Here is a 42375-nt window from a genome sequence, read left to right as displayed (position 1 = left end):
CAAAACGGTGCGTTCAAGTCTGTGGACGAGTTGACGAAGGTGAAGGGCATCGGCCCGGCGGTGCTGGCGAAGCTGAAGGACCAGGCTTCGGTCGGCGCGCCCGCACCCAAAGCCCCCGCCAAACCGGTGCTGCCCGCGGCTAAAAAATAGGGCGGGAAATATGTATACTGCCGAATGGAATAGTAAGTCTGTTCAAAGAAATATGTTGAATAATCTGTTCTTATTGGAAGTAAAGTAATGACTGATAATAGGGGGTTTACGCTGGTTGAATTAATATCAGTGGTCTTGATATTGTCTGTACTTGCTTTAATTGTTTATCCGAGCTATCGCAATTATGTTGAGAAAGCAAAGATAAATGCAGTGCGGGCAGCCTTGTTAGAAAATGCACATTTTATGGAAAAGTTTTATCTGCAGAATGGGAGGTTTAAACAAACATCTACCAAATGGCCAAGTTTGCCGATTAAAGAGGCAGAAGGCTTTTGTATCCGTTTGAATGGAATCGCGCGCGGGGCTTTAGACAGTAAATTTATGTTGAAGGCGGTAGCCATAGATAAAGATAAAAATCCTTTTATTATTAAGATGAATGAAAATCTAGTAACCTTTATTTGCAAGAAGTCCGCCAGTTCGTGTAATGATGGGCTGGATTATTTTAAAGGAAATGATAAGGACTGCAAGTTACTTAAGTAGGCTTGTTTACAAATCAATCGATAGTGTTTTAGTATTTGTGCGGGTTTCCGCCTTGAGGGAATGAGAATCGTGTAATATTAAGCCTATAGTTATGACTCGTAATCCGTATCTGGATTGTTTCCGGATAAAAGAATAAACCCAATCGGTGGGTCGTTTAGGTTTATTTCATTGATTGACAGAGTTTTTGATAAATGGAAAGACAACGCTTTTTTAGGGGATGGTTTTGTTTTTCCCTCTGATATTGCCTATAGGTTTCTGCCCCTTCCGTTCTAAATATATTATCCGATTCGGATAAGTCGAATAAGGCACTTGATGCTAAGCCGATTACAAGTCGTTTCGATAAATCATAGGACATAATAAGGATATCTTTAGCCGTGGATTTATGGGGCATGGTAGCAAAAATCGTATAGGGGTGTACATTACTCATCTGAAAAGGTGAACAGATTTTATAATGCCGTCTGAAGATATTTTCAGACGGCATTATATTTCCAATTCTTTATAGGCTTGTATTTTGCCTATGTAATATAGTAATTTAAGGTATGTTTGCACTCTTAGACATAAGGACAATTGCAGCCTTCGTCTTTAATATACAAATCACTATCCAACTTCAACTATACCCAATAGTTTTCCGAACCGCGCATCTCCGCCCGATAACGCCCGGCGGAAGTTTTTCGGACATCGCGAACCTTGCCCTGTTGAAAACACAACAGGCCGCGTTCGGCGATATGGGGCGGGAACAGGTGGAGCGGATGGATACGGGGCATGGTTGGCTTCCAAGAAGTTTTTGAAATATGGGAAGTTTACTGGTTCAGATGACGTTTGGGGAGAGAGTGGCGAGAATCTTTGCTTTGTAAAGTGGCAAAAGGTCATCTGAAAATGGGTTTCAGACGACCTTTAGCTTGGGTGGAAAGGGAAGTGATCTAGAAAGACCGCGTGCGTGCGTACCGCACACACCCTACACACGGATTCCAAGTTTGGCGTGATTTGTAGGTGGAATGTGTTTCAAAAGGCACGCACGCGGTTTGATGCAGGCTACTACTTGCTGCCCGACATACCCAAATGAACCAGCAGCACGCCTGTGTCAAAACGAATCAGCAGGTATTTGGCGCGGCGGCGGCATTCGTGCACCACCAACCCGCGCAGGGTTTCGGGCAGCGCGGGCGGAATTTGCCAGCGCAGTTTGGGCTGGCGGACGGTTACGGCACAGACGGTTTGGCGGAGGATATGCGGGGCGATGCCGCGCAAGGTGGTTTCTACTTCGGGGAGTTCGGGCATAGCGGTAGGTACTGTGGTTTTTGGGTGGGGGATTATAAGGGGATGGGCAGCCTGAAAATCGGATTGTGGGTTTTTAGACTGCCTCATCTAGACTATTCATAAATTTTTCTAATTTTTTCCTCAAAATCTTCGGATAATTTAAATTCATCAGATTTAATATATTGTAGGGCTTGATATGGCTTTCCTGATTTGCTACTTGTATAACCAAGCTCCTCTTCTATATCGTTACTTAATTCAATGGCAATACCTAGTTCGTTAATAACCTCATCTAAAATTGCTTTTGTAGCAGAATCAGCAGCTTCAATTGCTTGTTGTTTCTTGCCTAACTGATGGTCTTTGTCATACACAGCAACATATGGAATACTAAACTTATTTAACAATCTAATATACAAAGGAATATTCTGTTTTGACCCGCAGTCAATAATAGTATAGCTGTATTTAAAAATACCTAATTGATTTGCCAGTGCGGGAATAACAACTTTATCTGTTTGTCCTTCTACTAAAATCACTTTTTCAGCAAAAAACAACTCCCCTCTATCTGGGTTAATCCAATAAGATAAGTTCCATTCACTCTTTTGGTTTCCATCGAATAAATCCTCCTCACATTGAGTTACTTTGCTACCAGTTTGTTCGTTCTCCTTTTTAATAATATAAATAGATTTATGCTTGTCCATACTGATAAGATTACTGGAATGTGTACATAAAATAACCTGACTGCCAGTTTCAGATAAGTTTACGAAGCTATCAAATAAAGCTCTTTGAGCTTGTGGGTGTAAATACAGTTCAGGCTCTTCAAAAATAAAATATCGAGATTTAGAGACTGCCCGATTAGTAGTTTCGGTATTATTTGAGTTCTGTAATTGACGTTTTGCAATCAATTGAATAAGGGCAATAGTTACAGCACGTTGCAAACCATGTCCTTTGCGTGCAATATCCGTTCGTGTTCCATCGTTAATCCACACAGAAGCACTTGATTTTAAAATTGCATCAATATCAGGCATGCTTAATTCAATATCAAAATTTGCATTCCAAGACGACAGCTCCTGTGAGAGTTCTTTTTCTAGGTTAGCTAATTGTTCAGGTCGAGCCTCATTTTCTACACCATCAACATATTTATTGAATGTAGAAAATAAATCTGTTAGCTGCTGTTTTGCTCCTTTCCAATCTGAATTATCTAAGGACATTGTTTCTACAACTTCACCAAGTAATTTCCCAAAAATACTTGTATCTTTTGAAGTAAAATCGTCAGCAGCATTCTTAATTGCTGGCAAGAAATAAATATCACCAAAAATTCCTTTAGCAACAGATTTAAGTCCCATAAAGTTAGTTGTTTCCAACTCATAATTAAATGAAAGAGTGGAATAATTTTTTTCAATATATTCTTTTTGAGCATCAATAATATGCTGTATTGTTAATCTGCCTGTATTGGGCAAATAAGGATGAAAAGCTAGACTGTTAGCCGTTTCTCGTCTCGTATAATTTCTTGCATTTTCTTCTTTTAAGTAGTCTTCTGAACAAGTTTGCACCCAACCTTTATATTCAAAACTGCCACCAAGATAAGCGGTTTTCCTAACTCTAATTGTTTTCTGTTGAGTTAAATATTTTTCAAATGTTGTTTTATCTTGTTCATCAAGCTCCATAAATTCTATTTCCACAAAAAGTTCCTTTGCTCCTTGTGAAAAGTCTAAATCTTGATGTTTAACTTCACCAAAAAAGAACAAAACAGCCGAAAGCAAGTTGGATTTCCCATGATTATTTTGACCGATAATAATCATCAAATCTTGTGCTGTAATTTTTAGTTCTTTAATAGAACGCCAGTTCTTGATTTCAATTGTCTTGATTTTCATGTTTTTTCCTTAATAAAAATTGTTAGCTTATTTTTAGGGAGATTGTAAAAAATCTAGAATAGGTTTAACTCACATAATTTTACTTATTCAACCCATCCCACTCCTTCATCAACCTCTTCACCGACACCGGATACGGCGTCTTCAATTCTTGAGCAAACAGCGACACCCTTAATTCTTCAATCATCCATCTAAATGCGGCGAGGTCGTCTGAAACGGGTTGTCCTTGTTTCATCAAGCCGTCGGTTTTTTCCTGCCACATTTGTTCCAGTTCTTGAATATCGGCTTCGCGGGCTGCGTCGCGGGCGGGGTTGCTGCTGTATTTTTCGAGGCGCAGGGTCATGGCTTTGAGGTAGATGGGGAGGCGCGGCCATTGTGCCCATGGGGTGTGGGTGGCGAAGCCGGGGGCAAGCAGGGTTTGCAGGCGTTGTCGCAGGAGGTGGGTCAATGGATGCTTGCCTAGTTTGCCGTTGAGTTCGGCGTAAGCGGCGGCGGTTTCCTGCAAGTAGCGGCTGAGAGCTTCTTTGACGGCGGGCAGGCGGCTGCGGGCGCGTTTGATTTGCTCTTTGAAGGCTTTTTCGTTGCGCGGCAGCTCGTCTTCGCCGATAAAGGCGCGGTCGCAGACGGCTTGGGTGAGGTCGTCGCGCAGGTTGTCGGCGTTGATGTGTTTGAGCAGCATGGCGGCTTGGGTGAAGCCTTGGATGCCTTTGTTCAGGTCTTTAACTTGTTCTTTTAGTTGTAGTTTCATGAGTTCGATCACGCCTAATCGGTGGGCTTGTTCGGCGGCGGGGGATGTGTCGAACAGGCGCAGGGCGATGCGGCCGTCTTTTTCTTTTTGCAGGCCGAGGTAGCCGGTGAGCTGTTGTTTGCCGCGGGCGAATTTGATGGATTCGGGCAGGGTGCCGATGTCCCATGCGGTAACGTTGTCGCGCTCGAATTCTTGGGTGTTGTCGCGGAAGGTGATGGCGGCGGCTTGGCCGAGCTGTTGTTGCAATTCGTGCAGTTTGCGGCCGCCGGCAAGCTCTTGTCCGCCGTCGTCGATGATGCGCAGATTCAGATAGCAGTGTTCGGGCAATTCTTGCGCCGCCCATGCGTCTTGGTCGATTTGCTCGAAAATCCGCATATCGCCTGCGCTTTTGGCGATAAAGTGCGCCAACTGGGGAATGATGGCCGCTTGGCGGTCGGGATTGCTTTCGAGGAATTTAGTGATGAAATCGGGTACGGGCACGCAAATGCGGCGGATTTGCTTCGGCAGGGCTTTAATCAGCAGCTGGATTTTTTCGCGCAACATACCGGGCACCAGCCATTCGAGCGACGGCGCGTGCAGGCGGTTGAGGACGGTCAGCGGTACGGTCATGGTTACACCGTCGAGCGGGTGGTGCGGCTCGAAGCGGTAGGAAAGTTTGAACTTGCCGTCTGCGGTTTGCCAGAATTTGGGGAATTGCTCTTCGGTAATGTGTGCGGCGGCGTGTTGCATCAAATCGTCGCGGCTGAGGAACAGCAGGCGCGGATTGTCGCGCTCGGCGGTTTTGAGCCAGGCTTCAAAGGTGCGGATATCGGCAAGGGGCAATGGTTTCAGACGGCCTTTTTGAGATGTAGGCTGCTTTTTGGGTTTGGGGTCGTCTGAAACATTTTGTCGGGTATGTGAACTCGGTTCGCGCTCGCAGTTGTCCGTATCTTTGGAATCTGTATGCATGGCTTGCGCCACACGCCCTGCGTTGCGCTGGTTTGCTTGTCCGTTTTGTCCGGCTGTCTTGTCCGACTGGGTTTGTCCGCCCTCTTCGCTTCCCCAAACGCCGCCTTTCGCGTCTTTCCACACCAGCTCGGGCAGTCGTTCGTGATAAAACGCAAACAGGGCTTCGTCGTCGACCAATACGTCTTGCTTGCGCGATTTGTGTTCGAGTTCGGTAATTTCTTTAATCAGCTTTTTGTTATGGGCAAAAAAAGCCGTCTGAAGATTGCTTTCCTGCGCCACCAATGCGCCGCGGATAAAGATTTCGCGCGCTTCTTCGGGGGCGATTCTGCCGTAGGACACGGGGCGGCGCGGTAAGACGGTCAGACCGTAAAGCGTTACGCGTTCGCTGGCGACGACTTCGCCGCGTTTTTGTTCCCAATGCGGCTCGAAATAGTGGTAGCGGACGAGGTGCGGTGCTTCTTGCTCTATCCATTCGGGCTGGATAACGGCGACGTCGCGCGCGTAAAGGCGCGTGGTTTCAACCAATTCTGCCGCCATCACCCATTTGGGTTTGGCTTTAAACAGGGCGGAGGCGGGAAAAAGGTGGAAGCGGCTGCCGCGCGCGCCGGTGTAGTCGTTGCCGTCGGGCGATTTCATGCCGACGTTGGCGATAAGGCCGGTGAGCAGGGCGCGGTGGATTTGTTCGTAGCCCGCTTCTTTGGCGGCGCGGATTTGGGCACGGTGTTGCTTCTTATCCAGTTGTTTTTGTTTGAGCTTTGCCGCCAAATCTTGGTCACCCTTGCTTTCAGACGGCCTTAATTGTTCTTGGGAAGGAGGTTGTCTAAACGCGGCTTCTTTGGTGGTCAAACCCATTTCAATCGCGGTTTGGGCAAGCTGGTGGTGCAACTCGCGCCATTCGCGCATACGCAGGTGCGACAGGAAATATTGGCGGCACCACTGCACCAGCTGCTTGTTGGACAAACCTTTGTCGCGCTCGCGCTGGAAACTGTCCCAAATATTCAGGTAGGCAAGGAAATCGGATTGCTTGTCGGTAAAGCGTTCATGCGCCTTGGCGGCGGCATCGCGCGCTTCCAGCGGCCGCTCGCGTGGGTCTTGAATCGACAGCGCGGATGCGATCACCAATATTTCCGCCATGCAGTCGTGTTTCTTCGCCGCCAGCAAAATGCGCGCGATTTTCGGGTCGATGGGCAGGCGCGCCATTTGTTCGCCGAGTTTGGTCAGGCGGTAGCGCGTGTTGGTACCGATATGGCCCGAACTGTTTTGCAGGCCGTCTGAAACATTGGCTGGGTTGGATCGTGCATCCGTGCCTGATCCGCGTACTTGGTTTTTCATATTTTGCATAGTCTTGTCGGTCGGGCATCTTCCCCGACATCATCTAAATTTGTCTTTATTGGTTTTCACGCCGCTTATTGCGGATAAACATATTCCGCCTTGCCGTCGCGAATGTTCAAGCTGCCTGCATCGCCTGTAATCAGATTGCCCGTTACCGAGCCTTCGCGACAACCTGAAACCGGCATATCGTAGCCCAACGTGTGAATCAGGAACGTTGAAAGCTGCTGATGGAAGGCAATCTCGCAAGGCGCAAAAGCCTGGTTGGCAGCCTGTTGCACGGCCTTATTCGGGCTGTACAACACCAGCGGCACGAAATAGCTGTCGGGCTGCACCGTGCCTTGATTGTAGATATCTTGGCGCACATACTGGCCATGATCAGAGGTATAGGCAAACAGCCAGTTGCCGTCAGGCTGCTTTTGCAGCTGCTCGAATACGGTTTGAATCATTTGGTCGGTTTTGTGGATGGTGTTGTCGTACTTATCCACAATATTGGCTTCGCCGAATACTTTATCTTGAGGCTGCAACAATGCGCCGTATGGGACGTGCGAACCGCGTTGGTGCAACACGATAAAATGCTTGCCCTGCTGCAAATTGATTTTGTCGAACAACGGCAGCAGCTTCTCATCGGGCATATTGTCGTCGTTGCCATAGCCAAGCTGCGTCGGCTGAATCAGATGGTCTATCCATTTCTTACCGATTAAGTTCAAAATTGCCATTTGGTTCTCAGCCTGAGCGCTGTAAAAATACGTCTCATAGCCCTGCTCTTTGGCGAGGCGGAACATATTGGTATCGCCGCCGCTGATTTGTTCCAAGCCGTTGGCATGCGGTATGACGTTAAAGAAGCTGGGCAGGGATACTGCCGTCATAAAGCCTGCGGAATAACTTTGTTTCACAATCGGCTTAAAATCGGCTTGCGACAGTCGAGTTAAAAATGGCGAAGTTTCGCGCCCGTAGCCAAACAATTTCAAATGTGCCGCACTTTCGCTTTCGCCCATAATCAGGACGATATTTTGAATACTGCCTTGCCCGATTTTGCTTGGCGCAGGCTGTTTGAACACAGGAATCTTGCTTAAATCAAACAACTGATACGGCAATACGCGTCCGACAAAATAACCGAAGCTGAAATAATTGGCTTTGATGCGGCTGTATGTCGGTTTGGGCGAAATACCGTGCTCTTGTTTCGTGTCGAACGAACGCACGAAAATCATCAGCATTAGGAAGGCAAACAGTATATCGGCAGAAAAATGCGTCTTGCGGCGGAACTTGGCAAGGCTGCAAAACAACACGACTTCCAACACGCCCCACAACGCAGGCAGCCACAACTTATCCAACATCGACGCGCCCGCGCTGCCGACTTCGGTAATCTCTTTCAGCATCAGCCAATAATTAATACCCGTTATCCAGCTTTGATAAACCGCGTAATGCACATTGTTGGCAATAATGCTGAACGCGAAAAACATCGCAATCAACAAACGCGTTGCCTTATAACGCGCAAATAGATACAGCGCAGCAATCACAAATGTCAGCGCAAATGTTTCCGCGATTTTCGCCGCCGGCAGGGTTTCAATCCCGAATACAAAGCGATAGGCAATTTCGCTGGCAGTAAGTAGAGATGAATACAGAAAGAGAACGAAAAGGGATTTTTTCATCATTCATATTCCAAATAAAAATTAACGGATTGAATACTGCCACCAACTTCAGCAACACCTGAAAACCGTCATTGATATACCGCGAATCGGGCATTTCCAAGAACGGGAAAATATCCAATAAAATATACATATTTTTTTGTCAATGGGTAGATGTGCCATTTATTCGCCAAACTTGATCAGTCAGTAACGGGGGCTTAACAAGATGGTTTTGGGGCTATCTGAAAAGGGTTTGGGTGTTTTGTATGATGTTGTTCTAAATTGGGATTGTGAAAATAGGTAGGTGCTTCGAAAAATACCGGCTGCTTTTATGGCGTACCCGCATGATATGAAACCTTAAATATAATTCAAACTTAATATCTTATATCTCTATGCAAGGCTTTTTCAGCCAGCATGAAACGGTTATCGTTTGCTCCAAACAAATCGGTGTTTTTATACCTTTTCACAAGTGGGTTTTCTATAAATTTTTGGATAGATTCGGCAATAAACTTAGCCAAATTAACTGGTACCGCATTTCCTATCATCTGTTCCAAATCCGTTTTTGTTCCCGTAAACACAAAATTTTCTGGAAAAGTTTGGATATAACTGCGCTCTATGGTAGTAAGTGGTCGGACTTCGGATAACTCAATGCCTTGCGGGTCGCAATTATTCAGTTGATAACCTTTGGGAATAGGACGGTTAACCCCACGAATTGTCGGACTAGGTTCATCAATAGAGAATATACCGCGTCGGTTATAGTTTCTCGGGTGGCGGTAATAATGCTCGAGATTTAAAGAATTACCCAAATAATCTCGGACTGTCATCGGTTTCTCCGCCAAACGATCAGTTAAAATCGGTGTAAGGAAATTATGTTCTTCCCCCAATTTTCCTATTAAGAAAAAACGGGTTCTCGCTTGCGGTACACCACAATAGGAAGCATCTAAAATAACGGAAGTCAGCCCATAACCTGACTGTATGAATTGTTCAATCACATCATGCAAAATATGGCTTTTCTTAATTTGCTCCACATTTTCCATCACAAACCAAGTTGGGCGGACTGAACAGACGATATTGGCAAAATGATAAGTTAAATCAGCACGCCCCAAAGTAACATCTCTTTTTCCTGCACTGGAAAAATCTTGGCAAGGCGGACCGCCCATGATCAAATCAGGTTGATAATTCAAAATCTGCGAAATTGCTGTTTGTTCATCGGTTAAATCAGTTTCGTAGACAGGGTGGTTAAAATTTTTTCTATAAATATCGATTGCCTTATCCCATTTTTCAAAAGCTGCACAAACTTCGAAGCCTGCTTGCCCGAACCCCAAAGACAAACCGCCACAACCTGCAAATAAATCAATACATTTCATAAGAACAACTCAGGAGAATTATAAAGAATGGCATCAAAACGTCTTTCGGGGCTGAGCAATTCCTGCCCCCCGCCTAAAATAATTTTTTTGATTTCTGATTTTAAAATAATTGGTGTTTCTAACCTTGTACTTCTCATAAACGGATTAGTTATCTGTCCCGATGAAGCAAATGCTTTATCATTTTTTGTATTGAAAGAGCAGGTATCGATAATTTGTTCATGGTTGAATTTCCCACTTTGACAAATATCCAACAGCATTTTATACAGCCAAATTGCTGTACGAGTTGGTCGAGTAATCTTTAAACAATTTTCAGATAAATCAGCAATGGAAAGTATAAACCTAACAAAAGCCAAATCGCTCCATACAAATACATCTAAACAATTTTCTGCCAATCTGGGAGATTTCCCTATGGTTTTCCAAACCGGTTGTATTAAGAATGGCTTTTGAATAGCAGTTTCATTTCCACATAGGTTGTTTAAAGTGATAGAAATATCGTTGAAAAGTGGAATAACCTGTTTTGGATCAGACCAATCGGTCTCTTCAAAATTTTCAGCTATAACAATCAACTCATTCAAATCTTGACCAAAATTTTCAGCAATGCTACAAGCCAAATAAACTATGCTATCAGGGCGTATAACAATTTCGCTACCAAAAAATTCATCAGACAGATGGCATGTTGTATGGTCCGGCAAAGCAGTTAACTTTATTTCCAAACCTGTTAAACACTGCCCTGTACGGATATTTTGAATAACAATATCCGTTCTTGGCAATGACCCGACTACATATTTTGCAAAAGGTGTGTGGGCAGTTTCAAATGCAAAAAATATATCTTGGCTGTCTGCTTCGGTACCAAAGGCTTCATTGACAGAAATAGATTGACATTTAATTTGATTATTTTTTGAAATCAAATAGTTGACATCAATCTCTTTGCTTGCCATATAGCAGCATAATGCAATGGGAAATGATGAATTAAATTGATTTTTCCCCCAAGTATCTTTTAAAGAAAAATCTCGGTTTGAGTTAGTTAATCCAAATAAATGCGGTTTATTAACCATATATTTGTCCTTTAATTCATATGATGTAGGTTATAGAGTGTAGGCTGCTTTTTATTTTCAGGCAGCCTGTTTTCAGACGGCCTCCACCGCACCCAATTCCAGCAACACCTGAAAACCGTCATTGATATACCGCGAATCAGGCATTTCTAAAAACGGGAATGCCGCCACGTCGCCGAGTTTCAACGCTGCCATGCGCAGGATGACGGCGGCGAGGTTGCTGCGGACGATTTCGGGGTCGGTAAATTCGGGGCGGTTGTTGAAATCTTCTTCTGAAAACAGTCGGATACACACGCCTGCGGAGACGCGTCCGCAGCGGCCGGAGCGTTGGCGGGCGGCGGCTTGAGAGATTTTTTCGACATGAAGCTGCTCCACCTTTGCCCGTGCGGAATAGCGTTTGACGCGCGCGAGGCCGGTGTCGATGACGTATTTGATGCCCGGCACGGTAAGCGAGGTTTCGGCGACGTTGGTTGCCAGCACGATGCGGCGTTTTGCGCCTGAGGGGTGGAAGATTTTGTGCTGCTCGGCGTGCGACAGGCGTGCGAACAGGGGCAGGATTTCGTCGTTGCGGCGCAGTGTAGATTTGCGCAGGGCTTCGGCGGCTTCGCGGATTTCGCGCTCGCCCGGCAGGAATACCAAGATATCGCCTTCGCCGTAGCACGCCAATTCGTCGGCTGCATCGACAATCGCGTCGGTCAGCTCGACTTCTGCATCGTCTTCGTCTTTGCTGGTCAGCGGTCGGTAGAGGATTTCAACAGGATAGGTACGCCCGCTTACTTCTAAAACAGGCGCGCCGTTGAAGTGTTGGGAGAAGCGTTCTGCGTCTATGGTTGCCGAGGTGATGATGACTTTCAAGTCGGGGCGGCGCGGCAGAAGCTGTTTCAGGTAGCCTAGCAGAAAGTCAATGTTCAGGCTGCGTTCGTGTGCTTCGTCGATGATAATCGTGTCGTAGGCGGCGAGATAACGGTCGGTCTGGGTTTCCGCCAGCAGGATGCCGTCGGTCATCAGCTTGACGCAGGCATCGCGCGAGGTGTGGTCGGTAAAGCGTACTTTATAGCCTACCGCGCTGCCAATTTCGGATTTCAGCTCTTCGGCAATCCGCTCCGCCACGGAACGCGCGGCCAAACGGCGCGGCTGGGTATGCCCGATTAGCCCCGCCGCCCCGCGCCCGAGTTCCAAACAAATCTTGGGCAACTGCGTGGTTTTACCCGAACCGGTTTCGCCACAAATAATCGTTACCTGATTCTCGGCAATGGCTTTTTTGATTTCTTCGAGCTTCTCGTGAACGGGCAGGGTGTTGTCGAATTCGGGTTTGGGCAAGGCGGTCAAACGCTTCAAAAAGATTTCATGCGATTTTCGGTATTTTTCTTCGACTTTGGACAAGCCGCCGTATTTGTTGGGATTTTTGAAGGCGGATTGCAGGAAATGGCGGTCTTTGGAGAGGGTTTGGGAGAAATCGGGAAACATGATTGGTGCGTGTGCGGTAAAAAATAGAATTATAGCAAACGCTTTGGTTGGGTTCGGGCAATATCTGGATGGGGAAATGCCGTCTGAAAACCGCATTCTGTCGTTCAGACGGCATTGTTGCTGAAGTTTCAAGCGGCGGCGGAACGGTATCCGAATCAAGGCGGTTTGCCCTGCGCCCCGTCCCGGCTGTGTGAAGGGGCGGCTGCCGACGTTTGATCGGGGGGCGTTTTAATTTTCAGACGGCATTCCCGCTTTGCTGTTTGCGGCTTGCGGTCTTGCGGGCGCATTGCCGGTTTGGGCGGCGGTTTCCTGAAGCACGCGCTGGCGGAAGCGCATTCCCGATGCGTGGTAGAACGGACGCGGCGAAAACTGGCGCGATACCTGAGAGGCGAAAATGCAGGCAATCAGCATCCAAAACAGCAGGCTTTGTCCGCCCGTCATTTCCATGACGACGACGGCGGAAGTAATCGGCGATTGTGTCGCGCCCGCTAAAAATGCCGCCATGCAGATGAGGACGATGATGTTTGCACCCTGCGATATGTCGGCGATGGCGGCGATATGCTTGCCCAAAACTGCGCCTATGGTCAGCGAGGGGGTGAAGATGCCGCCCGGTATGCCCGCCCAATAGCTGAATACGGTGGCGATCCATTTTGCCGCCGCCAGCCCGACGGGGGCTTCGTAGATGCCGTGCAGGGCTTGGGCGGCTTCGTGGTAGCCGGTGCCGTAGGTTTTGCCTTGGTAGAACGTGCCGAGCAGGGCGAGCAGCAGCCCCATCAGTGCCGCCAGCAGCAGCGGACGGTTGCGGATAAAGCCGCGTATCTTGCGTGGTGCAAATGCCGCCGCACCCTGATAGAGCAGCCGTCCGAACAGGCCGCCCGCCGCGCCGCAAACCAGCCCCGCCGCCACGACCCACATCAAAATATTTTCCAACACGCCGCCGTTGAAACCCGAAAAATACGGGTTGTTGCCCTGAATGGCAACCTGTATGAAACCGGAGGCGAGCACGCCCAAAAGAATCTGCCGCTCCCAGCGCAGCATAATGCCGCGCCCGAGTTCCTCAATAGCGAAAATCACGCCCGCCAGCGGCGCGTTGAACGCGGCTGCCAAACCGCCCGCCGCGCCCGCCGCCATCAAATCGTTTTCCTGCATACCCTTAAACGCCAAACCGTGTTTTTTGCACCATGCGCCCCACGCGCCCATCACTGCCGCGCCGACCTGCACGGACGGGCCTTCGCGCCCGATGGACGCGCCGAACAGCATACCCAAAAAGGTCAGCGGAATCTTCAGCAGCGTCTGCCCGAGGCGGAGCAGGCGCGTTTTTTGTGCGCCGTAGGGCAGCGACAGTGAGGCGATGACCTGCGGGATGCCGCTGCCGGCGGTGAAGGGGGCGAATTTGCGTGTGAGCCACGCAATAAGCGGCAAACCCAAAGGAAGCGCGACCCACGCGAACCACGGGTATTGTTGAACCAGTTTGGCGTTCAGTTCCAGCGCAAAATCGGCAAGATGGGCAAAAAACAGCGCGGTCAGGGCGACGAGTGCCGAACCTGCCAGAAGGAACAAAAAGGCGATGCTTTTGCGCGACAGGCGGCGGGTTTGGCGGATTTTGTGGGCGAGGCGGCGGGGGAATGTGGAGGTCATGGTATGTCGTCCAGCGGTTCAGACGGCATTTTATGTATGCCGTCTGAAGCCGTGTCGGGTCAGGAACGGTAGTCGGCGTTGATGGAAACGTATCCGTGCGACAGGTCGCAGGTATAGACGGTGGCGGCGGCTTGTCCGCGATGCAGCTTGATACGGACGGTAATTTCGTCCTTCGACATCACCGCCTGCCCTTGTGCTTCGGTGTAGCTTGCGGCGCGTCCGCCGTGTTCGGCAACCAAAATATCGTCGAGATACATTTCCACCAGATCGGTGTCTAGGTCGGCAACGTCTGCATAACCGATGGCGGCGAGCAGCCTGCCGAGGTTGGGGTCGGACGCGAAAAAGGCGGTTTTGACCAGCGGCGAACGTGCCACGGCGTAGGCAACTTGGCGGGCTTCGTCGCGGGTTTTGGCGTTTTCGACGCGGACGGTGATGAACTTGGTCGCGCCCTCGCCGTCGCGGACGATGGCTTGGGCGAGTTCGAGCGCGAGGCTGCACAACAATCCTTTGAGTTGGGCGTAACGCGGGTCGGCGATGTTGTCGATTTCGCTTTGGCTGTTTTTGCCGGTGGCGATGATGACGAAGCTGTCGTTGGTGCTGGTGTCGCCGTCAACGGTGATGGTGTTGAAGGTTTCGTCGGCGATTTCCTGCGTCATCAATTGGAGGACGGGTTGGGAAACTTTGGCATCGGTGGCGATGAAACCGAGCATGGTCGCCATATTGGGATGAATCATGCCCGAGCCTTTGGCGATGCCCGTGGCGCGGACGGTGTGTTTGTCGCCGACCTTGCCTTCGCGCGAGGCGGCTTTGGGCACGGTGTCGGTGGTCATGATGGCGCGTGCCGCTTCGTTCCAGAAGGCAGGCTGCATTTTGGGCAGGGCGGCGATGATTTTGTCTGCGGGCAGCGGTTCGAGAATCACGCCGGTGGAGAAGGGCAGTACCTGGTTCGGTTTGCAGCCGATTTGCCGGGCGGCGGCGGCACACACTGCCAAAGCATCGATTCTGCCCTGTGCGCCCGTACCCGCGTTGGCGTTGCCCGTGTTGATGACGAGGGCGCGCACGCCGTCTTCGTCGAAAAGGTGCGATTTGGCGATGTGGACGGGCGCGGCACAGAAACGGTTGGTCGTGAAGACTGCACCGACGGTGCTGCCGGCGGCTACGGCAATCAGTGTCAGGTCGGTATGGTCGGGCTTCTTCACGCCTGCTTGGGCGGTGTAGAGGGCAATGCCGTCGATGTCGGGCAGTTGTTCGGCGGTTTTTTCGGTCAGGTTGACAGCCATAACGGTTCTCCTTGCGAGTGTGTCGGCGTTCAGACGGCATGGGCTGAAATGCCGTCTGAAACGGGTTCAGAACCCCAAAACGGGGATGAGCAGCGGCGCAATCAGCGCGGTCAGCACGCCGTTGAACGTCAGCCCCAGCCCTGCGTATGCCGCCATGCGGCGGCTGCGTTCGAGCGAGGCGGCAATGCCCATCGCGTGCGAGGCCGTGCCGAGCGACATACCCACGGACGAGGGCATGACGACCGTGTTCTTCAGCATTTTGTAACCGGCAATCTGTCCGACCAGGCCGGCGATGATGACGGTGGCGGCGGTAATGGCGGGAATGCCGCCGATGGAGCGGGTAATTTCGATGGCGATGGGGTTGGTCACGGATTTGGACGCGAGCGAGAGGACGACTTCGCGTTCCGCGCCCAGCCATTTGGCAAAATACATTCCCGTAACGATGCCCGTAACGCTGCCCGCAAGCTGCGAAACGATGACGGGCAGCCACTGGTTGAAGATTTTACGGCGGTTTTGGTAGAGCGGCACGGCAAGCACGACGACGGCGGGCTTGAGCCAGAAATCGATAAACTGCGCGGCGTTGTGGTACACCGCGTAATCAATGTTGAGGATTTTCAGGTAGGCAATCAGCACGATAGTGCTGACGAGTACGGGGTTGCAGAAGATATTGCCCGTGCGCGTGCGCACGATAATCGCAAGCGCGTACACGGCAAGCGTGAGGAAAAGCAGGATGCTGGGCTGCCTGAGGATTTCGTTCATCAGATAATGCTCCGTATCCAGCGGTGAACCTTGCCCGTAACCAGCAGTACGCACAAAGTGCTGGCGGAGGCGGAAACCAGTATCGAAAACCAATCGTCGGCAATCAAATCCAAATAGCTGATGACCGCCACGCAGGGCGGCACGAGAAACAGCGTCAGGTTTGCCATCAGCGCGTCGGTAAGCTGTTGCAGCCAAGATGTTTTAATCCAACCCGCCTGCAAAAGCGCAAACAGCACACCCATGCCGACGATGCTGCCGGGTAGTTTGATGCCTGCTAGGAAAACGGCGGTTTCGCCGGCGGCGAGGCAGCCGAGGATGATGAGGAGTGCGCGGATGATGTTCATGTTGTGTGTCTGTCTTTTGATGGCGTTGTGATAAATTTTGTTAACTGTTTAATCATAACGTTATTCATACCGTCTGAAAAGCCGAAGCCCGCGTACAAACGCAAAAACGGCACGGATAAACCGTGCCGCAGCAACCGGGGCGTGTTCAGACTTTGCGGTAGGGATTTTCCAAACCTTCAATCAGCGCGAGCAGGTAATCGCGCAACTGACGTTCGCCGCAACCCATCAGCAGCGCGTCTTCAAACGCGTCTTGTGCCGTCTGATACAGTTCGGTCATGTTTTCAGTCATCACTTTGACCTTTTCGGTACAGGACACGATTTGTCCGTCATCGCCGTACCATTTGGGCATTTCGGGCATACTCATTGCGTATTCCTTGGGAAATCAGTTCAGAAAGCGGGACGGGTCGTTTTTCTTGACGCGGCGGGCGAACGCATATTTGCCGCTCCAATATTTGTGGCTCAGGCTGGTGATTTCGATATTTTTCCCCGTGCGCGGCGCGTGGATGAAGCGGTCGTTGCCGATGTAGAGCCCGACATGGGAAATGCGGCTGCCGCCGAGCGTGCGGAAAAACACCATATCCCCGGGCTGCAATTCGCTTCGGGAAACGGGTGCGCCCATCCGCGCCTGTTCTGCCGCCGTGCGCGGCAGGCTGATGCCCATAGCGCGTTTGAAGATGTGCTGCATAAAGCCGCTGCAGTCGAAACCGGTAGAAACCGATGTGCCGCCGTAGCGGTAGGCGATGCCCAAGAGCCCCATCGCATTGCCGATGAGTTCGTCGGCATTGCCCGACCTTCGGACGGGGGCTTGGTTGACGGGTAAAACGGGCTGTTCGTTTTCGGCAAACTGTCTGAGAATCTGCTCGCGGCTGCTGAGCAGGTTGGTCAACTCGTCGGCAAGGGCGGGGCGGACGGCAAACATCAGCCATAAAACCGTCCAAACTGCCGGTTTGAAAAAAGAATCCATATCGGTGTTTCCGCGCAGGAGGCATCGTGCCGCCGTGCGATGTTATGCTGTATCAGTCGAAAATATCTTGTTGATTGTATATAAAAAAACGGCTGTTTGGCAAAAAACGGCTTGTTAGATTGGGTTAATATTTTGATTTTTATATAATTTATTGAGAACTTGGGAAACGCACCCGCCATCCGCCTTGTTTTCGCGCCGACCGCAACCATATATCCGCCATCCGAACAATCAATCAGAGAGAATAATGAATCAAACCTCCATCAACCGCGCCGATGTGCGTACCCGCTTTATCTTCGACGATATGCCCGTGCGCGGGCTGCACGTCCGTCTGGAAAACGTGTGGCAGCACATTGTAAAACAGAAAAACTATCCCGCCGCCATCCGCCGCGCCTTGGGCGAGCTGTTGGCGGCGGGTGTGTTGCTGTCGGGCAACTTAAAAAACGAAGGCACGCTGATTGTGCAGGTTCAGGGGCAGGGGCGGCTGAAAATGCTGGTTGCGGAAGCGACTTCCGACCGTACCGTCCGTGCAACCGCGCGTTGGGACGAAACCGCAGAAATAGCCGATGACGAAAGCCTCGGCGACCTTTTGGGCGAGGGCGGCGTATTCGTGCTGACGCTGCAGCCCAAAGACGGCGAACCCTGGCAGGGCGTAGTGCCTTTAGAAGGCGACAGCATCGCGCAAATGTTGGTGAACTATATGAAGCGTTCCGAACAAATCGATACGCACATCGTCCTGTCTGCAAGCGACGAAGCGGCGGGCGGTCTGCTGGTGCAGCGTCTGCCTGAAGAAGAGCTGGCGGAAGAAGCGTGGGAACACGTCAGTACGCTGGCACGCACGCTGACGGCGGAGGAGCTGGCAGAATTGGATGCGCAACATGTTTTGTACCGCCTGTTCCACGAAACGCCGCCGCGCGTGTTCGAGCCGGAAACGTTTGAATTTTCATGTACCTGTTCTCGGGGCAAGGTCAGCGATATGCTGTTGATGCTGGGCGGGGAAGAAGTCGGCGGCGTGGTGGCGGAACAAGGCAGCATCGAAGTCGATTGCGATTTTTGCCACAGCAAATATGTGTTTGACGAAACCGATGTCAATGCGCTGTTTGGTGCGGATGTGGTCGGCGTTGCCCGAGAGTAGTCCCGACATACCGTCCAATAATCTTGTTTAACAACAAAGATAAATAGTCAAATGCCGTCTGAAAATCCCCACAGGGTGTTTCAGACGGCATTTTCATGTGTTTCAGACGGCATTTAAAGCAGGAACAGGGTGGCGAGCCCCAAGAAAATTAGGAAGCCGCCGGAATCCGTTACCGCCGTAATCAGCACCGAGCTGCCTAGTGCGGGATCGCGTCCGAACTTATCCATAATGACGGGAATCAGCACGCCGACCGTTGCCGCCAGCAGCAGGTTGAGCGTCATCGCGGCAATCATAACCAGCCCGATGCCGAGGCTGCCGTAAAGCAGCCACGAAACCGCCCCCATCACCGTCCCCCAGATAATGCCGTTGACCAGGGCGACGCCGACTTCTTTTTTCAGCAAACGCCCCGCCTGCATATCCGTCAGCTGCCCCATCGCCATCGCGCGGACAATCATGGTAATCGTCTGGTTGCCCGAGTTGCCGCCGATACCGGCGACGATGGGCATCAGCGCGGCGAGTGCGACGATTTTTTCGATACTGCCTTCAAATGCGCCGATGACGCGGCTGGCGAGGAAGGCGGTGCAGAGGTTGACGGCAAGCCACATCCAGCGGTTTTTCACCGAATCCCACACGGGGGCGAACAAATCTTCTTCTTCCTGCAAACCTGCCATATTCAGCATATCCGCTTCCGATTCTTCGCGGATCACGTCCACCATCTCGTCAACGGTAATCCTGCCGATGAGCTTTTTGTTTTCATCGACGACGGGCGCGGTAACCAAGTCGTAGCGTTCAAACGCCTGCGCCGCTTCTTCCACATCGTCTTCGGCGCGGAAACGCACGACATCTTTCGCCATCACGTTTTCCACCAAGTCTTCGGGATCGGCGACCAAAAGTTTGCGGATGGGCAGCACGCCTTGCAGCACGTCGTTTTCATCGACGACAAAAATCTTGTCGGTATGGTCGGGCAGGCTGTCGAAGCGGCGCAGATAGCGCAGCACCACTTCACAGGCGACATCGGCGCGGATGCTGACCAACTCGAAGTCCATAATCGCGCCGACTTGGTTGTCTTCGTAGGACATTGCCGCCTTGACTTGGGCGCGCTCTTCCTCATCGCGCGTCTGCAAGGCTTCATAAACCACTTGGTGCGGCAAATCGTCTGCCAGTTCCGCCAATTCGTCCGCGTCCAAATCATCGACTGCCGCCAACAATTCGTCCTTGTCCATCGACTCGATCAGCGTTTCGCGGACTGCATCGGACACTTCCAGCAGCACTTCGCCGTCGTCTTCGGGTTTGACCAAAATCCAGACGATATTGCGTTCGCGCGGCGGCAGCGATTCCAATACCGCCGCCACGTCGGCAGGGTGCAGCTCGCTCAAGAGGACGGTCAGCTCGGTCAGTTTGTCGCGCAGCGGCGTGTCTTCGAGCGGTGTGCCGTTTTCGATTTGTTCAAAAGCAGGTTCGAGGATTTCGCAGAGGGAGTGGACACGGTCGAAATCGGCGGAAGGGCGTTCGGTATGGTTTTGACCGGTTTCGCCGTCGTGTGTCGGAGGAGTGTGTTCGATGCTCATAAATGCTCCGCCCGCCGTGTGCGGGGAGGCATTCCGGCGGGATGGTTATTGTCGTTTGGAATCGGAAGGGGCGTTCAGTAAAAACGAACTGGGAAGGTCCATAATAAAAGCCTGACGGTACAGGCGCAGGGTTGGAAACGGCACTATTCTACTCCCTTTTGGAACGGTTTACTATTTTTAACGCAAATGCCGTCTGAAACGCGGGTTTCAGACGGCATTTTTCAGAGGGCGGGTCAGCGGTAGGCGTTTTTCAGTTCGCGCAGGGCGGCGAAGACCGCCAAACCGTTGTTTAAGGTTTGACCCGTCAGGGTTTCGGCACGTTGGCGGACGGCGGGGATTTCTGTCCGTAAGAACGGATTGACGCGGCGTTCGTGCGCGAGGGTAACGGGCAGGGTGGGCGTGTGTTCTGCCGCTTTCAGTGCCGTCTGAATGTCGGCGTTGTCCGGCTCGATATGGGCGGCGAAACGCAGGTTGGCGGCGGTGTATTCGTGCGCCGGATAGAACAGGGTGTTTTCAGGCAGGCGGTTGAAGCGTTGGAAGCTGTCGTAAAGCTGTTCGATTGTGCCGGTGAACACGCGCCCGCAGCCGGCGGAAAAAAGGGTGTCGCCGCAAAAGACGTGTATGCCGTCTGAAGTTTCGAGAAGGTAGCTGGTGTGGTGGTCTGTGTGGCCGGGTGTTGCCCAAACGGTAACCTGCCCGTCGCCGAAGGTGAATTGCGTGCCTGCGGTTACGGTGTGGGTGGCGGCTTCGATGTCGGTTTCACCGTAAACGGGCGATTCCATGTAGCCGCGCCAGAGTGCCGCCGCACCGCCTTCGTGGTCGGGATGGGGGTGCGTTACCCAGGTTTGGGCGAGCATGAGTCGGTTGCGGACGAGGAATTCCAAGACGGGCGTGGGGTCGGAGGGATCGACGCAGACGGCATGGTTGCCTTCCTGTATCATCCAAATGTAGTTGTCGGTCAGGGCTTTGACGGGTGTGATTTTCATGAGTGTTCCTCGGTGGACGGATGCCGTTTAAAGGATGGTATGCCGGAATGCCGTCTGAAATATTCTTCAGACGGCATTGGTTTGAGTAGGGCGGTTAGCCCAAAGCTTTTCTTGCACCGGCGAAGAGGCGGTACCAGCCGGAGAGTTCCGTCCAGCCTTCCGGTTTCCAGCTCATTTGTGCGGCACGGTACACGCGTTCGGGGTGGGGCATCATGATGGTAACGCGACCGTCGGCGTTGGTCACACCGGCGATGCCTTGCGGCGAGCCGTTAGGGTTGAGCGGGTAAGTTTGGGTAACTTGGTTTTGACCGTCCACATATTGCAGCGCAATGCCCAAATCGGCAGAAATATTGCCGCCGTGAAGTGCGAAGTCGGCGCGGCCTTCGCCGTGGCTGACCACGACAGGCAGGCTGGAGCCCTGCATTTCATTCAGAATCAGCGACGCGGATTTCGGAACATGAACCATGCTCAGGCGCGCTTCAAACTGTTCGCTCAAGTTGCGTTTGAACTTCGGCCAGCCAGCCGTGCCGGGGATGATTTCGGCGAGGTTGCTGACCATTTGGCAGCCGTTGCATACGCCCAGTGTCAGCGTGTTCGGGTCGGCGAAGAAGGCGGCGAACTGGTCGCGCAGAGCAGGGTGGAACAGAATCGATTTCGCCCAGCCTTCGCCTGCACCGAGTACGTCGCCGTAGCTGAAGCCGCCGCACGCCGCCAGCATTTTGAAGTCGGCAAGGTGGACGCGGCCTGCCATCAGGTCGGACATATGCACGTCGTAAGCATCGAATCCGGCGCGGGTGAAGGCGGCGGCCATTTCGATTTGCCCGTTCACGCCCTGTTCGCGCAGGATGGCGATTTTGGGTTTCGCGCCGCTGTTGACGAAGGGCGCGGCGATGTCTTCGTTTACATCAAACTTCACGTCGGCAAACAATGCGCTGCGGTCGTTGTCGCCAATCAGGGCAAACTCGCTGTCTGCGCAGGCAGGGTTGTCGCGCAGGCGTTGGATGGCGTGGCTGGTTTCCTGCCATGCGCGTTGCAGGTCGGCGCGGGTTTGTTCCAACACGATGCCTGCCTGATTGCGGATAACGATTTTTTCGTCAGAACCGATGGTGGCAACGGTATGCAAGGGCAGCGCAGCCGCTTTAAACAAGGCATCTACTGCCGCAACATCTTGTTTGGCGATTTGGATTACTGCGCCCAGCTCTTCATTGAACAATGCGCGTATGCTGGCTTCGTTGACATCGGCTTGACTGGCAACCAGTGAAGTCAAATCCACATTCAACCCGCACCGTGCCGCAAACGCCATCTCCGCCAGCGTGGCAAACAAGCCGCCGTCGCTGCGGTCGTGGTATGCCAAAAGTTTGTCTTCGGCGACAAGTTGCTGAATCACGTTGTAAAACGCTTTCAGACGACCTGTATCGTCCAAATCGGGCGCGTCGCCGCTCATATTATTGTACACCTGACCGAACGCCGAGCCGCCCATACGCGCTTTGCCGAAGCCCAAATCGACAAACAGCAATACGCTGTCTTCGACGTTTTTCAATTCGGGCGTAACGGTTTTGCGTACGTCTTTGACAGGCGCGAACGCGGAGATAATCAGGCTCAACGGCGAAACAACGGATTTTTTCTCTTCGCCGTCCTGCCACACGGTTTTCATCGACAGGCTGTCTTTGCCTACAGGGATGCTCAAATCCAATGCCTGACAGGCTTGGGAGACAGCTTCGACGGTGCGGTAGAGTTTTTCGTCTTCGCCCTCGTTGCCGCACGCCGCCATCCAGTTGGCGGAAAGTTTGATGTTGCCGATGTCGCCGATGTTGACCGCCGCGATGTTGGTGATGGCTTCGCCGACGCACATTCTGCCCGAGGCGGGCGCGTCAAACAGGGCGACGGTCGGTTTTTCGCCCATAGACATCGCTTCGCCGCGATAGGTGTTGAAGCCCATCATGGTCACGGCGCAGTCGGCTACGGGGGTTTGGTATTTGCCGACCATTTGGTCGCTGTGGGTCATGCCGCCGACGCTGCGGTCGCCGATGGTAATCAGGAAGTTTTTGGCGGCTACGGTAGGTAGGCGCAAAACGCGGTAGGCGGCTTCGGTGATGTCGATATCGCCCGCGTGAAACGGTTTTTTGGACGGCGTAACCGTTTTGTCGGTACGCGTGGTTTTGGGCGGTTTGCCGAGCAAGACGTTCAGCGGCAAGTCGACGGGATTGTTAGAGAACAAGTCGTCGCGCACTTTCAAATGACCGTCGTCGGTCGCCGTGCCGACCACGGCAAACGGGCAGCGTTCGCGTTCGCAGATGGTGCGGAAGGTGTCCAAATCTTTTTCCAAAATCGACAAGACATAACGCTCTTGCGATTCGTTGCACCAGATTTGCAAAGGCGTTAAACCGTGTTCTTCCAACGGCACTTCGCGCAGCTTGAATACCGCGCCGCGTCCGGCATCGTTGACCAGTTCGGGGAAGGCGTTGGACAAACCGCCTGCGCCGACGTCGTGGATGGAGATAATCGGGTTTTTGTCGCCAAGCTGCCAGCAGCGGTCGATGACTTCTTGCGCGCGGCGTTCGATTTCAGGGTTGCCGCGTTGTACGGAGTTGAAGTCCAAAGACGCGTCGTTCGTGCCGGTATCCATCGAAGAAGCCGCGCCGCCGCCCAAGCCGATAAGCATACCCGGACCGCCCAGTTGAATCAGCAACGCGCCTTCGGGGATTTCGTCTTTATGCGTCTGCTGCGCCTGAATGCTGCCCAAGCCGCCGGCAATCATAATCGGTTTGTGATAGCCGCGAACCTGACCGTCAAATTTTTCTTCAAAGGTACGGAAGTAGCCCAAGAGGTTGGGGCGGCCGAATTCGTTGTTGAACGCCGCGCCGCCGATGGGACCTTCAATCATGATGTCCAGCGGCGAGGAAATGTGTTCCGGCTTGCCGTAATCTTGTTCCCACGGCTGTTTGAGGTCGGGGATGTTGAGGTTGGACACGGTAAAGCCGGTCAAGCCTGCTTTCGGACGCGAACCTTTGCCCGTTGCGCCTTCGTCGCGGATTTCGCCGCCCGCGCCTGTTGCCGCGCCCGCAAACGGCGCGATGGCGGTCGGGTGGTTGTGCGTTTCCACTTTCATGATGATGTGCGTGTCTTCTTCGTGGAAACGGTAGCCTTGGTTTTCCGCCGCATTCGGATAGAAACGCTCGATTTTCGCGCCTTCGATCACGGACGAATTGTCTTTATAGGCAACGACCGTGCCTTCGGGATGTGCATTGTGCGTGTCGCGTATCATGCCGAAAAGGGATTTCGGCTGCTTTTCGCCGTTGAGGATGAAATCGGCGTTGAAGATTTTGTGGCGGCAGTGTTCGCTGTTTGCCTGTGCGAACATCATCAGCTCCACATCGGACGGATTGCGCTGCAAAGCCTGATAGTTTTCAACCAGATAATCGATTTCGTCGGCGGAGAGTGCCAAACCCGTTTCGGTATTGGCTTTGACCAAAGCCTCTTTACCGCCGCCCAAAACATCGACGCTGGAGAAGGTTTCGGATTCGAGATGGTGGAATAATTTGGATGCCGTCTGAAAATCGGGCAGCACGGATTCTGTCATGCGGTCGTGCAGCAACGCTGCCCATTGCTGTTTCTGTTCATCGGTAAGCGCACCTTCCAGCCACACCGCCATGCCGCGCTCGATGCGCTCTATGCCTGCCAAACCGCAGTTTTCCGCGATATTGGTTGCCTTGGAAGCCCACGGCGAAATCGTACCCAAACGGGGCGTTACCAAAAACAAATGCAAGCCCTCGCGCGCTTCGGGCGTTTGTTCAACGCTTTGCGCTGCCAACAAGGCTTGCAGTTTTTCGACAGTCGCGGCATCAAGTGTGTTTCCGCTGCCGACGAAATACCAAAATTCGCTGCTTAATTTGACTTCGGGCAGGCCGAGTGCAGCGGCTTTTTGCAAGAGTTTTTCGACACGGAAATCGGAAAGGGCGGTAACGCCGCGCAAGGGCAAAACGACAGACATGGATTCGGCTCTCAAATGCGGTTGGAAAAATGTCATTATACGCGAAAAGGACGGTTTCGTTAGCGCGTGTAAGCGAAAAAATGTTTACAATTTTACAAATACAATCAATGTAAAAACCTTTGTCATGTCAGTCGCGTTCTGAGAAATGTGATTTATATTCTGGAATATAGTAAAATCACGTCCGCTTTTGAAATTGTTTGGACAAGCTAAGAAGGAGTTATGCAATGTTTATTGTTTGGAGTGGGAAGGGGCTTTTGGTTGTTTTGTCTCTGATTATCGGAGTTATCTGTGGTTTTGCCTTGGGAGATTGGTTGAAAGATGCAATTTCCTCAAATTTCGTTTTTATGTTAAGCCTTTGTATTGCTGCACTTTGCAACTACTTCTTTAGTAAGTGGTTTATTTCCGATAAAGTAAAAACCTATACTGACAATGAAACAGGAGAAATAATCGGCGTGAGAGACAACTCAAGCTTGTTTTTTCTGCGCAACCGGTATTGGACATGGATTTTCGTCTTTTTGGCTGCTGTTTCTTTTGTAATGTTCATAATCGAACAATTTTAGCAACGAAGCATTGATATGTATGTTTTGCATGTCAAACACATTGTTTTATCGGACAGTAATCCCCGCAGGATGTCGACTCAAGAATTTCCGTAGATGCAAATATGGAATCCTAAAGGAACAATCATGAAAAAAATCGAGGCGATTGTCAAACCGTTCAAGCTGGACGACGTGCGCGAGGCGTTGACGGAAATCGGCATCACGGGCATGACCATCAGCGAGGTCAAAGGGTTCGGCAGGCAGAAGGGGCATACGGAAATCTATCGCGGTGCGGAATACGCCGTCGATTTCCTGCCCAAGGTCAAAATCGAGCTGGTGTTGGCGGATGACGCTGTGGAACGCGCGATTGACGTGATTGTCGAGGTGGCGCGTTCGGGCAAAATCGGCGACGGCAAGATTTTTGTGCTGCCGGTCGAGGAGGCAATCCGTATCCGCACGGGCGAACGTTCGGACGCGGCGGTTTGAGCGTTTGGAATGGAAGTGCCGTCTGAAAGGCGGAATACCCCTTTTCAGACGGCAGGAAAACACTGCCCCGCCAATAATTCAAGGAAAACCAATTATGCCTGTTTCACATCCTTATTTTGAAACCTTATCGGCAGGAAGCCCGGAAAACGGACCGGACGTTTGCTGGGAACGCGAGCTGCCTGTCAACGGCGATACCGTCGAAGTCTGTTTATGGACTGGCGGCGACGATGAACTGACTGCCGAAAAATTAGACGCATTCGCCGCGTTTTTAGCGCGTTTGGAAGAAGCGGACAAAATGGCCCGAGCCGCCATTGCCGAATATTTAACCGAAGACGGCGAATATTTGAATTTCCACATCACTGAAATAGAAGATGCGGACTACCCCGACAACCCCGAAGAATTTGCCCGCGCCATGCGTTTGGAGAGCATCTCTTTATGGACGGAGGAACTGCCAGACTGCGACTCGATTGTGATGGACTACATGATAGACCGAGAAAAAAGCGACGAAATACTGGCCGTCAAACTGTTCGCCGACGGCGGCATATGCGGCATCGACTGGGAAAGTTAGCCCCTTTTCAGACGGCATTTCCTTTTTGAGCTTCAGATGTGGTGGACGATGAGTTTTTTGCCTTCGTAGTCGAGTACGTCCACGTCCATGTCGAACAGTTCTTTGATGTTGTGTACGGTGAACACTTCTTCGGGCGTGCCGGTCAGGGCGACTTTGCCGTTTTTCATAGCGACGACGTGGTCGGCGTAGGCGGCGGCCTGGTTGATGTCGTGCAATACGACGACGGTAGTGCGTTTGTGTTCATCGGTCAGCCGGCGCAGGATTTGCATGAGGCAGCGGGCATGATACATATCGAGGTTGTTCAGCGGTTCGTCCAGCAAAACGTAGTCGGTGCGCTGGCAGAATACCATGGCAATCATGGCGCGTTGGCGTTGGCCGCCGGAAAGCTCGGTCAGGTAGCGGTCGGCGAAGTCTTGCAGGTGGAACTCGGCGAGTGCTTCTTCGACAATGGTTTTATCCGTTTCAGACGGCCTGCCTTGGTGGTAGGGATAGCGGCCGAACATGAGCAGGTCGCGCACGGTAATGCGGCTCATGATGCTGTTTTCTTGGGTGAGGATGGAGAGCGTGCGGGCGAGTTCGGCGGTGGGGGTGGTTTTGATGTCTTTGCCTGCGTAGCTGATGTTGCCGTGTACCAGAGGCTGAAGCCGCGCCATAAAGGAGAGGAGGGTGGACTTGCCTGCGCCGTTCGGGCCGATCAGCGCGGTAATGCCGCCTTCGGGAATGTCGAGGCTGATGTTGTCCAGAATGGGGCGGGTGCCGATGTGGAAGCTGACGTTGCGGATGGTAATCATAGGCGGATTCGAATATGGGAAATTGGGTTTTCAGACGGTCTTTAAATGATGAGGCCGTCTGAATTTTATTCCTGTGTGGTTAGATTTCGCTGACGGTAACAAATTCGGGGTTGTCGGCTTGGTCAATCAGGAAGGCGCGGACGCGTTCTTGCCAAAGTTCGCCGAATTGTTTGAGTTCGTCGGGGCTTGCGCTGCCGCTGACGGCTTTGGGCATAAGTTCGCGCATTTCGGGTGCAAAGGGTTGCAGGGCGGCGTTGAGGCCGACGGCGACGGTTTTGCCGTTGTCTTTGCGGCGCAGGGTCAGTGTGCCGTTGATTTCGCCCGCACCAAAGGATAAGAGGTTGCGGCGGGCAAAGCGTCCCTGCATTCCGATGCCTCCGAAGCCGGTTTCGGGGGCTGCGCCGGTGAGGAGTTGGACGACGGACGCGGTTACGCCGACCGTGCCTTCGTCGCGCGTTCCCTGCATGGCGGCTTCGATGCCGCCGCGTTCGGGCAGCTCTTCGCCGTAAAGGGCTTTCAGACCTTTGATAACCATCAGGTACGCGCCCGCGACGGTCGGGCAGGAATGTCCGCACAGGCGCACGGCATCGGCGTAGCGGTAAGTGAGGATGCCGTTTTCGGCCGCGCCGAGAAAGGCGGCAAGCGGGTCTTGTACGGTCAGCGTCGGGGCGCGGTCGAAAAATTCGGGTAAACGTTCTTTCGTCATATGGTTTGTCCTTTCGGAGGCGGGCTGCCGTTCAGACGGCATCCGTCATTTTTTGTGTTTTAAAACGAGATAGAGGAAAACGAGTCCGCCCGCAAATTCGACCACCACGCTTAATACCGCCTTCATGCCCAAGAAGTGTTCGAATATGGTCTGTCCGCCGACCAAGAGGATGCCGCCGACACAAAAAGTCATCGGCAGGCGGACGGAATGGCGCACGGACGGGGAAAAGTGGTTGGCAAGCGAGGCGGCGAGAAGCCCGAAAAAGCTCACCGGACCGACCACGGCGGTCGCCGTCGCCACCAGCGCGGCAATCCAAAGCAGTATCCATAAGGTGTTGCGCGTGTAGCTGATGCCCAAATTGACGGCTTGGTCGCGCCCCAAAAGGTGTACGTCCAAGCGGTAGCGTTCACGCCAAACGACCGCCGCGCTGACGAGCAGGATCAGCGCGCCTATGCCCAAAAGCTCGCTGTGGACGGTATTGAATCCGGCAAACATATTCGCCTGCGCCGCGGTAAATTCTTCAGGATCGATCATGCGCGAAAGCAGCGACGACAGGCTGCGGAACAAAATCCCGAAAATCACGCCGATTAAAATCATACGCGGCAAATCGCGTCCGCCCTGACGGATGAGCGTGTAAAACAGCAGCAGCGAGCCGCCCATCATAACGACCAATTCAAAGCCGAATTTGCCCGTCAACGGCAGGGAAGCATAGCCCGTGCCGCCGAGTGCGAACACCAAAAGCGTCTGCAAAAACACATACAGCGCGTCAAAGCCCAAAATCGAAGGGGTCAGAATCGGATTGTTGGTCAGCGTTTGAAAAAGCTGGGTGGAAACGCCGACCGCATAGGCGACCATCAGCAGTGCGGCAAGTTTGGTCAGACGTAGGTGCAGTACAAAGTCCCAATCGCCTTTGACGTTGAGCGTCATAAACAGGACGCAGGAAACCAGCAACAGCGCAAAGGCAACCCACAACGGACGGCTGCTTCCTGCCATAAAACCGATATTTTTTTCAGACGGCATGAGCAGGTTTCCTTAATAAAAGCCACAAAAACAACGCCGTACCCAACACACCAAAAACCGTAGAGACCGGAATTTCAAACGGAAACACAATCACGCGTCCCAAAATATCGCACAGCAGCACCATAGACGCACCCAACAAAGCCACCGCAGGCAGGCTTTGGCGCAGTTTGTCGCCTATCAGGCGGCTGATGATGTTCGGCACGACCAGCCCGATAAACGGGATATTGCCGACCGTAACGATAACCAGCGACGTAATCAAAGCCACAATAATCAGCCCCGACCACAACACCGCCGTCCGGTTCAAACCCAAATTCACGCTGACCGTCTCGCCCAGCCCCAAAATCGTCAGCCGGTCGGCAATCAGATAGGCAAACACCGCCAAACCGCCCGTAATCCAAAGCAGCTCGTACCGCCCCAGCAGCACGCTCGAAAAATCGCCCTGCTGCCATACGCCCAACATTTGCAGCATCTCAAACTCATACGCGACAAACGTCGCCACCGCCTCAATCACACCGCCGAAAATAATCCCCACCAGCGGCACCATCAGTTGCGCCGTCGGCGGCAGGCGGCGGATCAGCAGCATAAACACCAGCATTCCGATTAGCGCGGCAACGGCGGCAACCGACATTTTGACCGGCAGCGGCGCGGCAGGCAGCAGCAGGGACATCAGAAGCAAACCCAAAGCCGCACTCTGACCCGCGCCCGCCATCGACGGCTCGACAAAACGGTTACGCATCAGAATCTGCATAATCATCCCCGCCACCGCCATCGATGCGCCCGTCAGCACAATCGCAAACGTGCGCGGCAGGCGGCTGACCAGCATCAGTTCGGTGCTGTCCGACAGCGAAAACACATCAGACCAGCGGAAATCGGCAACGCCCACCGACAGGCTGGCGGCAAACAATACCGCCAGCAGCAGGAGGTTGGCCAGGTTGAGGGAAAAAGGTTTGGCAGTCATAAACAGAAGGGAAAAGCGTTAAGGCGTAGAAGATTCAAACAAGGCAGTCCGAACCGTCGGAGCGGAAAGCCTTGTTTGAAGCCTCCGTATCGGGCAATGCCGTCTGAAACACAGGAGGCGGTTTGCATCCGTGTTTCAGACGGCATCGAATGCCGCCGTTTCATTATTTTGCCGCGTTAAAAGCGTCGGCAACCTGTTTGCTTGCATTCAGCAGCTCTTGCGCGCCACCGGCCGCCAAATAAGTTTCAGGAACGAGGTAAACGACTTGTCCTTTTTTCCAAGCGGTTGTTTCGGCAACCAGCGGATTATTCAACACGTCTTTCGCCGCCTGACCCTCTTCGCCGATGGCCGCGCTGCGGTCAAGGACGAACAGCCAGTCGGGATTTTTCTCTTTCAGGTATTCAAAGCTGACAGGCTGGCCGTGGCTGCCTTCTTTAATCGATTCGTCAACAGCGGGAACGCCGATGTCTTTGTGCAGCCAGCCGCCCAGTCGTGAAGACGGGCCGAAGGCGGACATCTTGCCGCCGTTGACCAAAATCACCAAACCCTTGCCTTTGCCTTGCGCGGCAGTTTTCGCGGCTTCAAAAGACGCGTCGATTTCCGCCTTCAGCTTGTCGGCTTCCGCCTGTTTGCCGAAGATTTGCGCCAGCGCGTCGATACGCTCTTTGGCACTTTCTTTGAGGTTGGCGGTATCGGCGGTCATTTCGATGGTCGGCGCGATTTCGTTCAATTTGTCAAACGCCTTGGCGGCGCGGCTGCCGATGATGATGAGCTGCGGCTTGTAGGCATTGAGCGTTTCGTAATCCGGCTCGAACAGCGTACCGGCAGGTTTTGTCGTTTTGAAATATTCCTCTAAATACGGCAGGCGGTTTTTATCGACGGACAAACCGGTTTTCACGCCCAGTTTGCTCAAGGTGTCGAGCATACCCAAATCGTAAACGGCGATGCGTTCGGGGTTTTGCGGTATTTGAACATCGCCGCGCGCGGTTTTGACGGTAACGGACGCGCCTTCGGTTTGTGCGGCGGAAACCGCCTGTTCTTTGGCTTGTGGGGCAGAGTCGGAATTTTGCGGCGAACACGCGCCCAAGGCGAGGACGGTGCAGAGGGTCAATGCGGTCAAACGCAACATAGGGTGTCTCCAAAATGGGGATATTGGGGCAAAGCCGCCGGTCGGACAAACCGGAACGGCTTTAGAAAGGATAAATGATAACCTATATCAAATTATCAGAACAGATGCCGTCTGAAAGGTTTTCAGACGGCATTTTTTCGGGATATGCGTTTTAGAACTTGTAGTTCACGCCCAAGCGCACATCGCGGCCCACGCCCGGCAGGGTTTCGCCTTTTTGGCTGTGCGGATAGTAGAACTTGTTGAACACGTTGTTGACGGCAAAGTTGACGTTAAGCGTGTCTTTGCCCAGCGGTTTCCAGTTGGCGAAGACATCGTTCACACCGAAACCTTTGCGTTCGACTGTACCGGTATCGCGTACCAGTACCGAACCAGAGGCTTTTTGGAGGTAGCGACCGCGCCAGCCGAGTTCCAGATTCGGATTTTGGAAGCGGTAGGCAAGGGAAGCCGTCCAAGTGCGGCCGGTCTGTACGGCAAACTCTGGGTTGCTGCTCAACAGATTGTCTTTGTGCGTATCGTAAATGCGCGGTTTGCTGTGGCTTACGCCGACTTTGGCAGTCAGGCCGCCGGTGCGATAGGACGCGCCCAATTCGTAACCGTGGTTTTTGATGTAGCCGGCATTGACGGTTTCACGGACGGCGACAGAGTCGTGGCGGTTTTGCGGATTGGCAAGCGCGTCTTTGATGGTCTGCCAGAAGTAGCTGCCGTTTGCGGCAAACGTGCCGTCGTTGTAGTTGAAGCCGATTTCGGTATTTCGTGCGCGTTCGGCTTTGGTGCCGTCAGCAATCGAGATAATGCCGCGTTTACCGTGGGTCTGCAGCGCATCATACAGGCGCGGGCTGCGGCTGGCGTAGTTGTGGCTCGCGCTGAAGCTCCAGTGTTCGTGCGGCTGCCAAATCACGCCGAAACTCGGGTTAAGGTTGCTGCTTGAAACGGTTTTGCCGTCGTGGGTTTTCACCTTGAAGCGGTCGTAACGCAGCCCGCCGGTCAGCGTGAAATCGCCGATGTCGTGAATGGCTTCAACATATACGCCGGCATCGGTTTTGGTCGGGTTGGTCAGGCGGTAGGCTTTGGCAATTTTTTCATTTTCACGGTTCTTTTTCTGGTCTTCCTCGGTTGCGTTATCTTTATCTTTTATTGAAAATTCGCCGTTCAAAAACGCTTGCGGTTTGATTTCCTGATGGCGGTAGTTGATACCGTATTTCAACAGGGTTTGTTCGGCAAGGCGGCTGTCGAAGTTGAAGTTCGCACCACGAGTGGTGATTCGGGTATGGTTAGGGCCTTCTACATTGCCTGCGTAGCCGCTATCTTTGTCATCGGCGGAATAACGTTTCTTTTCCAATACATAGGCGTTGGCGTTCAGTTTTTCGACAAAGCCCAGGTTTTTACCCGTGTACTCCAAATTGGTGTTGGATTGAGTGGTTTCGCGGTATGAGGGAGTATTTTTAGCTAGCGTGTTGTCCGGACGGGTAAAGGTCTGCCAACCGAATTCTTCTCGGATGAAGCGTTCGCCACGGTGTTGATCTTGCATATGGCTTAAGACAATGCGGTGGTCGTCGAAGGTTGCACCGATTTTGGCGAGGTAGCTGCGTTTGTCCAATCCGCTTTTTAAGACTTTGTTTGCACCGTATTGGTTGGTGTAGCCTTTACCTGCTTCGTAATCTTTTTCATCGTTGCGGTTGTAAGAGAACAAACCGTCGAAGTTGCCCTCTTTTCCGAATACGCTTGCGCCGTAGTTTACGCCGTCATTAGAGGCATAGCCGCTGCTGAGGCGCACGCCCCAGTTTTTATCCAAGCCTTTGAGCAGGTCTTGGGCATCGACGGTTTTGGCGATAATCGCGCCGTTGGTTGCGCCGATACCGGCAGAGGCGGAACCCGCGCCTTTTTGTACGGAAACGACTTTAACCAAAGCGGGATCGACAATAAATCTGCCTTGGTGGTAAAGGATTTGGCTGTCGGAATAGGCGTTGTCCACCTTGATGTCGACAGAGTTCTGACCCATACCGCGCAAGGTCATATGTTGGGACGTGCCGTTGCCGCCGCCGAAATCGATGGAGGGCTCTTCTTTTAAGAGTTCGCGCATATCGGTTGCGGTGCTTTCGTCTTTTTGTTGAAGCGTAACGATGTTGGTACGGATTTTGCTGCCTTGGCGGTCGCCTTTTACGGTAACGGTATCCAATGCGACATTGGCGTTGCCTGCCGCGTGGGCAAAGCCGGCTGCAAGTGTGAGCGAGAGCAGGCTGAGGCGGAATAATGGGGCGTTCATTTAGTCGTCCTTTTGAGTGTATGAAGGGAAGTAAAGCCAAACCGTTAAGATTTGGCAGGATAAGAAAAATAATTAATAATTATTTTTATTTATATTAACAGGGGGGGGGGATTTTTGCAAAGCTGATTATCGTTTTTATTTGCATTGTGTTGTTTTTTGTTGACAGGTTTTGTCGGAAATGTAAAAAACGGCGGAAATATAGTGGATTAACAAATGCGGGAATGACGAAAAGCAACCTTTCCGCGTCATTCCCGCAAAAGCGGGAATCTAGGAACTCAAAGCTGCAAGAATTTATCAGAAACAACTGGAACTTAAAAAACTAGATTCCCGCCTGCGCGGGAATGACGAAGCCTGCGCGGGAATGACGAAAAGCAACTTTTCCGCGTCATTCTCGCGAAAGCGGGAATCTAGAACTCCTAACGCGGCAGGAATCTATCGGAAAAAACCGAAACCGAACAGACTGGATTCCCGCCTGCGCGGGAATGACGAAGGGTTAAAGAAATGACGAGAAACGGCGGTAATTTATCGGGAATAACCGAAAACGAACAGAAATCAGGACAAGGCGACGAAGCCGCAGACAGTACAAATAGTACGGAACCGATTCACTTGGTGCTTGAGCACCTTAAAGAATCGTTCTCTTTGAGCTAAGGCGAGGCAACGCTGTACCGGTTTTTGTTAGTCCACTATAAAAAACGGCGGAAATAAATTTTTTCCGCCTCACTTGAATTTACCCGCACACACCCTAATTTTGCCGACTTATACGGGCAGCCGCCTGACGGCTGTCCGGTTTCCACTTCAATCTGTCCGAACCGTTCGGGCAGATGATTGTTTTCAAACCATTTTATCGGAGCATAGATATGACCATCCGTCCTTTACACGACCGCGTTGTCGTCAAACGCTTGGAAGCTGAAGAAAAAACCGCATCGGGCATCGTTTTGCCGGGTGCGGCCGCCGAAAAACCCGATATGGGCGAAGTCATCGCCGTGGGTGCGGGCAAAATCGGTAAAGACGGCGCGCGCCGTCCGCTGGATGTCAAAGTCGGCGACAAAATCATCTTCGGCAAATACAGCGGCCAAACCGTAAAAGCTGACGGCGAAGAGCTGTTGGTAATGCGCGAAGAAGATATTTTCGGCATCGTGGAATAAGTGCGAATTATGATGCCGTCTGCAACGGCAAACCGCCTTCAGACGGCATAAACGGTTTTATCAGACAGTTTTAATGATTTTTGGAGAATTGAAATGGCAGCAAAAGACGTACAGTTCGGCAATGAAGTCCGCCAAAAAATGGTAAACGGCGTGAACATTTTGGCAAACGCCGTACGCGTAACCTTGGGTCCCAAAGGCCGCAACGTGGTGGTTGACCGCGCATTCGGCGGCCCGCACATCACTAAAGACGGCGTAACCGTCGCCAAAGAAATCGAACTGAAAGACAAGTTTGAAAATATGGGCGCGCAAATGGTGAAAGAAGTCGCGTCCAAAACCAACGACGTGGCGGGCGACGGTACGACTACCGCCACCGTATTGGCGCAATCCATCGTTGCCGAAGGTATGAAATACGTTACCGCCGGTATGAACCCGACCGACCTGAAACGCGGTATCGACAAAGCCGTTGCCGCTTTGGTTGACGAGCTGAAAAACATCGCCAAACCTTGCGATACATCCAAAGAAATCGCCCAAGTCGGCTCGATTTCCGCCAACTCCGACGAACAAGTCGGCGCGATTATCGCCGAGGCGATGGAAAAAGTCGGCAAAGAAGGCGTGATTACCGTTGAAGACGGCAAATCTTTGGAAAACGAATTGGATGTCGTCGAAGGTATGCAGTTCGACCGCGGCTACCTGTCTCCTTACTTCATCAACGATGCGGAAAAACAAATCGCTGCGCTGGACAATCCGTTTGTATTGTTGTTCGACAAAAAAATCAGCAACATCCGCGATTTGTTGCCTATTTTGGAACAAGTGGCAAAAGCCAGCCGTCCGCTCTTGATTATCGCTGAAGACGTAGAAGGCGAAGCCTTGGCGACTTTGGTCGTGAACAACATCCGCGGCATCCTGAAAACCGTTGCCGTTAAAGCTCCGGGCTTCGGCGACCGCCGCAAAGCCATGTTGCAAGACATCGCCATCCTGACCGGCGGCACCGTAATTGCCGAAGAAGTCGGCCTGTCTTTGGAAAAAGCAACTTTGGACGACTTGGGTCAAGCCAAACGCATCGAAATCGGTAAAGAAAACACCACCATCATCGACGGCTTCGGCGACGCAGCCCAAATCGAAGCGCGTGTTGCCGAAATCCGCCAACAAATCGAAACCGCAACCAGCGATTACGACAAAGAAAAACTGCAAGAGCGCGTTGCCAAACTGGCAGGCGGCGTGGCAGTGATTAAAGTCGGCGCGGCTACCGAAGTCGAAATGAAAGAGAAAAAAGACCGCGTGGAAGACGCGCTGCACGCTACCCGCGCAGCCGTTGAAGAAGGCGTGGTTGCAGGCGGCGGCGTAGCCCTGTTGCGTGCCCGTGCCGCTTTGGAAAACCTGCACACCGGCAATGCCGACCAAGACGCAGGCGTACAAATCGTATTGCGCGCCGTCGAGTCTCCGCTGCGCCAAATCGTTGCCAACGCAGGCGGCGAACCTAGCGTGGTTGTGAACAAAGTGTTGGAAGGCGAAGGCAACTACGGTTACAACGCAGGCTCCGGCGAATACGGCGACATGATCGAAATGGGCGTACTCGACCCCGCCAAAGTAACCCGCTCCGCGCTGCAACACGCCGCATCTATCGCCGGTCTGATGCTGACTACTGATTGCATGATTGCAGAAATCCCTGAAGACAAACCTGCTATGCCTGACATGGGCGGCATGGGTGGTATGGGCGGCATGATGTAAGAAATGCCGTCTGAAGCCTTCAGACAACAAGCCGCACGGTCAACGCCGTGCGGTTTTTTTTTGCGAATAAGTGTAGCTAAGGCGCAAACCTTAAAATTGCCAACGCCGTTCTTTGCATTGTTGTTTTTTGATACGCACGCTTTTGTTTTATTTCCCGCCATCCTAAAAACGAAGAGCGGCAGGAATTTATCGGAAAAACAGCAACCTTTCCGCCGTCATTCCCGCGAAAGCGGGAATCTAGGTTTGTCCGGTTTCGGTTATTTCCGATAGATTCCTGCCGCGTTGGGGGTCTGGATTCCCGCCTGCGCGGGAATGACGGGACTTTAGGTTTTTGTTTTTTTGTTTTTGTGGGGATGACGAATTTAAATATTGTAGGAATGTATCGGAAATTTAATATTCCACCATAGAAATTTATTGGAAAAACAGCACCTCTCCGCCGTCATTCCCGCGAAAGCGGGAATCTAGGTTCGTCCGGTTTCGGTTATTTCCGATAGATTCCTGCCGTGTTGGGGGTCTGGATTCCCGCCTGCGCGGGAATGACGGGACTTTAGGTTTCTGTTTTTGTTTTTCTGTTGTTGCGGGAATGACGGGGAAGTTGGCGGTTGTTTCTTATGGAGTGGTTTTTGTATAGTGGATTAACAAAAACCAGTACGGCGTTGCCTCGCCTTAGCCCAAAGAGAACGATTCTCTAAGGTGCTGAAGCACCAAGTGAATCGGTTCCGTACTATTTGTACTGTCTGCGGCTTCGTTGCCTTGTCCTGATTTTTGTTAATCCACTATATTTGGATAAAAAATTTTTTCGTTTTCAAGCCTTCACCGCTTGCCATCGGCGTTAAATTTTTTTACGATAAGCACATAGATTGTAAACAATCGGCCACAAGCCGGTTTGTTTTTTCAGAAGACATTATCCCTGTCAGACGCTGTTTCTATATATTTCGCCTATAACGGCTTGTTTTTAATAAATAATTCAAGAGGTATCAACGTGTCTGATTCCAAAACGAAAGAACGCGCCACATTCAACAGCCGCCGCGCGTTCATGGTTGCCGCCATCGGGTCCGCCGTCGGCTTGGGCAACATCTGGCGGTTTCCCTACATTGCTTTCGACAACGGCGGCGGCGCATTCATCCTGCCCTATCTGGTCGCGCTTCTGACGGCGGGTATTCCGCTGCTGCTGCTCGACTACGCCATTGGCCACCGTTATCGCGGTTCTCCTCCGCTTGCCTTCCGCCGCCTCGGACGCTGGTTCGAGCCTGTGGGCTGGTGGAACGTGATGACCAATATCGTCATCTGCATCTATTACGCGGTGATTATCGGCTGGTCGGCAAGCTATGCCTATTATTCGTTCGATGCCGCCTGGGGTGCGAGTCCGCAGGATTTCTTCTTTAAAGATTTCCTGCAAATGGCGGGCGCGGACGCGTTGGGCTTGGATTTTGTCGGCAAAGTTGTCGGTCCGCTGATCGGCGTGTGGATTTTTACTTCCGTCATTATGGCTTTGGGTGTGCAAAAGGGCGTGGCGGGCGCATCGTCGTTCTTTATGCCGCTGCTTTTGGTGATGTTTTTGATTATGGTCGGCATTTCGCTGACGCTGCCGGGCGCGGCAAAGGGGTTGGACGCGCTGTTTACGCCCGACTGGTCGAAGCTCTCCGACCCCAAGGTCTGGGTCGCGGCATACGGGCAGATTTTCTTCTCGCTTTCCATCTGTTTCGGCATTATGGTTACCTATTCTTCTTATTTGAAGAAAAAAACCGACTTGGGCGGAACGGGGCTGGTGGTCGGCTTTGCCAACAGCAGCTTTGAGCTGCTCTCCGGTATCGGCGTGTTTGCCGCACTGGGCTTTATGGCGCAGGCAAACGGGCAGGCGGTTAATGAGGTCGCCTCCAGCGGTATCGGTTTGGCATTTATCGCCTTTCCGACCATTATCAACCAAGCGCCGATGGGCTGGCTGATCGGCATATTGTTTTTCGGTTCGCTGGTGTTTGCGGGCATCACTTCGATGATTTCCATCCTCGAAGTCATCATCGCCGCCATTCAGGACAAGCTGAACATCGGCCGCGTCAACGCCACGCTGCTTGTCTGCATTCCGATGGGCATCGTTTCTACCCTGCTGTTCGGTACGACTACGGGCGTTCCCGTTTTGGACGTGTTGGACAAATTCGTCAACACCTACGGCATTGTTGCCGCCGGTTTTGTTTATGTTGCCGCCATCATCATCAGCGGCAGGCTGCCGGAATTACGCAAGCATCTGAACGCCTTGTCCTCCATCCGTGTCGGCGGCTTGTGGACGGTCTGCGTCGTGTTTACTGTCGTGATGCTCGGCTATATGCTGTATCAGGACACCGCCGGATTGTTGGAGAAAAACTACGGCGACTATCCGGATGGTTTCCTCAATATTTTCGGCTGGGGGATGTCGGCGGCGTTAATCGTGTTCGGGCTGCTGCTGTCGCTGCTGCCTTGGAAGCACGGTCAGGATTTTAATGTCAAAGACGAACACGAACATGAACAAGGAGGAGAAAAATGAGTACTTCCGCCATTGTGATGATGGTTGCCGCCATCGCGGTGATTTGGGGCGGGCTGCTGCTTTCCCTGTTAAGGCTGCCGGAAGAGTAAGCCTTTAGAGCGTTAAAAATGCCGTCTGAACTGTTCAGACGGCATTTGTTTTACGGCTGCCATTCGCGTTCCACCTTGCCCGACGCATCCAAAGTTTGCGCTCGGACGATATGCCCGTCCCGGTACAGGATGCGCGTCCGCAATATGCCCTGTTCGGTATAGCCTTGCGACCAGCCTTGCGCCACGCCGTTTTCAACCGGCGTGTGCGAATGCAGTTTGCCGTTTGGATGGTAAATATCGACAAAGCGGTCGAACACGCCGTTTTTGACGATGCTTTTCAAGACGCGCCCGTTTGAGGCGCGGATGCTGAATGCGCCGTCCGGCGTGCCTGAAGGCGGCCGGCTGTATGGGTTGGCGGGTCGGATGGGCGCGCTTTTCGGCAGGGTGTGAAGCGGCGGCCGGTCGGAGGGAAGGGCGGTGCAGCCCGCCGAAAGGAGGGCAGACAAAGCGGCAAGCAGGAGGATAATCGGGGCGTGCTTCATTTCAATTCCTTAGATATTGCACCCCATAAAAGGGGCGCGTAATTTTTTTCAACAATTCCCTTCGTCAGCCGGGCGAGACGGGGATTTGTTGCGTCGTCATTTGAAAACAGGCTGTGTTTGAATATTCCGCCGATGCGGTCCTAAGATGTAACTTTAAACGGGCAATGCCGTCTGAAGGCTTCAGACGGCATTTTGATGTTCGGCTTACAGGCAGGCGAGTTCGTTTGCCATTTGTTGTTCCAAGGTTTCGCGCCGACGGATGAGCTTGTATCCGCCGCCGTCAACCAACACTTCCGCCGCACGGTTGCGCGCGTTGTAATTGCTCGCCATGCTGGCACCGTATGCGCCCGCGCTGCGGATAAGCAGCAAATCGCCTTCTTCGCAGGCGATGGTGCGGTCTTTGCCGAGGAAGTCGCCGGTTTCACAAATCGGGCCGACGATGTTGGCAGTCAGCGGCGAGATGTTTTTTGGTTCTACCGCTTCGATGTGGTGGTAGGCATCATATAGGGCGGGGCGCATCAAATCGTTCATCGCCGCATCGACCATGACGAAGTTTTTCTCTTCGCCGTGTTTGACAAACTCGACGCGTGTCAGCAGCGAACCTGCGTTGCCCACCAAACTGCGGCCGGGCTCAAGAATGAGTTTCAGACGGCGTGTGCCGATCAGTTTTTGAACCGCTTGGGCATACGCGCCCAAATTAGGCACTTTTTCGTCTTGGTAAACAATGCCGACGCCGCCGCCCAAGTCCAAGTGTTCCAACACAATGCCTTCGGCGGCAAGCGCGTCAACCAAAATCAAAATGCGTTCGCAGGCTTCGACCAGCGGGCTGAGGTCGGTCAGTTGCGAACCGATGTGGCAGTCGATGCCGATGATTTTCAAATTGGGCTGTTGTGCGGCATGGCGGTAGGCTTCGAGCGCGTCGGCGTAGACGATGCCGAATTTGTTGGCTTTCAGGCCGGTGGAGATGTAAGGATGGGTTTTGGCATCGACATCGGGGTTGACGCGCAGGGAGACGGGCGCGGTTTTACCCAAACGCGCAGCAACTTTTTGAATACGGTCGATTTCGGGGATGCTTTCCATATTGAAGCATTTCACGCCTGCATTCAGCGCGAACTCGATTTCTGCCTCACTCTTGCCCACACCGGAAAAAATCGTTTTCGCCGCATCGCCGCCCGCCGCCAAAACGCGTGCCAATTCGCCGCCGGATACAATGTCAAAACCGCTCCCCAAAGAAGCAAAGTGTTTGATGATGCTCAGGTTGCCATTGGCTTTGACCGCATAGCAGACGAGCGGGGAGAGCTCGGCAAAGGCAGTTTGGTAGTGTTCAAATGCTTCGGTCAGCGCGGATTGGCTGTACACATAAAGCGGCGTGCCGAATGCTTCGGCAAGGCGGGGGTAGGGGACTTGTTCGCAAAATAAGGTCATGTTTTCGTTTTCATTTTTGGGTTTGTGAAGCGGATTGCGGTTTGCTTTGAAGTTGCAAACCGGTTTGGATTACGCCGAAACGCGCCTTGTCGCCTTCTTTGGGCAGGTAGAGGTCGCCTTTGTAACCGCAGGCGGAAAGCAGGAGGGCGGTTGCCGCCGCAAAAAATACGCCGTATTTCATCGGTAAACTTCCTTCATAAGCGCGAATGTGGCAAGATTCGGCATCTTAAACAAAAAACACGCAAAAAGCTATGATGACCGAAAGCGAGTTTATCCGCGCGAGCGAAGCATTATTTGAACACATCGAAGACCAAATCGACGAAAACGGCTGGGATTTCGACTGCCAGTTTGCCGGAAACGTCCTGACCATCGAAGCGGCGGACGGCACGCAAATCATCGTCAACCGCCACACGCCCAATCAGGAATTGTGGATTGCTGCAAAAAGCGGCGGCTACCATTTCGCCGAGCAAAACGGCAAATGGCTGGCAACGCGCGACAGCCGCGATTTTTATGATGTTTTAAACGAAGCCCTGAGCGCGGCTTCGGGCGAAGCGGTGGAAATTGCCGAATTGTAATTTGAGTATTCCCACAAAGAGAGCGTTACCCAATGGCACAATTACCTCTATATCGGACTGCCGAAATCGAAAATTTTACTGTCGGCATGCCCGAAGTTTTACAATCATTTTTCGAACATGTCCCTTATGCCGTCGTCTTTGAAGACGACGGCGACACAGGCTACTTTTATGCTTCCTCGAAAGATGGGATTTTGGATGCTTTGCATATCTACAATGTCGAAGATGTATCCGACAAACATATCCCTAATCATGTTTTGATTTTATGGGACGATGCCTGCACTTTGGCAGCTTTGTGCATCAACGACTACATCCATGCCGTCTATGATTTTGTCGAACAGGCAGGATATTGCCGCAACGGCTTCCCTGAAGCAGGCGGCGAATGGGTGAAAGTCGAAAACCGCGTCTTGGACGATGAATTGCTGGACAAAATCCTATCCCGGAAATCTACATAACCTACTCAAAAGGATAACAAAATGCCCCTGTTAGACAGTTTCAAAGTCGACCACACCCGTATGCACGCCCCCGCTGTGCGTGTGGCGAAAACCATGACCACGCCCAAAGGCGATACCATTACCGTATTCGACCTGCGCTTTTGCGTTCCCAACAAAGAAATCCTGCCCGAAAAAGGCATACACACGCTGGAGCATTTGTTTGCAGGCTTTATGCGCGACCACTTGAACGGAAACGGCGTGGAAATCATCGACATTTCCCCGATGGGCTGCCGCACCGGTTTTTATATGAGCCTTATCGGTACGCCTTCCGAACAGCAGGTCGCCGATGCGTGGCTGGCTTCGATGCAGGATGTTTTGAATGTCAAAGACCAAAGCAAAATCCCCGAGTTGAACGAATACCAATGCGGCACCTATCTGATGCACTCGCTTGCCGAAGCGCAGCAAATCGCGCAAAACGTGTTGGCGCGCAAAGTGGCGGTTAACCGAAACGACGATTT

41 protein-coding genes and 1 pseudogene (1 of these 42 running past the window's edge) are annotated in these 42375 nt (G+C 52.3%); 14 read left to right on the top strand and 28 right to left on the bottom strand.

Annotated elements, in window-relative coordinates; genetic code table 11:
* Both DBY86_RS05450 and DBY86_RS05445 read left to right on the top strand, forming a co-directional pair.
* Positions 1–150: helix-hairpin-helix domain-containing protein (locus DBY86_RS05450; RefSeq protein WP_199901054.1), on the top strand; the 150-nt coding region annotated here is incomplete at its 5' end.
* Positions 151–237: 87 nt separating this feature from the next.
* The gene (locus DBY86_RS05445) at positions 238–687 is read left to right on the top strand and encodes a type IV pilin protein (protein ID WP_096123570.1); all 450 of its coding nucleotides are present in this window, start codon (positions 238–240) and stop codon (positions 685–687) included.
* A 160-nt stretch (positions 688–847) separates the two neighbouring features.
* Here the strand turns inward: DBY86_RS05445 and DBY86_RS05440 are convergent, their stop codons facing one another.
* From DBY86_RS05440 to DBY86_RS05365, 15 genes and pseudogenes are all read right to left on the bottom strand, one after another.
* The gene (locus DBY86_RS05440; RefSeq protein ID WP_234403394.1) at positions 848–1168 is read right to left on the bottom strand and encodes a 5'-nucleotidase; all 321 of its coding nucleotides are present in this window, start codon (positions 1166–1168) and stop codon (positions 848–850) included.
* 130 nt (positions 1169–1298) lie between these two features.
* Positions 1299–1451, bottom strand: a complete 153-nt coding sequence (locus DBY86_RS13325; RefSeq protein WP_199901053.1) for a hypothetical protein — start codon at positions 1449–1451, stop codon at positions 1299–1301.
* Between the two features lie 277 nt (positions 1452–1728).
* Positions 1729–1962 (bottom strand): annotated as a pseudogene (locus DBY86_RS05435) (DNA-formamidopyrimidine glycosylase family protein); the annotation flags it as partial.
* A 92-nt stretch (positions 1963–2054) separates the two neighbouring features.
* Positions 2055–3809, bottom strand: coding sequence for an AAA family ATPase (locus DBY86_RS05430; RefSeq protein ID WP_107819197.1), 1755 nt, complete (start codon positions 3807–3809; stop codon positions 2055–2057).
* Positions 3810–3888: 79 nt separating this feature from the next.
* Positions 3889–6843, bottom strand: coding sequence for a DUF3418 domain-containing protein (locus tag DBY86_RS05425; RefSeq protein ID WP_107819196.1), 2955 nt, complete (start codon positions 6841–6843; stop codon positions 3889–3891).
* A 65-nt stretch (positions 6844–6908) separates the two neighbouring features.
* A complete protein-coding gene (gene lpt3 / locus DBY86_RS05420) occupies positions 6909–8486 on the bottom strand; it encodes a lipooligosaccharide phosphoethanolamine transferase (RefSeq protein WP_107819195.1) in 1578 nt (525 codons plus the stop codon).
* Between the two features lie 347 nt (positions 8487–8833).
* Positions 8834–9826 (bottom strand): DNA cytosine methyltransferase, encoded by a 993-nt coding sequence (locus DBY86_RS05410; RefSeq protein WP_107819193.1) that lies wholly within the window; start codon positions 9824–9826, stop codon positions 8834–8836.
* A complete protein-coding gene (locus tag DBY86_RS05405; protein WP_107819192.1) occupies positions 9823–10881 on the bottom strand; it encodes a HindVP family restriction endonuclease in 1059 nt (352 codons plus the stop codon). The genes DBY86_RS05410 and DBY86_RS05405 overlap by 4 nt, the downstream gene beginning before the upstream one ends.
* Positions 10882–10953: 72 nt before the next feature.
* Positions 10954–12345, bottom strand: a complete 1392-nt coding sequence (hrpA, locus tag DBY86_RS05400; protein ID WP_107819191.1) for an ATP-dependent RNA helicase HrpA — start codon at positions 12343–12345, stop codon at positions 10954–10956.
* A 228-nt stretch (positions 12346–12573) separates the two neighbouring features.
* Positions 12574–13983 carry a chloride channel protein gene (locus DBY86_RS05395; protein ID WP_107819190.1) on the bottom strand — a complete coding sequence of 470 codons (1410 nt, stop codon included), beginning with the start codon at positions 13981–13983 and terminating at the stop codon, positions 12574–12576.
* Between the two features lie 59 nt (positions 13984–14042).
* Positions 14043–15263: a bifunctional glutamate N-acetyltransferase/amino-acid acetyltransferase ArgJ gene (gene argJ, locus DBY86_RS05390; protein ID WP_107819189.1), complete on the bottom strand. Its 1221-nt coding sequence runs from the start codon at positions 15261–15263 to the stop codon at positions 14043–14045.
* 66 nt (positions 15264–15329) lie between these two features.
* The gene (locus DBY86_RS05385) at positions 15330–16022 is read right to left on the bottom strand and encodes an LrgB family protein (RefSeq protein WP_107819188.1); all 693 of its coding nucleotides are present in this window, start codon (positions 16020–16022) and stop codon (positions 15330–15332) included.
* Positions 16022–16366 (bottom strand): CidA/LrgA family protein, encoded by a 345-nt coding sequence (locus DBY86_RS05380; RefSeq protein ID WP_107819187.1) that lies wholly within the window; start codon positions 16364–16366, stop codon positions 16022–16024. The genes DBY86_RS05385 and DBY86_RS05380 overlap by 1 nt, the downstream gene beginning before the upstream one ends.
* A 145-nt stretch (positions 16367–16511) precedes the next feature.
* A complete protein-coding gene (locus DBY86_RS05370) occupies positions 16512–16730 on the bottom strand; it encodes a hypothetical protein (RefSeq protein ID WP_107819186.1) in 219 nt (72 codons plus the stop codon).
* Between the two features lie 18 nt (positions 16731–16748).
* Positions 16749–17330, bottom strand: a complete 582-nt coding sequence (locus tag DBY86_RS05365; RefSeq protein ID WP_107819185.1) for a C40 family peptidase — start codon at positions 17328–17330, stop codon at positions 16749–16751.
* A 244-nt stretch (positions 17331–17574) separates the two neighbouring features.
* Here DBY86_RS05365 and hslO point away from each other — a divergent pair, with 244 nt between their 5' ends.
* On the top strand, positions 17575–18462 hold the full coding sequence (gene hslO / locus DBY86_RS05355; protein WP_107819183.1) for an Hsp33 family molecular chaperone HslO: 888 nt from the start codon (positions 17575–17577) through the stop codon (positions 18460–18462).
* 113 nt (positions 18463–18575) lie between these two features.
* On the opposite strand, the gene mgtE is transcribed toward hslO, so the two are convergent.
* The 3 genes from mgtE to purL form a co-directional block, all read right to left on the bottom strand.
* A complete protein-coding gene (gene mgtE, locus DBY86_RS05350) occupies positions 18576–20030 on the bottom strand; it encodes a magnesium transporter (protein WP_107819182.1) in 1455 nt (484 codons plus the stop codon).
* 233 nt (positions 20031–20263) lie between these two features.
* Positions 20264–21016, bottom strand: a complete 753-nt coding sequence (gene gloB, locus DBY86_RS05345) for a hydroxyacylglutathione hydrolase (protein ID WP_107819181.1) — start codon at positions 21014–21016, stop codon at positions 20264–20266.
* Between the two features lie 94 nt (positions 21017–21110).
* Entirely contained in the window at positions 21111–25007 is a 3897-nt protein-coding gene (purL, locus tag DBY86_RS05340) for a phosphoribosylformylglycinamidine synthase (RefSeq protein WP_107819214.1), read from the bottom strand.
* Between the two features lie 224 nt (positions 25008–25231).
* Between purL and DBY86_RS05335 the strand changes: the two genes are divergently transcribed.
* The 3 genes from DBY86_RS05335 (at position 25232) to DBY86_RS05325 (ending at position 26597) form a co-directional block, all read left to right on the top strand.
* The gene (locus DBY86_RS05335) at positions 25232–25567 is read left to right on the top strand and encodes a hypothetical protein (RefSeq protein WP_107819180.1); all 336 of its coding nucleotides are present in this window, start codon (positions 25232–25234) and stop codon (positions 25565–25567) included.
* A gap of 123 nt (positions 25568–25690) precedes the next feature.
* Positions 25691–26029: a P-II family nitrogen regulator gene (locus DBY86_RS05330; RefSeq protein ID WP_107819179.1), complete on the top strand. Its 339-nt coding sequence runs from the start codon at positions 25691–25693 to the stop codon at positions 26027–26029.
* Positions 26030–26123: 94 nt separating this feature from the next.
* Complete coding sequence (locus tag DBY86_RS05325) at positions 26124–26597, top strand: DUF2004 domain-containing protein (RefSeq protein WP_003713577.1); 474 nt, start codon at positions 26124–26126, stop codon at positions 26595–26597.
* A 32-nt stretch (positions 26598–26629) separates the two neighbouring features.
* Here the strand turns inward: DBY86_RS05325 and DBY86_RS05320 are convergent, their stop codons facing one another.
* The 7 genes from DBY86_RS05320 to DBY86_RS05295 all read right to left on the bottom strand — a co-directional run bounded on the left by DBY86_RS05320 (position 26630) and on the right by DBY86_RS05295 (position 33464).
* Positions 26630–27388: an iron ABC transporter ATP-binding protein gene (locus DBY86_RS05320; protein WP_107819178.1), complete on the bottom strand. Its 759-nt coding sequence runs from the start codon at positions 27386–27388 to the stop codon at positions 26630–26632.
* 79 nt (positions 27389–27467) lie between these two features.
* Positions 27468–28094, bottom strand: coding sequence for an FmdE family protein (locus DBY86_RS05315; RefSeq protein ID WP_107819177.1), 627 nt, complete (start codon positions 28092–28094; stop codon positions 27468–27470).
* Positions 28095–28139: 45 nt separating this feature from the next.
* Positions 28140–29114 carry an iron chelate uptake ABC transporter family permease subunit gene (locus DBY86_RS05310; RefSeq protein ID WP_107819176.1) on the bottom strand — a complete coding sequence of 325 codons (975 nt, stop codon included), beginning with the start codon at positions 29112–29114 and terminating at the stop codon, positions 28140–28142.
* A complete protein-coding gene (locus tag DBY86_RS05305) occupies positions 29104–30072 on the bottom strand; it encodes an iron chelate uptake ABC transporter family permease subunit (RefSeq protein WP_107819175.1) in 969 nt (322 codons plus the stop codon). Before DBY86_RS05305 ends, DBY86_RS05310 begins: the two co-directional genes overlap by 11 nt.
* Positions 30069–30218, bottom strand: a complete 150-nt coding sequence (locus tag DBY86_RS13320) for a hypothetical protein (protein ID WP_162013446.1) — start codon at positions 30216–30218, stop codon at positions 30069–30071. Before DBY86_RS13320 ends, DBY86_RS05305 begins: the two co-directional genes overlap by 4 nt.
* Before the next feature lie 17 nt (positions 30219–30235).
* A complete protein-coding gene (locus DBY86_RS05300; protein ID WP_101133722.1) occupies positions 30236–31201 on the bottom strand; it encodes a siderophore ABC transporter substrate-binding protein in 966 nt (321 codons plus the stop codon).
* 151 nt (positions 31202–31352) lie between these two features.
* Complete coding sequence (locus DBY86_RS05295) at positions 31353–33464, bottom strand: TonB-dependent receptor (RefSeq protein WP_107819174.1); 2112 nt, start codon at positions 33462–33464, stop codon at positions 31353–31355.
* 857 nt (positions 33465–34321) lie between these two features.
* Here DBY86_RS05295 and DBY86_RS05285 point away from each other — a divergent pair.
* The 5 genes from DBY86_RS05285 to DBY86_RS05270 all read left to right on the top strand — a co-directional run bounded on the left by DBY86_RS05285 (position 34322) and on the right by DBY86_RS05270 (position 38944).
* Positions 34322–34609 carry a co-chaperone GroES gene (locus DBY86_RS05285; protein WP_002218094.1) on the top strand — a complete coding sequence of 96 codons (288 nt, stop codon included), beginning with the start codon at positions 34322–34324 and terminating at the stop codon, positions 34607–34609.
* A 93-nt stretch (positions 34610–34702) separates the two neighbouring features.
* Complete coding sequence (gene groL, locus DBY86_RS05280) at positions 34703–36337, top strand: chaperonin GroEL (protein ID WP_107819173.1); 1635 nt, start codon at positions 34703–34705, stop codon at positions 36335–36337.
* Positions 36338–36340: 3 nt separating this feature from the next.
* Positions 36341–36607 carry a hypothetical protein gene (locus tag DBY86_RS12945; protein ID WP_159068551.1) on the top strand — a complete coding sequence of 89 codons (267 nt, stop codon included), beginning with the start codon at positions 36341–36343 and terminating at the stop codon, positions 36605–36607.
* 712 nt (positions 36608–37319) lie between these two features.
* On the top strand, positions 37320–38855 hold the full coding sequence (locus DBY86_RS05275) for a sodium-dependent transporter (protein ID WP_107819172.1): 1536 nt from the start codon (positions 37320–37322) through the stop codon (positions 38853–38855).
* Entirely contained in the window at positions 38852–38944 is a 93-nt protein-coding gene (locus DBY86_RS05270; RefSeq protein WP_010356218.1) for a methionine/alanine import family NSS transporter small subunit, read from the top strand. Before DBY86_RS05275 ends, DBY86_RS05270 begins: the two co-directional genes overlap by 4 nt.
* A gap of 50 nt (positions 38945–38994) precedes the next feature.
* Here the strand turns inward: DBY86_RS05270 and DBY86_RS05265 are convergent, their stop codons facing one another.
* The 3 genes from DBY86_RS05265 to lptM all read right to left on the bottom strand — a co-directional run bounded on the left by DBY86_RS05265 (position 38995) and on the right by lptM (position 41032).
* Entirely contained in the window at positions 38995–39426 is a 432-nt protein-coding gene (locus DBY86_RS05265) for a toxin-antitoxin system YwqK family antitoxin (protein WP_107819171.1), read from the bottom strand.
* A gap of 204 nt (positions 39427–39630) precedes the next feature.
* Positions 39631–40851, bottom strand: coding sequence for a diaminopimelate decarboxylase (lysA, locus tag DBY86_RS05260; protein WP_107819170.1), 1221 nt, complete (start codon positions 40849–40851; stop codon positions 39631–39633).
* A gap of 10 nt (positions 40852–40861) precedes the next feature.
* Positions 40862–41032, bottom strand: coding sequence for an LPS translocon maturation chaperone LptM (gene lptM / locus DBY86_RS05255; RefSeq protein WP_002246479.1), 171 nt, complete (start codon positions 41030–41032; stop codon positions 40862–40864).
* 70 nt (positions 41033–41102) lie between these two features.
* Between lptM and cyaY the strand changes: the two genes are divergently transcribed.
* The 3 genes in view from cyaY to luxS are tightly spaced (at most 32 nt apart) and all read left to right on the top strand, a layout consistent with a single transcriptional unit that may run on beyond the window.
* Positions 41103–41426 (top strand): iron donor protein CyaY, encoded by a 324-nt coding sequence (cyaY, locus tag DBY86_RS05250; protein ID WP_107819169.1) that lies wholly within the window; start codon positions 41103–41105, stop codon positions 41424–41426.
* Between the two features lie 32 nt (positions 41427–41458).
* Positions 41459–41878: a DUF2251 domain-containing protein gene (locus DBY86_RS05245; protein WP_107819168.1), complete on the top strand. Its 420-nt coding sequence runs from the start codon at positions 41459–41461 to the stop codon at positions 41876–41878.
* A 21-nt stretch (positions 41879–41899) separates the two neighbouring features.
* Positions 41900–42375: the 5' portion of an S-ribosylhomocysteine lyase gene (luxS, locus tag DBY86_RS05240; protein ID WP_107819167.1), read on the top strand. 31 nt of this gene lie beyond the right edge of the window; only the first 476 of its 507 coding nucleotides appear in the window; the start codon lies at positions 41900–41902; its stop codon lies off the right edge, out of view.

The organism is Neisseria bergeri (genome assembly GCA_003044455.1).
In the GTDB taxonomy this organism is placed as follows: Bacteria; Pseudomonadota; Gammaproteobacteria; order Burkholderiales; family Neisseriaceae; genus Neisseria; species Neisseria bergeri.
The sequence above is the reverse complement of the archived record's forward strand: the minus strand, read 5'-3'. Positions and strand labels throughout refer to the sequence as shown.

Excerpts from the sequence above, each read along its gene's own strand:
- mgtE (WP_107819182.1), bottom strand. The coding sequence starts at position 20,030 with ATGAGCATCGAACACACTCCTCCGACACACGACGGCGAAACCGGTCAA.
- purL (WP_107819214.1), bottom strand. The coding sequence starts at position 25,007 with ATGTCTGTCGTTTTGCCCTTGCGCGGCGTTACCGCCCTTTCCGATTTC.
- DBY86_RS12945 (WP_159068551.1), top strand. The coding sequence starts at position 36,341 with ATGCCGTCTGAAGCCTTCAGACAACAAGCCGCACGGTCAACGCCGTGC.
- DBY86_RS05245 (WP_107819168.1), top strand. The coding sequence starts at position 41,459 with ATGGCACAATTACCTCTATATCGGACTGCCGAAATCGAAAATTTTACT.
- DBY86_RS05395 (WP_107819190.1), bottom strand. The coding sequence starts at position 13,983 with ATGACCTCCACATTCCCCCGCCGCCTCGCCCACAAAATCCGCCAAACC.
- DBY86_RS05265 (WP_107819171.1), bottom strand. The coding sequence starts at position 39,426 with ATGAAGCACGCCCCGATTATCCTCCTGCTTGCCGCTTTGTCTGCCCTC.
- DBY86_RS05320 (WP_107819178.1), bottom strand. The coding sequence starts at position 27,388 with ATGATTACCATCCGCAACGTCAGCTTCCACATCGGCACCCGCCCCATT.
- DBY86_RS05370 (WP_107819186.1), bottom strand. The coding sequence starts at position 16,730 with ATGAGTATGCCCGAAATGCCCAAATGGTACGGCGATGACGGACAAATC.
- DBY86_RS05315 (WP_107819177.1), bottom strand. The coding sequence starts at position 28,094 with ATGACGAAAGAACGTTTACCCGAATTTTTCGACCGCGCCCCGACGCTG.
- lysA (WP_107819170.1), bottom strand. The coding sequence starts at position 40,851 with ATGACCTTATTTTGCGAACAAGTCCCCTACCCCCGCCTTGCCGAAGCA.
- DBY86_RS05305 (WP_107819175.1), bottom strand. The coding sequence starts at position 30,072 with ATGACTGCCAAACCTTTTTCCCTCAACCTGGCCAACCTCCTGCTGCTG.
- DBY86_RS05285 (WP_002218094.1), top strand. The coding sequence starts at position 34,322 with ATGACCATCCGTCCTTTACACGACCGCGTTGTCGTCAAACGCTTGGAA.
- DBY86_RS05430 (WP_107819197.1), bottom strand. The coding sequence starts at position 3,809 with ATGAAAATCAAGACAATTGAAATCAAGAACTGGCGTTCTATTAAAGAA.
- lptM (WP_002246479.1), bottom strand. The coding sequence starts at position 41,032 with ATGAAATACGGCGTATTTTTTGCGGCGGCAACCGCCCTCCTGCTTTCC.
- hslO (WP_107819183.1), top strand. The coding sequence starts at position 17,575 with ATGAATCAAACCTCCATCAACCGCGCCGATGTGCGTACCCGCTTTATC.
- DBY86_RS05380 (WP_107819187.1), bottom strand. The coding sequence starts at position 16,366 with ATGAACATCATCCGCGCACTCCTCATCATCCTCGGCTGCCTCGCCGCC.
- DBY86_RS05335 (WP_107819180.1), top strand. The coding sequence starts at position 25,232 with ATGTTTATTGTTTGGAGTGGGAAGGGGCTTTTGGTTGTTTTGTCTCTG.
- DBY86_RS05440 (WP_234403394.1), bottom strand. The coding sequence starts at position 1,168 with ATGCCGTCTGAAAATATCTTCAGACGGCATTATAAAATCTGTTCACCT.
- DBY86_RS13320 (WP_162013446.1), bottom strand. The coding sequence starts at position 30,218 with ATGCCGTCTGAAACACGGATGCAAACCGCCTCCTGTGTTTCAGACGGC.
- gloB (WP_107819181.1), bottom strand. The coding sequence starts at position 21,016 with ATGAAAATCACACCCGTCAAAGCCCTGACCGACAACTACATTTGGATG.
- argJ (WP_107819189.1), bottom strand. The coding sequence starts at position 15,263 with ATGGCTGTCAACCTGACCGAAAAAACCGCCGAACAACTGCCCGACATC.
- DBY86_RS05295 (WP_107819174.1), bottom strand. The coding sequence starts at position 33,464 with ATGAACGCCCCATTATTCCGCCTCAGCCTGCTCTCGCTCACACTTGCA.
- groL (WP_107819173.1), top strand. The coding sequence starts at position 34,703 with ATGGCAGCAAAAGACGTACAGTTCGGCAATGAAGTCCGCCAAAAAATG.
- DBY86_RS05325 (WP_003713577.1), top strand. The coding sequence starts at position 26,124 with ATGCCTGTTTCACATCCTTATTTTGAAACCTTATCGGCAGGAAGCCCG.
- hrpA (WP_107819191.1), bottom strand. The coding sequence starts at position 12,345 with ATGTTTCCCGATTTCTCCCAAACCCTCTCCAAAGACCGCCATTTCCTG.
- DBY86_RS05445 (WP_096123570.1), top strand. The coding sequence starts at position 238 with ATGACTGATAATAGGGGGTTTACGCTGGTTGAATTAATATCAGTGGTC.
- DBY86_RS05365 (WP_107819185.1), bottom strand. The coding sequence starts at position 17,330 with ATGGATTCTTTTTTCAAACCGGCAGTTTGGACGGTTTTATGGCTGATG.
- DBY86_RS13325 (WP_199901053.1), bottom strand. The coding sequence starts at position 1,451 with ATGCCCCGTATCCATCCGCTCCACCTGTTCCCGCCCCATATCGCCGAA.
- DBY86_RS05300 (WP_101133722.1), bottom strand. The coding sequence starts at position 31,201 with ATGTTGCGTTTGACCGCATTGACCCTCTGCACCGTCCTCGCCTTGGGC.
- DBY86_RS05330 (WP_107819179.1), top strand. The coding sequence starts at position 25,691 with ATGAAAAAAATCGAGGCGATTGTCAAACCGTTCAAGCTGGACGACGTG.
- DBY86_RS05425 (WP_107819196.1), bottom strand. The coding sequence starts at position 6,843 with ATGCAAAATATGAAAAACCAAGTACGCGGATCAGGCACGGATGCACGA.
- DBY86_RS05385 (WP_107819188.1), bottom strand. The coding sequence starts at position 16,022 with ATGAACGAAATCCTCAGGCAGCCCAGCATCCTGCTTTTCCTCACGCTT.
- DBY86_RS05270 (WP_010356218.1), top strand. The coding sequence starts at position 38,852 with ATGAGTACTTCCGCCATTGTGATGATGGTTGCCGCCATCGCGGTGATT.
- lpt3 (WP_107819195.1), bottom strand. The coding sequence starts at position 8,486 with ATGATGAAAAAATCCCTTTTCGTTCTCTTTCTGTATTCATCTCTACTT.
- cyaY (WP_107819169.1), top strand. The coding sequence starts at position 41,103 with ATGATGACCGAAAGCGAGTTTATCCGCGCGAGCGAAGCATTATTTGAA.
- DBY86_RS05410 (WP_107819193.1), bottom strand. The coding sequence starts at position 9,826 with ATGAAATGTATTGATTTATTTGCAGGTTGTGGCGGTTTGTCTTTGGGG.
- DBY86_RS05310 (WP_107819176.1), bottom strand. The coding sequence starts at position 29,114 with ATGCCGTCTGAAAAAAATATCGGTTTTATGGCAGGAAGCAGCCGTCCG.
- DBY86_RS05405 (WP_107819192.1), bottom strand. The coding sequence starts at position 10,881 with ATGGTTAATAAACCGCATTTATTTGGATTAACTAACTCAAACCGAGAT.